The organism is Bacillota bacterium (genome assembly GCA_023511455.1).
GTDB lineage: Bacteria > Armatimonadota > HRBIN16 > HRBIN16 > HRBIN16 > HRBIN16.
In genome coordinates this window covers 1-57,671 of sequence record JAIMBJ010000008.1, presented here as the reverse complement: position 1 = coordinate 57,671, position 57,671 = coordinate 1, and the positions used below count along the sequence as shown (strand labels likewise).

Below are 57,671 nucleotides of genomic sequence, written 5' to 3'. Positions count from 1 at the left end.
TCGTGCATCACGGGAATATCGCCCGCCAGCACGGGGCATCCGCACTGCATCGCCTCCAGAGGCGGTAAACCGAACCCTTCGTACAGGCTGGGGTACATCAGCGCGTCGGCGGCGGAGTAAAAACAGGGAAGATGCTCGTCGGGCACGTAGCCGGTGAGGACAGTTCTATCCTGCACCTGCCAGCGGATGATGGCTTTCTGCAATTCCTTCATGCCCCAGCCCGGCTTGCCCACAATCACCAGGCGGTGCGGCAGTTTGCCCGGCAGTACCGCCTGCGCAAAAGCCTGTACCGCCAGCGGCAGATTCTTGCGCGGCTGCAGGACGCCCACCATCAGCACGAATGGCGTTTGCAGACCGTAGTTTTCCTGAAGGATTTGTGTGGCAACGGCGCGTTCTACGGGGCGCATCCGCTCGTCTGCCGCGTTGGGAATGGCTATCACCCTCTCGGCGGGCAGGCGATACACGCGCAGGATGTCCTGCCGACTGCTTTCGGAAACGGTAATCACCCGTGCGGCGCGGCGCATCGATGGAGGCACGGTCAGGTTCAACAGCAACCGGTGCTTCAGCGGGAAGCAGTGGGGCATCAGGCGGAAGGAGATGTCGTGCACCGTGGTCACTACGGGCATTCTCAGGCGGGCAGGTACCGTGTACTGCACGTGTGCCACATCTGCACCGTCGGCGTTCGCCGCGTCGGGGAACTGCTTCCAGCTCCACCAGCGCAGGTTTCCAGAAGGGATCACCCGTTGCTTCAGGCGTTCATCGGTGGGCAGGAAGGGGTCGGTAATCGGCGCGTGTGTGTACAACAGCATCTGATGTTCGTGCTGCAGGGCGCACAGCCCGCGCACCAGTCCTAGCCAGTAGGTGCGGTCACCGGTGTAGGCTCCGGTTAAGCATCGGGCGTCAATGGCGATGCGCATGGGCATACTCGTAAATAATTCCCCAGCGAATCCCTCTCATGCTAACCGCAATCGTCTGGGCGTGCAGGCACTGCATGGCGGTCGCGGCGATCCACGCGCCTGCGTGCAGCACGGGAGCGCGTTCCACCTCGATGCCGGGCAACTGCCGACGCTGAGCTAGAGGCAGGGCGCACAGCCTTTCCGCCAGCGACTGCATCTGCGCCTGCGTGAGGGTGGCTCCATGAACCTGCTCGGGGCGGTATTCCGTGTAGCCGGCATGGAGCGAGGCAAGGTTGACAAACGTCCCTCCCACACCGACAAGGTACTCCTCTTCCGCAAGGCGGCTTTCTTGCTGGAGATGCTGGGCTACCGCCTCCTGCAGGGCGCGAATCTGTTCCGCGCTGGGCGGGTCGGAATGCAGATAAGCCTCGGTCAGGCGCACCGCGCCGATGGGATAACTGCGGCTATGGTGCAACGCCCCGGAGCAACCCCGACTGATTTCCGTGCTACCTCCGCCCACGTCCAGCATGGTCAGACACTGCGACCTGGAGGCGAACACCGGGTCCGCCGCGACGCTCAGATAGCTCAAATACGCCTCCCGCTCGCCGGAGATGACTTCTACAGACAACCCCATCTGCTGGCACGCCGCCAGGAACTGCTCGGCGTTTTGCGCCTTGCGCAGCACCTCTGTGCCCACAGCGACCACCGTGTCCGCCTGGTGCTGTCGGGTTTCTTCAAGCAGGTCGCGCAGGGCGTGCAGTGAGCGCTGCATGGGTTCGTCGCTCAGTTTGCCGGTGGCGTTCAAACCTTCTCCCAATCGGGTGATGCGGCTGCGTTCACAGAGGGTGCGTATCTCGTCTTCCTGTATCTCCGCAACCGTCAGCAGGATGGAGTTGGTGCCGATGTCGATAGCCGCAATCCGGAACATTTTGTTCTCCTTCCCTGCTGTGCTAGATGTATATCTTATACGTCTGCACGTCCATCGCTGCGCCGAGAATGCTCCAGAGGCTGCCCATCGTGTAGTCGCCCAGAATCAAGCCGAGGAAGAAGGGCACGGCGATGTTATGCGCGCGCATCCCCCCGTAGCGAATCAACAGCCCCTTGATGACCCACGCGATGAAGAAGTTGAACCAGAAGTAATCCATCGCATAAGAGACCGCCAGCGCGTAGCCTGCGGGATGCAACGGCCACCACAGGAACAGGTTGCGCATCAGCCGCAGGAACACCACCAGGAAAAACCCGCCCGCCATATAGCCAATGCGGGTGGTCTCGCGTTCCACGGGCACATTCATCCAGTTCGTCAGCCAGCCGAAAGACTCCCAGCCCAGCCAGTCCTTGAATCCCACTGCCTTTGCATCTGCCCCCGCGCGGTAGGTGACGTGCAGATTCGCCCAGCAGGTGGCGACAAAGCCAAACAGCGTGGCAATCACGATGACCCAGATGAGCTTGTTCAGTGATTTCGGATAGTGTTCGAACATCTTCATCGCTTCCAGCTGGTTGGGCATCGGGTGTGATCGGTATCCGCGGTTGAACCAGTACAGGGTTTGAATCAGCGTCAGGTCGCGTGCGCCGATGCTTTGGGTGCCGAACAGCGCGGTCATCATGCGGTTGGGGTTGACGAAGTAAATCTCGTGGGGCGTGCCCAGCTCCGCGCGCACGCGGGTGATGGTGATGGCAAGCAGGAAGTAGATGGCAAAGAAGGTTACCCCCACCCACAGCGACAGCCCCAGCTGCTGCGCGAAGACGATAATCACCAGCAGGCAGACCACAATCAGCCCAAACGCCCAGCGGAAGCGCCGGCTCTCTTCGGGGTCGTCAGGGTTTTCTGCCCACGCCTGTCGCCAGGCGTTGACGAAATAGCGTCTCGCCCCATAGATAACCACGATGCCCAACGCAGTCCACGCGCCCGCCGCCTGCTCGGGAAAGAAGGGGAAGCCCACGTTGGTGGGGGCATCCCAGCCGAACACCGCGCCCACCACCTGAAACAGCTTGCGCGCCACGTAGAAGAACCAGCAGGAGAACTGCAAATCCAGCGGCGTGAAGAACGCCAGCCCGATGCCAAAGGGATACATGCTGATGGGTGTCCATCCCACTGCGTCCCACGGGCGGGTGGTGATGTGCTGGCGCAGGTCGTAGAGCTTGATGTACTGGATGTAGGGCACAGACGGATACAGCCAGTGGATGCCGTTCAATCCGCTAATCGCCATCGCCAGTGCGAAGCCCGCCCACATGGGCTTCTGACGGAAGAAGGGCACGCCGCCGATATGTCCCGTCATCGCCATCGGCAGCTGCACGATGGGGAAAACCAGTCGCTCATGCTCCGTCCACGAGCGGCGCAGCAGGATGTTGACCCCCAGCATGACGCCAATCAGGGCGAGAATCAGCACCGCCCACAGCAGTAGCGGCTCCAGAAAAGGCTGGATGCGATGCCAGCGATAGGGTGAGACGTTGCCCTGATAGAAATCCTTCAACACGTCTTCGTCCCGCACGAACAGCCGCCAGGGCACATACTCGAACCACAATGCCTTCCAGTTGTTCTCTGGGGTGGCAAACTGCACGGGATGTCCCAGCACACCAAACATGTTCTGCAGCATATCGTGCGCTGCCAGCGTCGAGGAGATGACCAGCATGACGTATATCGTCAGCAGCTCGCCCGGTGTGAGGGCAGAACGCGGGCTGAACCACCGCCAGAACAGGTTCAGGATAATCAGCACGAATAGCATGAAGATGGGTGTAATGAACAGCGGCAGGGAGGTACCGTCCAGTGTGTACAGGCGCACCTCCACCACCGTAATCCAGAAGCAGTTGATGGCAATGAGGGGCAACCCCAGCAGTACCGCCCGCAGTGTGACCACGCGGGGCGCGGGGACTTCGGCTTCAACTATTGCTTCTCTGGCTCGTCGGGCAGCGATTCGACTGGCGATACTGTGCAGGAACAACGTCTCCTCCTTTCATGTTGGGAGTTTGTATGCCCTCACCCCCAGCCCCTCTCCCGACGCTGCGGGAGAGGGGAGTATTGTTTTCCCCCTTCCCTCGCAGGGAAGGGGGCTGGGGGTCAGGTCAGAATCCTTTTCCACACCCCTGTCCGTCGATGCAAACATTCGGAAACAGACCGGCGCATTCCTGCCGCAGCTCTTTGGAGCCAGCCTCTTCCCAAAACCGCTGGTGTTGTGATAGAATCCGTTTGTTGCTTCATTGTTTTTGCGGTCGCGGTCTACCACACCGACCTGGAGGGAGTACATGCGAAAGGAGATTATGCACCGGCTCAGTGGCGCGATGCTGCTCGTGTGGTTGGCGTTGCCTGTTTATGCCGATGCCCTGCTGCGGGCGTGGGCGGTGTCGGGTAATGAGGTTCCGGTAAAACTGGCCGTTAAGGGCGTGCGCGGGGCGTTTCCGACGGGTAGTATCCAGACGGTGTACTTCAGCCTGTGGAACCCACAACCCTACCGAACCATGCAACTGCAGGCAACTGCTTCGTATCTGTGCAGCAGCGGGCAAGTCAGGACGTCCCAAAGCAATCCCATCCTGCTGGAGATAGACCAGATCGCGCGGAACTGCCGAATCTATCTTTACGTCATCAACGGCTACGTGCTCGAGGATACGCTGTTTCTCAGTGGTCAGGAGCTCTATCTGCCTTACAACTCCTCCTTCGTGGAGATACCCGTGCCCGAGCTGCCCGCAGGCTCGGTGGTGCAGGGACGAGTCAGCATTTACGCGAAATGACGTTCGGTTGCTAACTCGCAGGTTACCCGCGAAATAGTGAGTGAGAGGAGAAGAGCATATGAGCCAGTTCCGAATAGAACGCGATTCGCTGGGTGAGGTGCAGGTACCCATCGATGCGCTGTATGGCGCGCAGACGCAACGCGCGGTCGAGAACTTTCCCATCAGCGGCATCCGCTTCCCGCGAGTGTTTATCCGCGCGCTGGGACTGATTAAGGGTGCGGCGGCGGAGGTGAATCAGGAGCTGGGATTGCTGGATGCGCAGAAGGCGCAAGCCATCCGACAGGCGGCAGAGGAGGTGGCAGAGGGCAAATGGGACGCGCACTTCCCGATAGACATTTTTCAAACCGGTTCGGGTACCTCCACCAACATGAACGCCAATGAGGTCATTGCCAACCGCGCCACGCAGCTGCTGGGCGGGGCAATCGGCTCGAAACTGGTGCATCCCAACGACCATGTGAACATGGGGCAGTCCTCGAACGACGTCATCCCCACCGCTATCCACGTCAGTGCACACTTAGAAGTTCAGGAGGTGCTGTTGCCTGCACTGCGCCATCTGCACGAGGTGCTTCTGCAGCGGGCGGCGGAGCTGGACGACGTGGTGAAAACAGGCAGGACGCACCTGATGGACGCGATGCCGGTGCGCATGGGGCAGGAAATCGGCGGATGGGCATACCAGGTGGCGCAGAGTATCGAGCGCATCGAGATCTGCCTGCCGCGTCTGGCAAAGCTTGCGCTGGGGGGCACGGCGGTAGGCACGGGCATCAATGCTCATCCGGAGTTCGCCTCGCGCGTGGCGCAGAAGCTGGCGGAGCGCACAGGCATCCCCTTCGTGGAGAGCGACAACCACTTCGCAGCGCAATCCGCGATGGATACCGCCACCGAACTGAGCGCACACCTCAAGACCACCGCCACCGCGCTGATGAAGATTGCCAACGATTTGCGCTGGATGAACAGCGGTCCCATCGCGGGGCTGGGTGAAATCGCGCTGCCTTCCTTGCAACCCGGCAGCAGCATCATGCCCGGCAAGGTGAACCCCGTCATCTGTGAGTCGGTGATGATGGTGTGTGCGCAGGTGATGGGCAACGATTTGGCGGTGACGCTGGGCAATCAGCACGGCAACTTCCAGCTGAACGTGATGCTGCCGCTGATTGCGCACAACCTGTTGCAGTCCATCACCATTCTGGGCAACGCCGCGCAGGTGCTGGCGGACAAGGCGGTGGCGGGGTTCATCGTGAACCGCGAGCGCATCGCCGAGGCGGTGGGCAAGAACCCCATTCTGGTCACCGCGCTGAACCCCGTCATCGGTTACGACCGGGCGGCGCAAATTGCGAAACGGGCGTATGCGGAGGGGCGTTCGCTGAAGGAGGTGGCTCTGGAGATGACCGACCTGAGTGCAGAAGAACTGGACCGCCTGCTGGACCCGCGCCCCATGACGGAAGGGGGCATCGTGGGCAAAGGCGGCGAGGGAGGATAGGGCTGCTAAGGGTTTTTCATAGCAAGGTATACTATACTCAGGAAGATTGTTACCAGGGAAGCCATCAGAGAGGTGACTACCTTTATGCACTCCGCATTGTTCGACATCGCTGCCGAAGCCGATGGGACGGTCGTTTTGGAACGACTGGAAAAGCTGGGGAGGCTACCACCAGATACTGACCCGGCACCGCTGATGCAGCTGGCACAGCACTCGCATCCGAAGGTACGGCTTGCTGCAGCAAAGAATCTGGGTAAGCTGCGGAATCTTTCTCTGTTGCCTTTTCTCGCGCAGTGTGCCCAGAAGGAACCGAACACACTGGCTCGCCGTGAGTTCGTTTCGGCTATCGGGAGGCTTCGCCGCCCGGAAGCCATCCCTCATCTTCTGCGCTTTTTGGGCGATGAAGACCCCAAGGTAGTCCTACAAGCGATGCGCGGGCTGCTTTGTTTCCGACACAACGCAGAGGTCATTCAACATCTGCAAAAACTGCGTCGCCACCCCAGTGAGCTGGTCCGCAAAGCCGTCGCCACCGAGCTCGATGCGCATCCAGAAAGTGTGCGCAAAGACAGCCGGGAACATACACGAAGTCCGGAGTGGCTGCACAATGTGCTGGTCAACGCAGATGTGCTGGAGGCCCTGCGTTATGTGCCGGATGAGTCAGTACATTTGACTTTTACGTCGCCTCCTTACTACAATGCCCGCGATTATACTATTTACCAGAGCTACGAAGAGTATTTGCAGTTCTTAGTGCGTGTTTTCACCGAGGTACACCGCATCACCAAAGAAGGGAGATTCTTTGTGTTGAATACTTCTCCGGTGCTGGTACCGCGTATGAGCCGACAGCACTCCAGTACCCGTTACCTGATACCCTTTGACATTCATCCCCTCATCACCAGGATTGGTTTCGATTTCATCGACGATATTATCTGGGTAAAACCGGAACCCAGCGCCAAAAACCGTAATGGTGGCTTCTACCAGCATCGCAAGCCGTTGGGGTATAAAGCGAACTCCGTGGTGGAGTATGTTATTGTATACCGCAAGCATACCCACAAACTGATCGACTGGAACATGCGCCAATACGATGAGGAGACGGTGGAAGCCAGCAAAGTGCGTGGCGACTATGAGAAGACCAACCTGTGGAAGATAGCGCCATCCGCAGACCCTGTTCATCCGGCGGTGTTTCCGGTGGAGCTGGCAGCCCGGGTCATTGAGCTCTATTCATATCGCGGCGACCTCATTTTTGATCCGTTTGCCGGACGTGGGACGGTAGGCGTTGCCGCTTTGCAACTCGGCAGATACTTCTTTCTGACGGAGAAAGACCCCCAGTATGCCGCCTACGCAAAGCAGTTGCTGAGCGAAGGGAGCCTTTTTGGCGACAAGGCTATGCGCGCGTTGTCACTCGACGAGTTTGCCCGCCTCAGCGAGCAGCATCAGGGGCAACACCGATGACGGCGTCCTCCTCACTCATCCGCAGCATCGTGTACAAACTCATTCTGGGGCAGGATTATCGGTCAGAAGTGGTCGCACTCATCGACGCTCAATTCTTGGAGTATGCTATCGACTTTTTCAAGCGCGTGGCTGAATCGAAGATGCGCCAGCAGCAGATTACCGTTGACTGGTACCAGCACGAAATGCTGGCAACAGAACTCCCGAAGGAGCAGATTGCCCGTCATGCTGGGCTGAATATCAAAACCATCAATAACATGTATAACACGACCCGCAAAGAGATTGTGATACAAGCCGCCGCCGAACACTACGCGACACTCTATCAAGCCATCCGCGAACTCGCCAGCGAAACAGAAGTGAACATCACCCTTACCATCAAATTTAACAACGTGGCGATTGACCTTGACATTAACGAAAGTCTCATAGTCATCAACGCGCTTGCCGTCGCGCGCGCAGCCATCCGAGGAAGTGTTTGGAGCACCGCAGGCAAGCAGGTAGAGAAGCCGCTCATGATGACACTTTGCGCCCTCCATGAGGTGCCTCGCTCTCACTACGCGCTGAAGGCTCAGGAAGGGCATGACAGAGAGGTAGACTTTTATTTGATAGGTGGCGACGGCAAGTATTATCGTTGCGAGGTCAAGCTAATGGGCAAAGGAAATCCCGAAAGCGCTGATGCCGCTTTTGCCCGCGACGCCAACATTTTTATCGCGGACAAACTGTCGGAAAAGAACAAGGAGCAGTTGAAACAACGAGGTATTTTGTGGATGGAGCTGCGCGATGCAAAAGACCTGTCTCAATTCGCGAATATCCTGCGCAAGCTGGGCATTCCTCACCAATCAGTTGCCGGTAGTGTCGAAAGCTTGCTAGACCGTGTGCTTCAAAAAGCTTTCGGGGCACCTGAACTGCAAGCAAGCAATGTTTTCGTGGTTCGGGAGTCTGGGGAACAGTATGCCCCTGACAATCTGCTCGATGATTATCGGTGAAGCATTTTCGATGCCTGCGCCACAACCCGCCTTCTTCTCCGTCACTCGAAGTGGTAAAATAGTAACGCAGGGTGATTACCACATCATTCTGGAGCAAACAATGAGTCTGTACGCCCGGAACCGTGTGCGTAAGGAGCCCGGTATTTGCGGGGGGGCACTCAGCATTCCCGAAGAGCGGATGCCTGTTTCGTTCATCCTGCGCTGCTTCGCGGCAGGCATGAGCCACTGGGAGATTCTGCGTGCCTATCCTCAGCTGAGCGAAGAAGACCTGCGACTGGCGCTGCTTGTGGCGGCAGAGAAACTGGAGCAAGAAGATGAAGCTGCTGCTGGATAGCCAGATAAGCGCACAGGTCGCGGCACACCTGCGCAAAATGGGACACGACGTGCGCGAGGTACGCGGCGACCCCATCCTGCACAGTGCATCCGACGAAGCCCTCGTGCAGACCGCCTGGCGAGAGGGTCGGGTGCTGGTAAGCGCGTCGCCAGCGTTTGTCCGACTGATTTCGCGTCAAAGCGGCTGGCGTCCGGGAGCCATCCTGCTGCTGGCTGGCGACCCCCGCCCGCAAAGTCAGATGAAAATCATGACGGAACTGCTGCGGAAACTGCCCGACGCAAAGGTGATGACCAGCTTGATTATCGTGGAGGGGTACCGGGCGCGGGTGTATCCGCTGGTTGCCCGTCCGCCGGAGATCGCCACACCCGAGCTGCAACCCCGCCCGCACGAACCGCTTCCCTCGCCCTCAGCGACACCGTCTATTCCCTCGCACCTTGCCTGCCCGGTGTGTGGTTATACGATGAAACCACTGCACGGATGCAAACAGGTCTGCCCAGCCTGTGGCTACCTCAGTTCCTGCAGCATGGATTGAACCTGCAGCCTCGTCTTCTCAAAGGGAAAATATCGTGCGGTAGAGAATATTGTTGGCAAACTTCTGGACGGAGGAAGAGAATGGCGCAGTATATCCCAACCATTATCGGTGCGATTGCAGGCGATGTGATTGGTGCGCCCTATGAGTGGAACCGAATCAAAACCACAGATTTCCCCCTGTTCAGTGCACAATCGGACTTCACAGATGATACGGTGCTGACCATCGCCGTTGCCGACAGCATCCTGTCCGGCAAAGATTTCGCCGCGACATTGCGCGATTACGGTAGACGCTACCCGAACCGGGGCTATGGCGGCTTTTTCCGCCACTGGCTTCATTCCGACAATCCACGACCCTATGGCAGTTTCGGCAACGGCTCCGCGATGCGAGCCAGCCCCATCGGTTTTGCCGCCTCCACGCTGGAAGAGGCACTGCAACTGGCACAGCGTTCCGCAGAGGTGACCCACAATCATCCCGAAGGTATCAAAGGGGCACAGGCGACCGCCGCCGCCATCTACCTTGCCCGCACCGGATGCACCAGGCAACAAATCCGTGATTACGTCACGCGCACCTTCGGTTATGACCTCGACTTCACGCTGAACGAAATCCGACCCACATACCGGTTCAACGAAACCTGCCAGCAGACCGTGCCTCAGGCAATCGTGGCCTTTCTGGAGAGCACGGACTATGAGAGCGCGATACGGCTGGCAATCTCGCTGGGCGGCGACAGCGACACCTTAGCGTGTATCACGGGAGGAATCGCCGCCGCGTACTACAAGGAGATGCCTGAAGCGATTGTGCAGAACACCCTGAGCCTGCTTCCCGAAGAGTTCCGTGAGGTCATCCGGCGGTTTGATGAGAAATACGCGGAGCTAGCTGTCACTGAGTAGCAGTCATGCGCTCAGGCAAGAGGGTACAACAGTGACGGCGTGAATAGAGCGTCTAAGGCAAAAAGACCTCGTCGCGCTCAGCGCGTTCAAGACGAGATAACAACTCGTGCAGCTCCTGGTGATACTCTACATCACTAACCCAGTCATCGTCTAGCAGGCGACACAGCACATAGTCCAGCAGCTGACCGTACTCGCTGTCGATAAGGTCTTGAGCGGGTAGCATTTTGACCTGCTGCATTGCCCACTCTGCTATTTGCTGTCTGGTGCAATCTCCAGACAGGTAAGAACGTATCCGTTGCTGTGTCTCCGCGTTCACAGCGTGCAGGTCCACCTTCGTCTTCACTTTCGTGTCCTCCATCTGGATTATACCTTCATTGCGAATGCAGATGTAACACGTTGCCCTGCAGGTCTACAACCACATGCCATACGGTCTCTGTCTGTCCTTCCGTGTTCAGTAACTTGACATGCATACTGATAGCCGAATCCAACCTACCAAGCTGTCGACGAAACACAAAGACAGCCAGACGCTTGCCGCTCCTACTGGAGACCTGCGAGATGAGGTCTCCGACCACCGCTTTTGCGAGCAGGTCTACCTCCACGCTTTGTGAGAAAGTCTCCCCTTCAATTGAGACACTAAAGGAAACTCTCATGTGCTAATGAAAAACTCTCAATCATAGAGCCGACCAGAACAGAAAGGAATCTATACCGGTGCGGCGAAGCACACATACAGTTCGATTCGGGAGGACGCTATGCCTGCACGCTTCCTGCAACTGCCCCCGATGGGCAACTATATCGGGCACAAGCCTGCCACGATTCGCGCGCTGTCCACCTTTCGCACGGGGCAGCCCATCGTGGGTACCTACTATTTCTACTGGTACGACGTGAACACGGGGGAGCATTTCATCGACCCCGACGGAACCGATGCCCTGACCGACCATCCGGCGAACCCGGAAGGTTATAGCTATCGCTCGGTGGACTGGCATCGGCGGGAGATGGAGGACATCCTGCGTGCCGGAATCGATTTCATCCTGCCCGTCTACTGGGGCAATCCTGCCGACCGGCAGCCGGGCAAAGGGCTGTACTGGAGCTTTGAGGGGCTGGCTGCGCTGGTGAAGGCGCAGGAACAGATGCTGGCTGCCAAACGCCGCCCGCCCAAAATCGGGCTGTTCTACGACACCTCCACCCTGCAATGGAACGCCGATAACTACCATGCCGACCTCACCACGCGCGAGGGACAGGAGTGGTTTTACGTCTCCACCCGTGACTTCTTCTCGATGCTGCCTCCCAAACTGTGGGCGATGATCGACCACCGTCCGCTGATATTCCTGTACGCGGCGGCTTTCGCAAAGGACTATAACCAGCAGGCGATAGACTTCGTGTATCAGCAGTTCGCCAAGCACTTTGGCTGTCGTCCCTACATCGTGCGGGAGGTGTCGTGGGGCAAAGTGCGCACCGACAGTGTGTACGGCTGGGGCGGCGCGATAGCGCCTGCCATTCTGGAGGTCGCAGCTATCGGTCCTGGCTATGACCACTCCGCCGTGCCGGGCAGGGCTCCTCTGGTGCGCGACCGCGAAGGGGGCAAGTTCTTCGAACGCAGCTGGGAGCAAATCCTGCGCATGAACCCGAAGCGTCGTCCGTTCATTGTGATGATAGAGACCTGGAACGAGCTGCATGAAGGCTCCGAGATTTGCCCCACCCGTGAGTACGGCGACCAGTATGTCAAGCTGAACGCCCGTTACGCGAACCTGTTCCGACGAGGAGTGCAACTGCGCCCACAGGGAGCGTACTCTAAGGCGCAGGAGGTCTCCATTGTGCTGGAACGACAACCCGTCGAGCGGGGCATCCGCCTGCATATCGACCCCAACGGGGATGGCTTGATGGAACCTGCCGAAGCAGGGGGCGTCTCTGCCTGGAGAACTCTGCCCAACCGCCACCACAACGTGCGCTTTGCCTACTTCGACGTGGACGACAGCTTCTATTTCGATGGCGATGATCTGGTGCAAATCGAGGTAGAAGTTTGGGATACCGTCCGCGAGTTCACGCTTGAATACGACTCTTCCGACCCGGCGGGCGGCCCGCATCAGGGCGCGTTCAAGCTGGCGCAGAGGTTCACGCCGGGGGGAACCGGTGCGTGGCAAACCTTCCGCGTGTCCCTGAGAGATGCCCGTTTTGTAAACAGGGCGAATGGCGCGGACTTCCGTTTGGGTTCTGCAGAGGAGTTGTTGATTCGGAAGGTAACCGTGCGCAAGGAAGGCAGGCGGTAGTGCAGTATCCCGGCGGATACACTTATCAAAGGAAAACCGGTATCCGCTGACTAAATGCTGGTGAAGGGTGTATAGCAATGGCAGACGGCAACTTCATCGGTCTGATTGGCTTAGGCGTGATGGGGCAGAACCTTGCGCTGAATATCGCGCGCAAGGGTTATTCGGTGAGCGTCTACAACCGCACTGCTTCGCGCACAGAGGCGTTCCTCACGGAGCGCGTCAGGAACGAGCCAATTACTCCCGCGTACGACCTGCAAACCTTCGTGCAGAGCCTGGCGCGACCACGCAAGGTCATCCTGATGGTGCAGGCGGGCGCGGCGGTAGACGCCATGATAGACAGCCTGATTCCCCTGCTGGACAGTCGCGACCTGATTATCGACATGGGCAACTCCCACTACGCCGATACCGAAAGGCGCATGGAGAACCTCGCTGCCAGAGGTTTGCTGTTCCTGGGAACTGGCGTGAGCGGCGGCGAACGGGGCGCACTGGAGGGTCCATCCATCATGCCGGGCGGCACTCCCGAAGCCTACGCGCTGGTGGAGGAGGTATTGACTCGTATCGCGGCTCAAACCGAGGACGGAGCGTGCTGTACCTACCTGGGGCGTGGGGGGGCAGGGCACTTCGTCAAGATGGTGCATAACGGCATCGAATACGCCATCATGCAAGCCATCGCAGAGGCTTACGACGTGCTGCGCGCCGCCGCCAGACTGTCTACCGCCCACATTGCCGACCTCTTTGAGCGATGGAACCAGGGCGAGCTGAACTCATTCCTGATGGAGATTTCCTATAAAGCGCTGCGCAAGACGGATGAGGAAACGGGCAAACCGCTGGTGGAGATGATTCTGGACAAAGCGGAGCAGAAGGGCACCGGCAAATGGACGGCGCAGGCGGCTCTGGACCTCGGCGTGCCGACTCCCTCGCTAGCGACGGCGGTGTTCGCACGCACCCTGTCACACTTCAAGGAGCATCGCGTGAAGATTGCCGAAGCCATCTCCGACCAGCTGTGCCAGTCGTGCCCGCTGGATACTCAGCCCCTGATAGAGGCGATGGAACACTCTCTACGCCTGAGCATGTTTCTCGCCTTTTCGCAGGGGTTGTGGCTCCTGTCGGAGGCTTCACGCGCTTATGACTACGGCTTGAACCTGTCCGAGGTACTGCGCATCTGGAAAGGGGGCTGCATCATCCGGGCGCGGATGCTGAACTTCCTGCGCGAAATCGTTCAGGAGGGCGGCGACAACCCACATCTGCTGCTCAGCCCGAGGGCGCAGGCGTTTGTGCTGGAAAACTTGCCGTTCGCGCTGAAGGTCATGGATGCTGCACATTGCTGTGGTGTGCCTGTGCCGGTACTGGGAAGCGCGGTGGATTATCTGTTCGGCATGAGCCGGGCGAACCTGCCGGCGAACCTGATACAGGCTCAGCGGGACTTCTTTGGTGCGCACACCTACGAACGCATCGACAAGCCGGGCACTTTCCATACCGAGTGGGAGTGAGGCTAAAAGCTCACCGCCAGCGAGGCGCCGTAGTAGGTTTCTCCGTCAATGCTGTAAAGGCGCAGCCGCAGCAGGGGCACCGGCTCCCACGACACAGCCGCGTTCCATGCCCGGCTGTCATACTCCGCACTGAGCAGGATACGAAAGGGCGTACGCACCTCCGCACCCACAAAGGCTCCCTTGATTCCCCCCGCGCCGACACCGCCGAACAGGTGCATCTCTTCAATGAGGGGATTGGGGGGCATATAGGGCAGTCGATAAGCAACCGCTAAGTAGAAAGCGATACCATCGTCCGTCCGGTCCGCCACATCACGCACCCCGACCGATACCGCCGGGGTAAAGCCGATATCCGGCAAGATGTTATACTGCAGGCTGAGGCTGTCTATTTGGCGCTGCCGGGTTTCGTAACGTGCTCCCTCCAGTTCTATTCCACCCACAAGCCCCACGTGGAGCCAGTAGTGGGTGAGACCTCCCCGGCTTTCGCGCCGGGCGATTTCCAGCTTTGCGCTGCCGGGCGGTAGATTGTACGCGGAAGGGGTCAATACCACCCTGTCCGCCCTTGTCCACCCGGTTACGGAACACAGCACACACAGCACGGCAAATGCCCTCTTGATGTGCGAGAACTTACCGGACATGGCTCTACCTCCACGACGTTACTTCCTGCGTTTATCGACGAATCGCTCGATGCGGTGCAGGGCTTCTTCGATCTTCGGCAGGGAAGTCGCGTAGGACAGGCGTACGTGTCCCTCCCCGCTATTGCCGAAGACATTGCCGGGCACTACCGCCACGCGCTCCTCCCACAGCAACTGCTCGGTGAACTCTTCCGAACGCAAGCCGGTGCACCGGATGGACGGGAACACATAGAACGCCCCCTGTGGCGGCACGCACGCCAGACCGATTTCGTTGAGACGCTTCACAATCAGCCGGCGGCGGCGGTCGTACTCACGGCGCATCCGTTCCACTTCTGGCTCACCGTGTTCCAGCGCCTCTTCCGCTGCCTTTTGGGCAGCAATGGGGGCACACAGCATGGTGTACTGATGCACCTTCATCATCATCTCGACGACCTGCGCGGGGGCGCAGGCGTAGCCGATACGCCAGCCTGTCATCGCGTAGGACTTGGAGAACCCACCCAGCAGGATGGTGCGCTCCGCCGCGCCGGGCAGGGAGGCAACACAGGTATGCTCGGCGTCGTATATCAGGCGGTCGTATATCTCGTCGCTGATGACGTACAGGTCGTGCTCTGCGGCTACGCGCACAATCTCTTCCAGCGTGGCGCGAGAAGCCACCGCTCCCGTCGGGTTGTTGGGATAGCAGAGCAGGATGGCTTTGGTGCGCGGGGTAATCGCCTTCCGCAAGCGGTCGACGTCAGGCTGGAAACCGTTGCGGTAGTCGGTGGGAACGGGAACAGGCACACCGCCTGCAAACAGCACGCAGGGCGGATAGGAGACGTAGCTGGGCTCAAAGAAGATAACCTCGTCGCCGGGGTTTAGCAGGGCGCGCATGGCGATGTCCAGCCCCTCGCTGACGCCGACGGTGATCAGTATCTCGTTTTCCGGAGAGTAGTCCACCCCGTAGCGCGATTTCAGGTGTGCGGCGATACGCTGGCGCAGGGTGAAAAGCCCGTAGTTGGACGTATAGGTGGTGAAGCCCTTCTCGATCGCCCAGATCGCCGCCTCGCGGATGTGCCATGGCGTGACAAAATCCGGCTCCCCGACGCCCAGCGAGATACAGTCCTCCAGCTGCGCGGCGATGTCGAAAAACCGCCGGATGCCAGATGGGGGTACTGCCAGAACAGCTTGCGACAGCGGTTTCATGGCGCCATCACCAGTCGGCGGTCGGGTTCGGTTTCGGCGTACACCTCGCCGTCCTCCTTGTACCGCTTCAGCACGAACTGTGTGTAGGTTGCCTGTACCCGGTCCAGCGGCGCAAGACGCTCGGCAACGAAGGCGGCAACCTCCTTCATCGTGCGCCCGCTGACGATAACACGCAAATCGTGGTCACCCGAAACGAGATACACCGCATGAACCTGCGGGAAGCGATAGATGCGCTCTGCGACGTCGTCGAAGCCTACCTCGCGCGCTGGGCTGACTTTGACGTCGATGAACGCAAACACCCGTTCCTCACCGAAGCGGTCCCAGTCGATCACCGTTTTGTAACGGCGGATAATACCCGACGACTCCATCTGGTGTATGGTTTGCTTCACCAGGTCCACGTCCGCTCCCAGCATGGCAGCTATCTGTTCTGGTGTGGTGCGGGCGTCTTGCTCGAGTATCTCCAGTATTGCCTTCTGCTTGTCGTGTTCCATATCTCCCCTCGTCGCTTGGTTCACCACGCTCTAATATAACCGCTTTGCGATACAGAGTCAACTCGCCGGCTGGGGTTTGCCGTCGATGGTGGTCTTCTCATCCAGTATCTCCGTCATTTTGACTTTCCAGCCCTGCGGCGTCTTGACCCACGTGTCGCGCGTGGTTGCCTTGCTGACCACCTTGCGTGGCTTGCCCTGAGCATCCAGCATCGTAACCGCCAGCTCTTCCACCGTGGTCACTCGTGCAGTGTTGCCCTTAATCTCCATTCTCTTGATGGTGGTGCTGCGCTTGTCCACCGATTGGATGAGCGCATATTGCGCGCGCATGACCTGCTCGACCATCTGCTTGTTCATCACATCGCCCTTTTTGGTTTTATAGAGGAAATCCGGTGTCATCTGGCGGAGCAGACCTTCCACGTTTTTCTGTTTGGCATACTGGGCAGTTCTGGCGTATTCGGCACGGATTGCTCGCGCGGCACGCTTATCAGCCAGGGCAACGCGCACCGTAACTACAGCCAGCAGGATGGACATCGCGAGAAGCAAGCCTCTTTGCATACTCAGCCACCTCCCGGCACGAAGCCTTTGAGATAAGTATAACTTCGTTTCGGGCAGGCGTGTTCCTGCGTGCGAACCCTGGCGAAGGCTGACAATGGTTGGGGGCAGGATTCTGCATCAGGAAGCGGGGAAAGAATCGCCTTAGGGAAACCGATGGACAGTCAGGAACCCATAGAGAATACCTCGCAACGGATGCTCGTCCGTCCTGTATCCACCGGTGCATGGTGGGTGCTGGTGGTTGCACTGGGTATTCAGGTTGCTTTCATCGGTAAACCCTTCCATGTCGATGATACCGTCGTGCTGCACATCGCACGGCAGATACTGGTGAACCCGCTCCACCCTCTCTCGGGCGAGCTGGACTGGGACGGCACGGTAAAACCCACCTTTCACGTCACTACCAACCCCCCACTGCTCAGTTACTACCTTGCGTTATGGATGCTCGCAGGCGGGGAGCGAGAGTGGGTGATGCACACGGCGATGCTGGTGTGGCAGGTGCTGTTGTGGTGGGGTGTGGTGCTGCTGGCGCGACGATTCCACGCGAATGAGACACTCGCCACCGCGCTGGTGATGCTAAATCCTGCAACCATCGTTTCCCCCAATCTGATGCGCGACGTGCCGATGGTGGCACTGTGGACGCTGGGCATTGCGCTGTTTCTGCTGGGAAGCGACACCGCAAACGGCAGGCGGATGGGCTGGGGTGCGCTGATTACCGGCTGTGCCACACTCATGAAGTACTCGGGGCTGGGGGCGATAGTGCTGCTGGGGGTATACGTGCTGCTGCAAAGACAGGTTCGCCAACTGTGGTGGGTGTTACTCGCGCTGTTGCCCTTTGCCCTGTGGTGCATACAGAACCTCATCGTTCACGGACAGATTCACTTTTGGGCAACCATGCAGCGCAAGGACATCGTCACCCCGTTTGCAGACCGACTGTGGGGCACACTGGCAGGTCTGGGTGGGGTGTGGCTATTATGGCTGTGGGCAGGCATCGTTTGCAGGCGGCGTGCGGCTGTTTGCCTCGCCGTGGCAGTGGCTCTGGCTGCGGGCTGGTGGAGGTGGCAGGGTGTGGCACCCGCAGGAGACCTGGGATCGGCTTTCTGGATTGCGGCGGGGGTGTTTCTGCTGGTGTTAACCCTCTGGCGCGTGTGGGCAGCGTGGCATGAGCAGGCTTTCCCTGCGCTGTGGACGGCGTGGGTGCTGTTTGCCATTGGCATCGGTGCGCCCTTTGCAGCGGCAAGGCATCTCCTGCCCGCGCTGCCACCTGTGGTGCTGATGTGGCTTCCTCAAGAGCCGTTGGGGCGGCTTCAACGGCTGGCTCTTTCCACAGTGATGGCGGCTCAGGTCGCGTTTGGGATGTTTGCTGGCTGGTGTGATACTGAGACCGCGGAGGTTTACCGACAGGCGGCACGGTTGCTGGCGAGTCAGCATGGCGTGCAGGCGTTTGTAGGGCACTGGGGATGGATGTATTACGCCCAAAAAGCGGGGATGCGGCAGGTGAGTGCGAACCGCCTTCCTCCACCAGGCACTCTGGTGGCGATACCCACTGTTGGAGGCGACGCAGCAGTGCCTCCCTCGCTGGTGCCTCATTTGCTGTACCAGGAGAGCGTGGAGGTTACTGCCCCAGTGCGCCTGGCAACACTTCCCCCGAAGGCGGGTTTCTACGCCTCACTGCGGGGCGCGCCGCCTTTCCGATGGCTACCCGATGGTTACCGCGAGCAGTTTGACCTGTTTCTGGTGGAGGCAGAGCAAAGATGACTACCCCGCAGGTAAGCGTGGTGGTACCCATGTATGACGAGGAGCCGAATCTACCGGAGCTGCATACGCGCTTGACAATGGTGCTGGCGCGGTTGGACACCCCCTGTGAAATCATCTACGTGGACGATGGCAGCACCGACGGCACACCACAGGAGCTGGAGAACCTTCTGCAGCAGTCTCAGCCCGTGTGCACACGCGCGGTACGGTTACCTTACCGACGCGGCAAGACCGCCGCGCTATCTGCTGGCTTTGCCATCGCTCGCGGCAGTATCATCGCAACCACCGATGCCGACCTGCAGGAGCCGCCCGAAGTGTTGCCTCTGCTTGTCTCGCGTGTACAATCTGGTCAGGCGCATCTGGTGGTGGCGTGGCGCCAGCAGAGACAGGATAGCCTTTTCCGCGTGCTCGCTTCACGCCTGTTCAACGCCCTTTTGCGCTGGCTGACGGGGCTGTCTCTGCACGATGTCAACTGCGGCACCAAAGCGATGAAACGCGAGGTGGCAGAGAACCTCGAAGGCTGGATGGTATCCGACATGCATCGCTACCTGCCCATTCTGGCGGCGCGGATGGGATACCGCGTCGAGGAAGTGCCCGTACCCCATGTGGTGCGTCGTCGCGGGCGCAGCCGCTTCGGAGCCAGCCGATATCTGCGTGCCGTAGTGGACCTGGCGCCTGTATCGTTGATGTGGTGGCGCGGATGGGGGATGTGGACGGTGCTGACAGGACTGTCGCTTCTGCTGGCAAAGATGCACTATCCCATGGGATGGGCAGGACTGGCAGTGGCGACGGCGTGGGCTGCAACAGCGCTGGCGTTTTGGATTCGGAAAAGGTAGCGTTTCTCGAACACACCAGCATCGTGTTTGCCAAACCGCAAAGCCCTGTGTTATACTGACGGAGGTCACCTTTGGGACAAAGGAGGTTGGGAGATGAGCACGACCATTGAGGAGGTCATCGCACGGGAGATTCTGGACTCGCGCGGGAACCCGACGGTAGAGGTCGACGTGTATTTGAGCGGCGGCGCACGTGGCCGCGCGGCGGTACCGTCAGGCGCGTCTACCGGTACGAACGAAGCGCTGGAGCTGCGCGACGGCGACGCCGAACGCTACGGAGGCAAAGGCGTATTGAACGCGGTCGAGAACGTCAATGAGCGTATCGCGCCCGAATTGATAGACATGGACGCAACCGACCAGGTGGCTATCGATAAATTGCTTTGTGAGCTGGACGGCACGCCGAACAAGAGTAAGCTCGGCGCGAACGCGATTCTGGGCGTCTCGCTGGCGGTAGCCAAGGCGGCGGCGGAGGGGGTCGGACTGCCCCTGTTCCAGTATTTGGGCGGCGCGTTTGCACACACCCTGCCGGTGCCGATGATGAACATCCTGAACGGAGGCAAGCACGCCGATAGCAATGTAGACCTGCAGGAGTTCATGGTCGTGCCCGCTGGTGCCGAGGACTTCCCGGAGGCGTTGCGCATGGGCGTGGAGGTCTACCACAGCCTGAAGAGTGTGCTGAAGGCACATGGTTACAATACCGCCGTGGGTGATGAGGGCGGGTTTGCGCCGAGTCTGAAGTCGAACGCCGAGGCGCTGGACCTGATCATGGAGGCGATTGAGAAGGCAGGTTACACCCCGGGCGAGGACTGCTATCTGGCGCTGGACCCCGCCGCCTCCGAGTTCTATGAGGGCGGAATGTACCACCTGAAGGGCGAAGGTCGCGTGCTCACCAGCGAGGATATGGTCGCCTACTATGAAGACCTCGTAAACCGCTACCCCATCGTCAGCATCGAAGACGGTTTGGCGGAGAGCGATTGGGACGGTTGGAAAGTGCTCACGGACCGGCTCGGCAGCCGCATCCAGCTGGTGGGCGACGACCTGTTCGTTACCAACGTCGAGTACCTGAATAGGGGCATCCAGATGGGCGTTGCCAACTCCATCTTAATCAAGGTCAACCAGATTGGCACGCTCACCGAAACCCTGATGGCGATAGAGACCGCCAAGCGGGCAGGTTATACAGCGGTGGTCTCGCATCGCTCGGGCGAGACGGAGGACACTACCATCGCCGACATCGCTGTCGCCACCAATGCCGGACAGATTAAAACCGGTGCACCCTGCCGCACCGACCGTGTGGCGAAGTATAACCAGCTGCTTCGCATTGCCGAAGTACTGGGTGACGCCGCAGACTACCCCGGAGTGGGTGCTTTCTACTCGCGCCGGATGTAGTAATACCCTTACCCCTGCTCCTCTCTCCCGCGGTGCGGGAGAGGGGAGTGAACGGGATGACGCAGGGAGGCGAACATGCGCTGCACCAAAATCGTATGCACCATCGGACCCGCGACTGCATCCCCCGAACGCCTCCGCGCCCTCATCGAGGCGGGAATGGATGTGGCAAGACTGAACTTCTCGCACGGTAGCCATGAGTCGCACGGGCAGGTGATCGAACATATCCGCCGTATTAGTGCCGAGCTGGGCAAGCCGGTAGCCATCCTGCAAGACCTGTGCGGTCCGAAATTGCGGCTGGGTACGTTACCCGGGGAGGGTGTGTCTGTAGAAAGCGGGCAAAGCGTGCGTTTTGTGATGGCAGAAGAAGGCACCGACGCCCAGAGCATTCCCTTACCTTCGTCCACGCTGTTCGCACTGGTGCGCCCCGGCGAGAGAATCCTGATTGACGATGGGCGGGTGGAGATTGTCGTCACGGAACGCAATCTGAACGCTATCCACGGGCAGGTTCGAATCGGCGGCGTTATCCGAACACGCAAGGGCGTGAACCTACCCGATACGCGCCTGCCGGTGACCTCCGTCAGCGAACGCGACCTGGAAGACCTGCGCTTTGGCATCCTGCGCGGTGTGGACTGGGTAGCGGTTTCGTTTGTGCGCAAGCCGGAGGACCTTCAGCCGGTGCGCTATACGATTGAGGCTGCCGGGGCGAGCATCGGGGTCATTGCCAAAATCGAGAAGCGCGAGGCGCTGGAGAACTTCGATGCGATTCTGCAGGCGGCAGACGGCATCATGGTGGCGCGCGGCGATTTGGGCGTGGAAATGCCGATTGACGAAGTTCCCATGATACAAAAACAGATTATCGCCCGCTGTAACTGTGAAGGCAAGCCAGTGATTACCGCCACGCAGATGCTGGAGTCTATGGTCTCCGCGCCGCACCCCACCCGCGCCGAAGCGTCCGACGTGGCGAACTCCATTCTGGACGGAACCGACGCGGTGATGCTGTCGGGCGAGACGGCGGTCGGAGATTATCCGGTCGAGGCGGTACAGGTCATGCACCGCATCGCCGTTCGCACCGAGACGGCGTTGAAAGAGGGAGTGGTGGTTCGCCCGAACCAGCCGATGGCGGGCAGCCTGAGCGTGACCGAAGCCGTCGCCGAGGCGGTGTGCCATATCGCCTATGATATCGGTGCGCGAGCGATTATCTGCGCCACCGCCACTGGAAGCACCGCACGTCTGGTTTCCAAGTATCGCCCCAAAACGCCCATCGTGGCGTTCACACCTTCCGAAAGCACGTACCGACAGCTCGCGCTGTCGTGGGGCGTTCAACCCTGCCTGATACCCGAGGTGCATACCATGGAGGAAATGTTGCAAACCGCGGTGAATACAGCCGTCAACATGGGAGTGGCGCAAAAGGACGATAAGGTGGTGGTGACGGCTGGCGTGCCTTTCGGTGTGGCGGGCAACACGAACCTGATTAAAGTACACACCATCGGACAGCCGATTGTGCTGAGGGGGTGAGCATGGCATCTCGGGGCGCAACGAAGGGAAGGACCTCGGTTTCGCGAGGGAAGAGACCACAGAGAGATATGGCTTTCCGCGTGGTTCGCTGGCTGGCGGGGGGGATTGTCTGCTTCGTGGTGGGTAAGATGGTTTTTTCCTTCGGTGAGAACGTGATGATGCTGGCACGCGAGGCGCGTGAACATCGTCAGACAATCGCTGCTTTGCGCGAGGAGAGAGACCGCCTGAGCCAGAAAAACGCCGTCTTGCGTGAGGAGATACGCAGGCTGAACACACCCAGCGGCATCATCGTAGAAGCACGCAAGCAGGGTTACGGCTTCCCGGGCGAGAGGCTTCTGGTGGTGGAACCTGCACCGGAACAACCCCAAACCGCCCGATAGAACGGGCTACGATTTAGTTAGCACAGCACGCAACGCCTCTTCCAGCTGCGGATAGCGGAAAGCATAACCCGTTTGTAAAGCCACCTGCGGCACCACGCGCTGGCTCCAGAGCAACGTTTCGCCCAGTTCGCCTGCCACCAAGCGCAGGGCAAACCCCGGCACCGGCAGCCAGGAGGGACGTTTCATCACCCTGCCCAGCACCCTGCAGAACTCTGCCAAGCGTACGATGCCGGGCGCTACCGCGTTGACCGCTCCGTCTACCCTCTCATCCTGCAGGGCGTGCGCCGTCAGCCCCACCACATCATCGAGATGTATCCACGGGAACCACTGTTGTCCGCTGCCGAAAGGACCCCCCACGAAAAAGCGGAAGGGCAAAAGCATTTTCTCCAGTGCGCCACCGCCTTCGCCCAGCACAATGCCGATTCGCAGCCTGACAACGCGCACGCCTGCCTCGCGAGCCTCTTCCGCCGCCTGCTCCCACCGTACCGCCAGGTCGGAGAGGAAACCGGCACCGGGCGGGCTGGCTTCGGTCAGCTCCTCTTCGCCCCTGTCGCCGTAAATGCCCACCGCGCTGGCGTTCACCAGCACCTTTGGACGAGGCTCAGCCTGCCGGATTGCCTGCACAAGGGCGCGCGTGCTGTGGACCCTGCTATCCACCAGCTTCTGCTTGAACTCCGGCGTCCACCGGCTTGCCGCGACGCTTTCGCCAGCAAGGTTCACCACCGCATCAGCGTCCGACAGCACCTGCAAGAGCCCTTCGGGTTGTTCCGGCGACCACTGCATGATGCCTGTTCCCTGGGGTACCCTTTGCCGTGCGCGGGTGGCATCGCGCGTCAGCACGGCGACCTCGTGCCCAGCCAGCAGCAGTTCCCTGCATAGCGCCTTGCCGATGAAACCGGTACCGCCTGCAACGATGACTCGCATCTTGTTGCACCTCGCTTGATGTCTGGTATGTTATTCAGGGCTCACGTCATCCCAATGTAGCCGCGCCCTACAGGAGGCGTTGCGCGGGTTAAAGCCTGTCTTCGCCTCCCCCCTATTATAGCACCTTGCGCATCGCGGGCATATCGTGCTACAGTAGGAAAAACAGTGCCGGGAGGTAGACGTGAGTTACACCATCGGTATGGGGGCGATACGCCTGCAATCGCCTCCAAGACTGGCTCATACAGAGTATTGCAGCAACTACGCGCTGGTGCGCGCAGTGACCGGTAAAGACCCTGCCAAAGAGCCCGCTGCCTGGCGCGAGTTTCACGACGCATGGCAGATCGACCTGCTGTGGGTTACCAACGACGGGCCGGTACCATGGTCGCAACGGGGCAGGGTGACCGACATGGGGCACGCGGAGTTTCTGGAGGGCGGCATCGACCGGCGCGACCATGTCTACTGCCCCTTCCGCGATGTGGAGGAGGTACTGCAGTTTGACGCGGTGGAAGAGTATGGCCTGCCTGACATGCAGGAGCTGGTGCAGTACTACGAGGATTTCTACCGGCGCGGGCAGGCGGAAAACCCCAATCAGGTCTTCACCGCAGGATATTACAGGACCATCGTGTCGGGCGCAATCGAGGCGTTCGGCTGGGATATGCTGCTGGAAGCGGCTGCCTATCGAGAACGGTTCGATAAGGTTCTGGAGAGCTTCTATCGTCTGTCTCTACATCATTATCAGGCGTGGGCAAAGACCTCCGCACCGGTGTTCATCTGCCACGATGACATGGTGTGGTCGCAGGGACCGTTCATGCATCCCGATTTCTACCGTTCCGCCATCTTTCCGCGCTATGCAAAACTCTGGCAGGTGTTGCACGAGGCGGGAAAGGTGGTGCTGTACTGCTCGGACGGCACATGGACGGAGTTTGTGGACGACATTGCGCAGGCAGGTGCGGACGGCTTCATCTTCGAACCGACCACTTCACTGGAATACATCGTGGAGCGTTACGGGAAAACGCACGTGATTGTCGGCAGTAAGGTGGACGTCCGCACACTGACTTTCGGCACGCGCGCGCAGATACGGCACGAGATCGATGAGACCCTCCGCCTGGCAAAGGGCTGTCCCGGCTTCATGTTCGCCGTTGGCAATCACATTCCCAGCAACGTGCCTGTGGACAACGCGCTGTTCTACTTTGAGTATCTCAGCCAGCACTGGTGGAGGTGAGCCAGATACCGCCGAACTCGTCGATGCGTGTGCCCCACGCACCCGATAGCACGCGCATCTGTCGGATGATTTGCCGCCACGTCTTGCCGTCCGCCGGACGCGGTTGTCCGAGTCGCAATTCCAGCGGGATGAGGTTGGCGGAATCGATGCGGTGAGGTCGGTCTATCGCGATTTGCAGTATTGCCGTCTCGCCTCGAGAGGAGAGATTCACGAAATCGCCCAGACTGTAGGCAATCACCTTGCCCTGCCGTACTTCGATACCCTGCAAAACATGAGGGTGATGCCCGATGACCGCGTCTGCCCCCCACTGCAGAAACAACCGCCCCAGCCGTTGTTGCGTTTTGTTGGGATAGCGCGCCAGCTGCTCGCCCCAGTGGACGGAAACGATTACGAAATCCGATTCGCGGCGAGCGCGGGCAATGTCGACTCGCATGGCTTCTTCTGCACCGACGCCGCGTGCGGGGGCGATTCCCGCGCGAGTGGGAGTGGCTACGGAACCCACTGGCAGAATGCAGGAATAGCTCAGTAGCGCAAGGCGCAACCCCTTTCGCTCCAGCACGGCAGGGCGTCTGGCTTCCATGATGTTTCTTCCCGCCCCCGCCCAGGCAATGCCGAGCCTGTCCAGCACCGCAAGGGTATCCTCCAGCCCACCGCGTTGATAGTCCATCGTATGGTTGTTCGCCAGGCTGACAGCGGTAATTCCTGCGAACTTCAGCCCCCTCGCGGTATTGGGATGGGCACGCAGGATATAGTCTCGCCGCGCCTTCACGCTGTCTGCACTCTTGTGGGGCGTTGGAATATTGCGGGTGGTGAAAGGAGCCTCCAGATTGGCGATAACCACATCCGCGCGGTGTAGCAGAGAGCGAACCTCGCGAAAGGGATGCTCGGCTCCGTGCCGCCGAAGCAAAGGAACCATGCCCAGCACCAGCATGACATCCCCCGCCGCCAGCACCGTCACCGCCCGTGCCAAACGTTTTGTCGGCGGCTGCTGCGACATCTTACGGTGATTCTACCATAACCCCTGCACCATTTGACTTCGCACACAAATTGGGGTAGAATAAGACCGTCTGAGCCGGTAGCTCAGCAGGCAGAGCATCGCCCTTTTAAGGCGAGGGTCGTGGGTTCGAATCCCACCCGGCTCACCAGTGCCCTCCGCAGCGTTTTTCCAGGTTGCCGAGCAAACGGATGAGCATGAGACAGGGAGTTATCGCCAGGTACCGCCATTTTTTGCCCGTCACCGACCGCACGCCGGTAGTTACCCTGCTGGAAGGGGATACGCCGCTGATACCTGCCCCGCGTCTGGCGCAAGCCATCGCCCCGCAGCTGCAGATTTACCTGAAGTACGAGGGCGCGAATCCCACCGGTTCCTTCAAGGACCGGGGCATGACGATGGCGATTTCCAAAGCCGCGGAAGAAGGCGTGCAGGCGGTGATTTGCGCCTCCACAGGCAACACTTCTGCTTCCGCCGCTGCCTATGCCGCCCGCGCAGGGATGCGCTGTTACGTGCTGCTGCCTTCGGGCAAGGTCGCGCTGGGCAAACTCACTCAGGCACTGATGCACGGGGCGAAGGTCATCGCCATCGACGGCAACTTCGACGCCGCGCTGCAGATGGTACAGCAAATCGCTGCGCAGTATCCCATCACCATTGTGAACTCGGTCAACCCTTACCGCGGTGAAGGACAAAAGACCGCCGCCTTCGAGATTTGCGACGATCTGGGCGATGCCCCCCATTACCACGCCATCCCCGTTGGCAACGCCCGTAACATCGTCGCCTACTGGCAGGGCTATCAGGAGTACTATCGGCATGGCAAAACCTCCCGTCTTCCGAAGATGCTGGGCTTTCAGGCGGCGGGAGCGGCACCGCTGGTGGAAGGGCGCGTGGTAGAACACCCTGAAACCATCGCCACCGCCATCCGCATCGGCAACCCCGCCAGCTGGCAAGAAGCCATCGCCGCCCGCGACGAATCGGGCGGACACATCGGGAAGGTGACTGATGAGGAGATTCTGGAAGCGTACCGGATGGTGGCGGCACTGGAAGGGGTCTTTGCCGAACCGGCATCGGTAGCTCCCATCGCCGGACTGCGCAAGCTGGCACAGCAGGGCTATTTCCGCGAACCTGCTATCGTCACCGTCACGCTCACCGGGCACGGCTTAAAGGACCCGGATACCGCCATCGAAGCCTCTCGCGTCGCGCCGGTTCATGTTCCACCCGAGTTGGACGCAGTGCGTCGCGCACTGGAATTGTGAGGAGTCTGGTCGGCTCGCCGGGAGCCTTGCCCTCCGGGTGATGGAAGGGTGGGGTGACCAGAGGAAACCTCATCCCAGAAGATGAAAAATACCCATTGATGATGTCGGAACCGGTAAACCAACCATCGTTGCGGCGGGATTGGGGCTTGTTTGGCGCCCTGACCTTTTGCTTCGCTTTTGGGTTTGCCGTATACGGCGGCATCTTCCAGAACTTCATCCGCGAGGTGTTGCATGTCTCCCCGTCCCAGCTGGGCGTGCTGGAATCGCTGCGCGAGGTGCCCGGCTTGCTCACCGCACCTATCGCGGGCACGCTGGTAGCCTTCGCGGAGCCGCGGCTGGCGGGGCTCGCGCTGCTGGTTTGCGCTCTTGGCATCGGCGCAACGGGTATGGCTAACGCCTACTGGACGCTGGTCGCCGTCAGCGTCTTCTGGTCGGTCGGGTTTCATCTCTGGTCGTCGGTGTCTCCATCCATCACGCTCGCGCTGGCAGGTGGGCGCGAAGGCGGCAGGCATCTGGGGCGAATGAGCGCCATCGGCTCGATCGCGGTGCTGCTGGCTCTCGGCTCGGCGCGGCTGTTCAAGAGCTATCTCTCCTACCAGTCGCTGTTCTTTATCGCAGGGGCGATGATTGCGGCGGCAGGTGTGCTGGCGTTTCTGCTCTCTGCCCAAGCTGCCAGCGGCAGGCGTCAACCCATCATCCTGCGGCGAGAGTACAGTCTCTACTACGTCCTGACCTTTCTGGAAGGCTGCCGCCGACAGATATTCAGCACCTTTGCCTCTTACGTGCTGATACTGGTGTACAACACACCGGTGCAGACCATGCTCTCGCTGGCGTTTGTCAACGCCGCGCTGGGTGTGGTCGCTGCGCCCACGGTGGGCAGGTGGATAGACCGCTTCGGCGAGCGGCGGATGCTGACGCTCTATTACATCCTGATTGCGGGTGTGTTCGCGGGCTATGCCACCTTCAAGGACGTGCGCCTGCTGTATCTGTTGTTTGTAACTGATAGCGTGCTGTTCGCTTTCAGCATGGGCATCACCGTCTTCCTGAACCGCATTGTGCAGAAAGGAGACCTGACACCCAGTCTGGCGATGGGCACCACGATGAACCACGTGGCGGCGGTGGTGATGCCCGTGCTGGGTGGTACTTTATGGAAGGTGCTGGACGATTACCGCATCCCGTTCTGGATAGGGTTTGGCGTGGTGTTTCTGTCGCTGCTGGCGGTACAGCGCATCCCCAAGCCGCACCGTTCACTTCTTGCGGCTGAGCAGGTGCATGATGGCGTCAGATAGTTTGTAGGGGTCGTGGCGCACCACGTCGGTCTGGCTAATGAAGTCGCCGGCGATGGTGCGGTAGCCCATTGAACGGATACGATCGATATCGGGTTCCACGAACTCCGCTCCCGATTGACGGTAGCGTTCCAGCAGTTCCGGCGATGGGCGCGTCGTGTTGACCAGCACATAGTCAAACAAACGAGGTGGACAGTGCGCCTCGATGGCGCGCACGTGGTCGCTGGCGGTGAAACCATCGGTCTCTCCGGGCTGGGTCATGACGTTGCACACGTACACGCGCAGGGCGCGGCTGTGACGGATGGCATCGGCAATCCCCTCGACCAGCAGGTTCGGTATCACGCTGGTAAACACACTGCCCGGTCCCAGCACAATCACATCTGCCTCGCGGATGGCTTGCAGTGCTTCATCCAGCGGACGGGCGTTGGGGGGATTCAGCGTCATCTGACGGATTTTCAGGAGCGAGCTGACGATGGCTGTTTCGCCCTCGATGAAGGAACCATCTTCCATCTTCGCCCTCAGGCGCACATGGTCTAGTGTGGACGGCAACACGCGCCCGCGTATCGCCAGAACTTTGCTGGTCTCGCGGATGGCGCGCTCGAAATCGCCCGTGATGTTGGTCATGGCGACGATAAGCAGGTTGCCGAAGCTGTGCCCGCCGAGCCCTTCGCTTCCGCGAAAGCGATACTGGAACAGTTCGGTCATGATAGGCTCTGCATCCGCCAGGGCGACCAGACAGTTGCGGATATCGCCTGGGGGAAGCACGCCGAACTGTTCGATCAGCCGTCCGGAGCTGCCTCCGTCGTCCGTAACGGTAACGATAGCCGTGACGTTACTGGAATACTGCTTGAGACCGCGCAACAGCGTGGATAACCCCGTCCCCCCGCCGATTGCCACCAGCTCCGGTCCCAGCTGCAGGTTGCGCCGATTATAAATGACGTGCGCCAGTCGCCGTCCCGCTACGGGGTCAATGGCACAGGCGATGGTGCGCACCAGTCCCCGCACGCCTATCAGGCTCATGCCGAACCCCATCAGAAAGACCGCGCCCCCCAGAATCGTCCATGGCAGGGTGCCCTGTGTGCCCAATCTCTGTGCCGCCTGCTGCACGTGGCGGTGCAACCAGACCAGCACTTCGGGGAAGCGCACGTCGATGAGGATGAGCAGACCGAGAAACATCACCGCAATGCCCAGCATCGCCAGCAGTAGCCAGCGCTTGACCAGCATTCCAGGCAGCAGCCAGCGCGCGCTGGGCATCTCCAGCAGTTGAAGCAGATTCCGCCCCAGACGCATCAGTTCTCTCACTCCGTTTCGGGCATCGGCTGCGGCTGTTGTCGCACGTCCCGATGCTGCACGTTCACCCGGTAACCTTTCTCCTTCAGGAACTGCGCTACCTGCTCGGCAATGACCACCGAACGGTGTCGTCCCCCTGTACAGCCGATAGCGATGGTCAGGTACGCCTTGCCCTCCCGGATGTACTGAGGTAATGTAAAGTCGATCAGACCCTGCAGGTGACGGATGAAGTGCTCTGCCAGTGGGTCAGCGAGTACATAGTTGCGGATGGGTGCGTCGCGTCCATCCAGCGGACGCAGGTGTGCGACGTAATGCGGGTTCGCCAGAAAGCGCACGTCAAACACCAGGTCCGCCTCCGGCGGGATGCCGTACTTGAAGCCGAAGGAGACCACGTTCACCGCGATGCCAGCCTTGCGCTCCATGAGTGCGTACTCGGTTTCGATGATGGCGCGCAGCTCATGCGGCGCCAGCACAGAGGTATCTATCACCCTGTCTGCGCTCGCCCGTACCTCCTCCAGCAAACCGCGCTCCGCCCGAATGCTCTGCAGGATGGTGGGATGTTCACGGAACAGAGGATGTTTGCGACGGGTTTCCTTGAAACGCTGTACCAGTATCTCGTCGCTGCAGTCCAGAAAGAGTATCTGGATGGGTATTCCCTGCTCCGCGACGCAACGCACACTGGACAGGGTTTCCGCAAACATCTCGCCACAGCGGGTATCGATAACCAGCGCGACGTGCTGCATCTGCTGGGGATGTTGCTTGCTCAGCTCCACCAGCATCGGCAGCAGGCGCGGGGGCAGGTTATCCACGCAAAAGTAGCCCAGGTCCTCAAAGATATGCGATACCAGCGTCTTCCCCGACCCCGACATGCCGGTAATCAATACCCAGCGATTGCCTCTCATGCGGTCTCTCCTGTATGACTTCGGATACACTCCACCACTATTATTCCACACACCTACCTGCGCTTCTCCGGGGCAACGGTTTGGCTGAACACGCTGCTGAAGATGCTCATCACGATAGAACCGAACAGCGCTGCCATGGGACCTCTCACATCAAAATCGGCGAGAAGCGCACCTGCCAGCCAGAACAGGAAGGCGTTAATCACCAGGCTAAACAGCCCGAAAGTCAGGCAGTTCAAAGGCAGGGTAAGCATCACCACAATGGGGCGGATGAAGGCGTTAATCAGTCCGATGACCAGAGCGGCAACCATCGCGCCCCAGAAGCCGCTGACATGGAGCCCTAATCCCAGCATCTTCCCCAGCCAAACGGTCAACAACAACGCCACAGCGTTCGCAACCCAGCGCAATATGAACCCGACCACTTTCACTCCTCCTTGTGCAGCTCGGTGTAGATGGTCTGTGCCAGAGAACGGGGGATAGATGGCACAGCTGCTATATCTTCGACACTTGCCTCTTTCAAACGTTTCACCGAACCGAAGTGTTTCAGCAGCACCTGCTTGCGTTTGGGACCGACGCCCGGAATCTCGTCCAGCACCGAAGACGTGCTACGCTTCAGCCGTACCTTTCGGTGGTACTCCACCGCAAAGCGGTGAGCCTCATCACGCACCGCCTGCAGCAGATGCAGTACCGGCGAATCTTTGGGCAATAGCAACGGCTCCGACCGTCCGGGCTGGAATATCTCCTCGTACCGCTTCGCCAGTCCGATAGCGGGAACCTGCAATCCCACCTCTTTCATCGCTTCGAGCGCGGCGTGGAGCTGTCCCTTGCCGCCGTCGATCAACATCAGATGAGGCAGTTCGGTGAACTTGGGGTTCCCTTTCTGAGCCTCCTGCAGGCGTCGCGTAACCACTTCTTTCATCATGGCGAAGTCGTTTGGTGTTTCGGGATGGTACTTGATGCTGAAGCGGCGGTAATCGCTTTTGGAGGGCTTGCCCTCTTTCAGCACCACCATCACTCCCACAGGCGCATAGCCCTGAATGTTCGAGATGTCGTACGCCTCGATGCGCCGGGGCGGTGTGTCCAATCCAAGCACCTCTTGCAATGCCAGCAACACCGCCTCCTGTTGTGCCTTCTTTTGCAGCCACTGCTGGCGCGCCTGCTCTAAGGCAAGCTCGGCGTTGGTCAGCGCGAGCTCCAGCAGCTTCTTTTTGCTTCCTCGCTGGGGTGTGTGCAGTTCCACCCGTTTACCTTTTTTCTGCCTCAGCCACTGCCCGATGATGTGCGCTTCCTCGATGGGTGCAGGCAAAAGGATTTCGCCCGGTACGTCCTGCGCCTGTTCGTAGTACTGCTTGAGGAACTCCTGCAGGGCTGCACGCTGGTCCTCGCCGCTTGCGCCGTCCAGGAAGAAGTGCTGCTGTCCTATCAGCTTGCCGCCACGGATAAAGAACATCTGTACCAGTGCGCGTTGCTCGTCGGCGGCGTATGCCAGCACGTCACGGTCTACCATGTCGCTGGAGACCACTTTCTGCTGAAGCATGACCTGCTCCACAGCGCGTATCTGGTCACGCAGGGCGGCAGCACGTTCGAACTCCAGACGCTCCGCCGCCTCTTCCATCTGCCTGTACAGCCTCTTGAGTAGTTTTTCGTGCCTGCCGCTGAGGAACATCTCTACCTCCCGCACCGTTTCGCGATACCTCTCTTTGTCGGCAAGACCGGCACAGGGGGCGGGGCACTTCCCCATGTGGTAGTACAGACAGGGCTTGCGCACCGGCTCGCCGGTAAACGCCTCGCCGCACGTTACCAGCGGGAAGAGACGGTTCAGCAGATGAATCGTCTGATACACCGGTCGGCTGCCGGAGTAGGGACCGAAATAGCGGTTGCCGTCGTTCCTGGCGCGGCGCGCCAGCATCAGGCGAGGGAACGGCTCGGAAGTGGTCAGGCAGAGAAACGGATACTGCTTATCGTCACGCAGTCGGATATTGTAGGGTGGGCGGTAACGCTTAATCAGGTTGCATTCCAGCACCAGAGCTTCCAGCTCGGTGTCGGTAACTATCCATTCCAGGTCGGCGATTTTTTCCACCAGCCGGCGCGTCTTGAGGGAGAGCTCCGCGCTTTTATGGAAGTACGAACGCACCCGCGAGCGCAAGGAGACCGCTTTCCCGACGTAAAGCACATTTCCCTGCGCGTCTTTGAACAGATACACACCCGGCAGGGCAGGAAGCGACTGGAGTTTCTCACTGAGCGTGTCGTTCACGCTATCATTTTAGCACAAAGTGAGGGGACACTATCTGCGTCCGCGCTGCCAGCGGTCATAAAACACCGCCACGATGACCATCGCGCCAATCAGCACTTGCTGCCACTCCACTTCCACGTTCAGCAGGTTGCAGCCGTTGCGGATAATCGCCATTAAGAACGCGCCCAGCAATGTGCCCACGATGCTACCCTGTCCGCCCATCAGGCTGGTGCCGCCGATCACCGCCGCCGCAATGGCATCCAGCTCCCAGCCTTTGCCCGCTGTCGGCTGCGCGACCGTCGCCCGGCTGGCTTGCAGAACGCCGGCTAACCCCGCACATAGCCCGCACAGGATGAAATAGGTGGTCTGATAGCGCACGAGCGACACCCCCGACAGACGCGCGGCCTCCGGGTTGCCGCCAATGGCATAGCAGTAGCGCCCCAATCTGGTGAAGCTGAGCAGAAGGTGAAAACCCACCGCAACCAGCAGCAGCACCCACAGGGACCATTCCTTGCCCAGACGTTCGAAGCCGGGCGCAATGCCCGTCAACGAGACGCCTCCGCTAATCAATAACGCTGCACCACTGGCTATCCCCAGCATCCCCAGCGTAACTACAAAGGCGGGCATGCGCAGGCGCGTGGTAACCAGACCGTTAAACAGCCCGCACAGCGCGCCCGTCGCCAATCCTATCAGCACACCCTGCCATGCCGACGCGCCATGCTTCATCGCATACACCGAGGTGACCCCGCTCAGTGCAAGCACCGCTCCCACCGAAAGGTCAATCCCGCCGGAGATGATAACCACCGTCTCGCCAATCGCCAGTATCGCGACCGCTACCGTCTGTATGGCAACGGTGCGCAGGTTGTCGTAGGTGAGAAAGGCGGGCGTCTGTGTACTGAGGAACAGCCCCAGCAGCAACAGGAACGATAGCGGAGCCAGAACCTGACGGTAGGAGGTAGCCAGTTTACGCCACACGGGTACCGAAGGTGTGCCCATCTCAGTCCAGATAGTACCGCACGTTGGTAATCACGACGTCGCGTACGTTGCCCAGCGCGAGCTTGATCAAAAACGCCGAGTTATTATGCAGAGCACGCTCCCACCACTTCGTTACCACGAACTCGGGCAGCACCACGGTAATCAGGTGGCGCGGGTGGTCCTGGCGCACCTGCCGTACATACTCCACCAGCGGCCCGATGAGGGAGCGGTACGGGGATTCGATAATCACCAGTGGCATGTCTCCGCCCCACTGCTCCCAGCGTTCCTTCAGGCGCTGCGTATCTGCTGGGTTAATCTCGATGTGGACGGCACGGTGGTCTTTAGAGATTTCACGGGCGTATTCCAGCGCGGGAACCACGCCACGGTGAACATCGGGCACCAGCACCAGCACCGTATGTGGGGGAGGGGGTGGCGGTTCATATCCTATGAGCGTGAGACGCGCACGCACCTTCTGGTAGTGCCGATTGACCTGCGTGAACAACCACATCAGCACGGGAAGCACCACCACCACCAGCCACGCGCCCTGTGGTCCCTTTTCAACGATAATAACCAGCAACACGATGCCAGTGGACACCGCGCCGATGCCGTTGACCAGCATCTTCCACCGCCAGCCAGGGCCCTTTTGCTGGAGCCAGTGCCTGACCATGCCCGCCTGCGAGAGCGTGAATGCCGTGAACACGCCCACCGCGTACAGCGGAATCAGGCGGTCGACACTACCGCCGAACACCACAACCAGAATAGACACGAACACCGCCAGCAGGATGATACCGTTGGAGAACACCAGGCGGTCGCCAAGGTTCGCCAGCTGGCGGGGCATAAAACCGTGCCTGGCAAGGATGGAACTCAGGCGGGGGAAATCAGCATAGGCGGTGTTTGCGGCAAGCAACAGGATGATAGCAGTGGCGAACAGTACCACACCCCGCAGCAGTGGATTATCGTGGAAAACCGCTCGGGCTGCCATCGAGATGACCGACTCTGCGCTGGCATCCTCTCCATGTGCCCCGTGTCCGTAGTACACAATGTGGTTCGTTTGCGCGATATACGATATCCCCAGGAATATGGTGCTCAGGATGACACCCATCGCGATGAGCGTCTGTGCGGCGTTTTTACTTTCGGGCGCGCGAAACGCAATCACACCGTCTGCCACCGCTTCTATACCCGTCATCGCCGCGCATCCAGAAGCGAACGCCCTCAAAATGACGGTCAGAGAAAGCGCGTGCACAGCCGTTTGCGCTGTCTGTTCGGGAGGTGGATAGGAGCGCGGTTGATACCCGAACAGTGGACCCAGCACCCCGACTGCGACCATGCTCAGCATGGTGATGACGAAGAAATAAGTGGGGAAGGCAAACAGTAGACCGCTCTCCCTCGCTCCACGCAGGTTCGCCAGCGTGAGGAACCATATGGCCGCAACAGCCAGCTCTGTCTGGTACGGTGCAAGGTTGGTAAAGAAGGAGGTGATTTGCTGCACGCCTGCCGTGATGCTTACTGCTACTGTCAGCACGTAGTCGGTGAGGATGGCGGCAGCCGCCAGAAGCCCCCACCGGATGCCCAGATTCTCGCGCGAAACGATATACGTGCCCCCACCCTGCGGATACGCATAAACCGTCTGTGTGTAGGAAATCACCACAATCCACAGCAAAACCACAATGGCGATAGAGATGGGTACCGTCAGGTGCAAAACGTGCGGACCTGCGATGAGCAGGTTGAGCAAAATGGCTTGCGTAGCGTATGCAGTGGAAGATAGCGCATCTGAGGCGAAAATTGGCAACGCCAGAATCTTGGGTAGCCGCTGGTGAGACAGCTGTTCCGTAGACAGAGGCGAGCCAAAAATGAGCCGCCTCACCAGAGACCAGTCCAGCCGAATTTGCGTGCTTTTTCCCATCGTGCCTGCAACCGTCCCGTTTCCCTAAGCCATTTCACAACTCGAACGGGATAATCCTGCTTGCGGGGCTAACGGCTGTTGGCTTCGCGCATCATCTCTACCACCTGTGGGGTGCGTTGTGGGCTCACATCATACTGGTCGCCAGGGCTCATCCAGTTCCATACCAGCGTGAGCGGTATATCCAGCTTTCTTGCCTGCTCCAGCACGTTGCGCAGGAAGGGTGCATCCGCGCGCTGAGCGTATTCATCGCCTGTCTCGCCGATGTACAGCGGTTTGCCGATACGCTCGGAAGCCTGTTTGAAAACAGCCAGCACCTGCGCAGAGTCCTCGTCTTTGTTCCCAAAGCGCAGGTTGTCGTGCTTGCGGTAGAAGTGGATGCTCAGCAGGTCAATCGGGTCGGGATGGGTATCGCGCAGGTAGGTTTCCATTTCGGATACGCTATCCTCTGTCCAGTCGCCCCTGCCTCTGGCGAGGCGCAGGTGCTGAGCGGCAGGGCGCGGCGAGGCAAATCCCGAGCCGATGAGGTGATTGGGGTCTATCTGCTTGATGAAGGTCGCCCATTCCTTGAGGAAAGGTATCATCTGCTCGGTCGTGAAGTGGTCGCGGCGCAGGCGCATGAAGGAAGTTCCCTCATGTACCGGGTTCAGGTTGCTCCACCCGTAGGGGTGCATGAACTCCAGGTCCGCACCCAGGTTCATCTCGTTGGTGAGCTCCCAGAAAAGGATGGTCGGCTCGTCCTTGTAGCGGGAGACGATTTGATGAGTGTAAAGCCACAGATACTGCCGTGAGCGCGAATCGGGGTTGGTCAGCATGTCCTGCACGCACTCGTTCGCCATGTCGGGAAAGAGGTAGAGGTTCCAGTGGATGACCGGTATCAGTCTCACGCCCTGCTGCTTCGCCGTTTGTACCAGCTCGTCGAACGCGCCCCAGTAGACCTTCTCGTTCGCCCAGTTGCGCATGTGCGAGGGGTAGAAACCCACGCCTGCGAAGCGGATGACGGTGAATCCCCGCTTCGACGCCTCCTGAATGGCCTGCACCGCCTGCTGCTTCGCCTCGCCGCCCTCCAGAAAGCGGAGGAAGAGGTCAAACTTGTTCACCGACACCAGACGCAGGGGTTTTCCGTCCAGCAGCAGTTGCGTGCCTTTTCGTTGCAAGAAGCCGTTCCCCTGTGCAGCTGCTCCCACGTTCAGGAAGAGCCACACGGTGGCAATCAGAAGAACGGCTAGCAGACTTACCCTCATTCCTCAGGCAACCTCCCCGCACGAGTTGAGCGCATTGCCAGCCACAGGAGATCCACGCTGCATCCCGTTTGTGCGACCTGTACCAATTCCGCTAAACCGGATTGCACATGCGGAACCGCGGACAGGGTATGGTGGGTTTCACTGTGTGTAGTTTCAGTATCTCCGCTTCCACACGCAGTGCCTTCGCGGTGTCGTAGATAGCCTGCGCCACGATACCCCCCAGTGTGGGTGGGTCGATGCCCAGTCTTGCATTCAGTACCAGCATCGCATGGCTCAAGTCGCCCAAATCTTCCCCGCCGAAGACGGGTTCCGGATATGCGCTCAGCAAGTTGGCGCCCATTGCTTTGCCCTGGCAGTAGATAGCCAGCTTAATATGCAGCACCTCGGTGTTGCGTGCCCGCGCCGCATCGTGCAATCGCCTCAGAAGCAGGTCCGCGTACTCTCGCGCGTTGAAGAACGGCTCTGCCACCAGCTGCGCGGAGGCGTTGAGCCATCCCAGCTTGACCCCACCGATTTCATACACCTTGTAATCGGCTTTCTCCATCACGCGCGAGCTGAGCGGGGCATCCTGCATCACCTGCTGCATCCATTCGTCCACACCATCGCCGCGTCGGGCAGAGATGGTGAGGATGGGCTTGTCGGGGTGATGCTGGCGCAGGGCATTCACCAGCCGTTGCGCCTCTTCCGTAGACAGGGTATCTACCTTGTTCAGCACCAGAACGTCCGCTTCGTTCAGCTGGTGATGGAAGATGGGCGCGAAGCACCGGGCAAACTCGCTGGGGTTCTCCTCCAAAAGCATCTCGTAGAGGCGCATCGGGTCTATCAGTACCGAAAACGGGGAGATACGAAAAACCCCGCCGTAGAATTGCTTGAGAGGCATAATCACCGATGCCACTGTATCGGTGCAGCTCGCAACCGGCTCGACGATCAGCACGTCTGGCTCCTGCATCAGCACACGCTCGGTAGCGTCCAGCAGGTCGTTCAGGTCACAGCCGAAACAACCGCCAGATACCTCCGCGACCGGCAGACCGAACTGACGTACCAGCGTGGTGTCTACCATCTCTGCCGCGTGGTCGTTGGTCACCAGCCCGACGTTCAAGCCATCCTGCAACAGCCGACGTGTGAGCGCAGCCATCGCGGTGGTCTTGCCGGAACCCACGAAGCCACCCACGAAAATCAAACGCACCGGCTTCTTCGCCAGCAGCGGTCTGGGTTCAAATGCTTGCTCTTCCATAGCGACGTTCCCCCTTCCACTTCCTATTGTACCTTTTTCGCCCCTGAGGTATCGCACTCCTGCGCGTCGATGGCCGACTACCCCCCGATGTCTTGTGGAGGGCGAGGCTCAGCCGAACCGTTGGGCATGTTTTCGGCTCACCAGGAGTTCGCCCTCCAGATGATGGCGATACTGATGGAGGGGACAGCCCCTGCAGCTTTCCACGTGCATTCACCTCGCCAAACAGGGGGAACGGCTGGAGCCCGATAACGCCTTTCTCCAAACGATGCCGACAGCGATCTATCTGCATAACCGGCAGGACGAAACTGCCGTGGAAGCTCTCCTGCGTGCCAGCCGCAAAACACGCTGGGACAACTACGCAACCGATGTGCCGAGAAGCATGCTCCGTCTTCACCAGCTGGTGTTCGGGGCGTATCCGGCGTTGAACCGCATGTCTGCACCCGTATCGGGGTCACCGAATTGGGTGGCGCGCACTGCCGTGCCTCTCGCCTACCTGTCAGACTTGAACGGCGATACCAGACGAGGCGCAGAGATTCGCCTGGCTCTGCTTCGTCCTGGCAGGCTGATGCGCACACAGGCGCACACCAGTCGTACGGCAATGATGGGACCTTTTGGCGAATGGAGCAATGACCTGCGTCAAAAGCTGTGGTATCGGGAAGCGAACCCGGACAATCTGAGAGCGGTGTGCCTTGCAGGGCTTGGCTCTCTAACGTTTGCTACCCTCTTTCTGGTAACAGTGATTTCAGCGCCTTCATTGCTCCGCGCGCGTCCCGTTGGCGAGGCGATTGTGGACGGGATTCGGCATGCAGGGTCGGCAGTCGCGAGTGTTCTATTCCTGTTGTATGTGCCCGCCGCACTGCACACCGCGCGCCTGGGGCGGCAGGCTTCTGAAGTTCTGTACCGTCTCACTTACCGCGAGCCGCAGTACTATGCACAGTTGTCGTGAACGAAGTGGCCAGCCTGACCACCAAACAGGGCGCATAGGTTGTATCAGCACCCCAGTCAAACCGTAAAAAATCGGGATTGTTAATATTTTTTGGTTTTAGACACTTGACGTGGGGGGGGAGACGGTATAATGATGACAGAAACTTCATCAAAAGGATGAGGACAACATGATACGGCTGTTGTTTATCTCCATGTTCGCACTCTGCCTTGTGATGGGTACCGCTTTCGCGTAAACCATCGAGTGGGATCAGGTGAGTAGCAGTGCCACGGAACAGGAGAGCGGCGTGGTAGCGGATGCTTACGGCTCCCCACCCAGCGCGGGGGTCAACGACCTCTGGGTAAGAGCAAACGCCATGGTGAGGTCTGGTGACAACCCCTCTGTTTCTTCCTCCGCCAGGTATGTCATCACGGCCTCACAGACGGGAAGAATTACGTCTCTTGGCAACTACAACTCCGTCCGGATTTATGGACGGCTTCGCCACTACGCCTCCGCCCAGTTAACCTTTGTATACGGTTCGCTCACCCAAAAGTACGAGTCCTATGGAAAAGTGGCGGTAACCTCCCACAATGGTGCGTACCTGGAGTATACTAAGGTTCGAGACGCGGCCTGGGGTACACAGTATACCCCGGTCAACAACGATTACCTGCTCGCTGATGTGCCGAATTGGGACGGCGGCCCATCCAGTTAACACGGATTAGCAAAGCGGTCGCCGAGTGTTCCCGTACCGGACTGAACTTGCTCGTTGAGACGGTGGAGACCACCGCGAGCATCAGAGCAGAGGGATACAATCGCTGACCGCGAATCTATGGGTACGGCTGCCTCTGCCGGCAGCCGTATCCTTCGTCTACATGGAGGTGGATCGTGAAAACGCTCTCTTTCCGTGTGATACAGACGGCGTTCGAGCCAGACGGCAGGTCACGTCACGCTATGAGGAAGTGGCTGATTCTTCTGGGGGACGAAGGGACACTGCGTGCGGAGGTACAGCAATCCACGGTTTTTGCCGGACACCATGCGAACCCTCCCTACGCAAAGGACAAGGACGAGGACTATTTGCGCTACCTGTTGATTCTCAATGGCGACCACTTCTGGTTCAAGCGGTACAAAAGCGACCTAGCACCCCAGTAGATATATCATCACCTTATATCCTGTTATGTGCCTTACACCGACTTCTACTTCACGGTGAACAAGTCAGACCTGTTCTACCGCTACTGTGCCAGTGCCCGTTTGCTGGCGCAACAGCTATCGTCGCTAAAACCGAAAAAGGCAGCTGCTTTTCGCCTGCAGCTCCAAACACCCGTGCTTTGTCCCTACCCCCATGTCACCCACCAGATTCGTGGAAGGTGGAGTGGCACTGCGACAGTTCCTGCCGCCGTAGAGGGACTGGACTACCATGGCAGGCAGGTCTGGCAGACGAAGCTGCAGCACGCAGACTCGCGCGGTTTGCCAAAGCAAATGGTCACGATAGTGAAAGAGGGTTTTCTTCATCAGAGAGTGATGCAGGGCTATGGCACGCCGCCAGGCAAGCCTGAGAACTTCTATTACTTCGTCACCCGCACGAAGCTGCGCCTGCCTGCGCGGCGTGTTGTGAAAACCTACACGCAGTGGCAGGGCAAACCGCTGCTCCACACGGTGGAAGGCTGGGAGGAGAACCGTTTTACCCGTCTGGAGTTTAGCGGATACACCCTTAAGGAGGTCGGCGAGGAGATGTTCCGCCTTGAGGAGAAACCGAATCGGGACGCCGCGCGGGAGGCGCGCGCTCGCTTTAAAACGATTCGCCCGCCATACGAGGAACCGCTTCCAGAGGCTTTTCTGAAAGACCCGGGCGAGCGAGAAGGGCTTCGGCGGGTGCGGGACGATCCTGAAACGCAGACGTACCACGCGGCGTTCGAGCACTTTCAGTTTGAGCAAACCTTTGTGCTGGCACTGATGGAAAACGCCCTGCTCTGGCAGCACGGCTATGCACCACTCCCGTAAGTGAGGAGGCGACCGATGCACGCTCTGAGATGGATTGCACTGCTGGTCTGTATCATTGCCGGTTTCTCCCGTGCCGGCGCAGCGCAGCAGGCGGAGCCGCTGCACGACTACCGGCTGCCGCAGTTCAGCACCGACGCGCGGCTACGCCAGCCGGTCACCTGCACTGCTTTGGGAACGCCTCTTGCCGACCTGCTCAAACGCCTCTCCGGGCAAACGGGCGTCTCTTTGCGCGCCAGCCAGCGGACAGCACAGTGGCGAACGGTGGTGCGTGTAGAGAACCTGCCGCTGGCGGAACTGATGGCATCGCTTGCCGCCGCATTTGACCTGAGCTGGCGCGTGTTGCCCGGCAAAGAGGGGCAGCCTCCTGCCTACGAAATCTATCAGACTCCTGCACAGACACAGCGCGAGCGCGAGTCGTTCGAACGGCGAGTGCAGATTCTTGAGCGCGCGCTTCCCCAGGCGCTCGCCGAGGCACAACGCCGCGTCGAGAAGGGCGAAACAGGAGCAGACCTTTTCCCGCCTGCCGACAGAAGGGATGACCTTGTGCAACAGTACGCAAGCTCCTTGGTCATTCGGCCCAAACTGCGTGCGGCAGCCATGCTGTTAACCCCGCAGGTCATTCGTCGGCTGGTGCAGGGCGAGGACGTTTACTTCAGTGGCGACCGACTCAGCACGCAGCAGCAGAATCTGTTCACAGCAGCTTCTCCTACGCCGTCAAGCATGCCTGGAGCCGTACAGGGACAGGTCGCGCTGGTGCGCTGGCAGTATCAACCCTGGTATTCCCAGCTGCATGTGAGCATCCGCTATCGGGCAGGGAACGGCAGCGGGGGCAGCTACGGAACAAATCTCCTGCTTCCCCCTGACCCGCAGAGCAGCTCCCCACGCTGGTATGACACCACCGATATCCGCACCGTCCTGCGCCAGGACGAATTGCACCGCACACTGCCCGAGGAGGGCACGCCTCCCAAACATCTCACAGTTGCCCAAGCCATCCACCGCCTGTCCGTGATGGTAGCCATTAATGTGGTGGCGGAGTACTACCCCCTGTCGATGCACTTCACGTATCCTTCCGGCGCAGGACGCAATGCGCAGGAGGTGCTGCAAATCATCCTGTCTCCAGCACTTTACGACATCCGAAGGACTGGGAACACCCTGATTTTCGCTGCACGCCGTCGCTACGAGCACCGTCTCTGTGACGTGCCCGCCTCTCAGATTCGCCGGTGGCTGCACAGCGGCGAGTGGTTTGGACTGCGCGTGCAGAGCCTGCGCGAGATGTATCAACTGCCTCCCATACAGCGGCGCGCGCTGGGCTTATGGGCAAGCAAGGAATGCGACCGTTTTGGGCGTGAGGGCGACTATCGCGCCGTGGTCTATGCCAACATCTCGGACCTGCTGTATGCGGAGGGAACAGCCGTCGGACTGTGGCGGTTGCTGATGGCGTTGCCTCCGGCGGCGCAGCTGCGGGTGCTTTCCGGACAGCCGGTCACCGTTAACGAGTTCGCGCAAGTAGGGAACCTGCCCCTGATAGACGTTTCTCCGCCATTTTTCCCGTTCGCCCTCGCCGATTTGCTACCGCGTGAGGCGGTGCGACTGCAGGCAACGCGCGAAGTGACGCAGCACTGGGCGTGTGATAAGGCACGCTTCGGCTCCATCGACGGTCTTCATGGACTGTGGTTGAGCAAGCCCAGCGAGTCGCTCACCGCATTTCGCCGGCGCTTGAGTGAACAGGAAAAGGTGAACTGCGAGCGTTTCGTGCAGGTAGAGGTAGAAACCATTCGTCTGCGCCTGATAACAGGTAAGTCCGGGCGAATAGAGCCGGAGTTTACCCTCGCCCGTTTCAAACAGGCGGTGCCTGTTCGATAGTGCCACGCAGAGGCAGTCCACGGTTTGTCTACCTCTGCCCCTGTCACATTGCCCTGCTAAATCATCTGGTAGTCCACTCTGCCATGCGCCATCACCTTGACGATGATGAACCCACGCCCCTTCGGTGACCAGAACTCGCCTCATCGGTCCAAAACCTTTCTCGCCGAATGGTTGCAAAGGTCATTATACACGTGTCTGATGCTCATCACAAGGAGGTGAGGACGGGGGTGTGATGTCTGAACCAGTGTACGCGATCAGGCTTGCGTGATTATATCTTGTAACCGCCGTTTGAGCAGAGCTTCAAATTGTGGATAGACTGGCGAGGTCGCCGAGATGAACTGCAGAGTCGCTTCCACATCTCCATCAAATTGAAACGCCAGTTCGTCCAGCGCGCAGCAGGCAATAACCCAATCTACTATTTCTCGTTGCGTCATGGGTTGCTCAACAAGCTGTTCCACCTCACCCAACAGACATTCTCCTCCGTACTCATCCACGAGACGCAAACGGACGGATGCACCCTGCGGTTTAGCATATACCGCATAGGTATCACTGGTGGTAGAATGCAATATAATACGTGCAACCTCTACCTCGCCTGGCTCAAGCTCAGGCAAGTACATCCCTCCCATAAAGGCAGGATGCACCTGTTCAAGTTGTGGCTCCTTCATGGCTGCATTCATTACCAGTTCAAGCGCATATTCAAGCTGGTTTTCCCGTAATAACCTGTCTATCTCCGACGCAATCTGCAGGCGAAGAACTGAGCTTCCCAGATTTCGCATCACCTGGTCGCGCAGAGGCAGTTCAAAATACGACTCAGGGCGATATTCTTGGTTGATTACCATTTCCCTAGAAGCCTCCTAAACGCAATGAATAATCTCTGAGATGCTTCACTTTGTCCAGCAGGACAAAAATGCACTGAGAAAGCCTGACTTCGACAGGTATGTAGTCCACCTGCACAAAGGCTTTCGACCCTATTATGTCCTTCCTTGGGAAAATTTTTACTGCATATTTTGACAGTCTTTAGTGCTCCAACTTAGATAGCGGCAAGATAAATGAACAGACCGATTCCTCCTCGACTTCCTACACCATCCGGTAATCTACCCTGCCGTGCGCCATCACCTTCACGATGATGAATCCGCGTCCGGGCGGTGGTTCGCCTTCGAAGCGTATCTCTGCCCGCTCATCGGGTTGTAACCGGAATCCCTGTGTGTGTTTACTCCCGGCGGTCAGGCGATACATGCCTGCGGCATCGCCCCACGTCTCCAGCGGCGTGATAACCTGCACCGCGCCCTGAATCAGGTCGTCCGTGCCGTTGCGCAGGCGCACCACCAGCGCATGGCGTTCCACGTCCATCTCCCACTCGGGGAAATATTCACGTCCGACCTCCAGCACATCTTCGTAAGTCTGCCCGTCCCACTCCAGCTGCGCGCGCACCACTCCGGTGCGTCGCGGCGTGTCGAAGCAGAGCAGGACTTTCCATATTTGCGACTCGCCGGCGGGCAGGTCGAACGGTATTTCGGCAGGCACGGTATGCCAGCCTTCAGGAACGATGAGGCGCACCGTCCCTGTGGCGTTGCGGTCGCGCAGGTTGTTCACCACGCCAACCTCCAGCGTGTTGATGGTCACACCGCCCTGCGCGATGTGGATGCCCGTTTTCACCTCACCACGCAAGCTCACTGCCACCGGCAGGTATCCAATGGGATCTGCGCCCAGATTGTGCTGCCAGTAGCGTACGTAGACGGGTTGCACCGGTTCGGCGGTGGCTCCCAGCACGCGCCGTCCGCCCTTTGGCGTGAACGGTTTTGGCTTCAGCAGGAAGGTCTCGACGGCGAAGCTGTCCAGCCTGAACGACACGGCATCCTGCTGCACTTCCAGCGACTGCAGCGGTTCCTCCAGCAGATTAGCCTGATGCGCACTCTCGATACCCGTGTGCCAGCGCAGGTAAACGATATCGCCAAAGCCAGTTGGGTCGTATAGCCGCGCGATAATCCCCTTGCTTTCGGCATCGACAGGATGCGATTCGAACCGTCCCGTCGGGTTGTCTGCTGGTTTCAACGCGGTGAGTACGGCGTGTGCGGCATCCGCCTGCAGGAAGGAGTAGTCCAGTGGCAGCGCGCCCCCGTGCAACATGCCCTGCACCGTCTGCAGCGGGTTATCCACCTCCCAGCCGACTCTCGCCACCTGCGCCTCACGCCAGCTGCCCCGATGCGGATACAGGCTGTAGCGGAAGAGGTGTGTTTTGTGTTCGGGGATGAACACAAAGGGCAGGCGGTCGGGCTGCCCCCAAGGGGTGCCTCCCCACGCGGCGGTGTGCATCAGGAACAGCACCATCGTGTGGTCGTTCTCTACCGAGTTCAACACGTTGCCGGTGTTCACCAGCGCGACACCGTAGTCGTCGGCGGGCAGGGGGCGTTCCACCAGATTCGCGCTGGTCGGCAGGGCGATGCAGGCGGTCTCTTCCAGCTGCGCCGCGAGTTGCTGCACCATCGCCTGCAAGGCAGCCGCCTCCTTCGCGGCAATCACCAGCACAGGCAACGGCTGCCAGCCGTTGGGCATGAAGGTGTCTTCCACCAGCGCGATGCCCTGCTCTTCCTGAAGAATCGCCCGCAGGCGGTCGGCTTGCGCTTTGGGCAGGTGTCCCAGCAGGTCAGCCAGCATGGTGTTGTCCCCGTTCATGCTGATAAGTACCCGGAAAGACATGCCGAGCGACAGGTCTTCGTTGGGATTGTTGGGGAAGGGCAGAATGGTGTCTTCCACCGGCAGCTGCAGTCGGCGTGGTGCGTCGAAGTCGTCATAGACGGGAGTGCAGGGGATGCCCTTACGAATCAGCGCACGTTGCAGGATGTATGCCGCCTGCACGCTGGCGGGATGGTGCGAGGTCACCAAATGGCACATGCCGAACGGACGTTGCTGGTCATCGGTGAAGCGCACCCATGCTGCGCCTGACAGGTCTACCCACTGGCAGGCGTGCCGCGCGCCGCACTCCGAGTAGTTGCGCCACTGGTGGAAGCGGAAGTCCAGCTTGCCCTTGCTCTTGCGCTTGGTGATGGCTCCGAACCGCTCTTCGAACACCGGCTCCGCGTTTTGCACGTTCACGGGGAAGGTCACCACGAACAGTTCGTTCTCGCCGCGGTATCGTTGCAACTGGGTGGCGAAGTCGATCCGACGCACGCCCTGCGTTAAAGTCACCACCTGCTCGCGCTCGCAGGAACGCATCTCGCCGCGAATCACCAGCCGCGATTGCACAGGTCCCTGAAACGCCTGTACCGTTGCCGCGTAGTCGCGGGAGAACCACTTCGGTCCCAGCGTGTAGCACTCCCAGGCGGGTTCCGCGCGGTCCGCCTTCTCCAGCAGCGCGACGATTTCATTGCCCGGTCCTGCCTGCAGGTTGAGCACCTCGCGCTCCGCCAGCTTGTCGACGATACTGCTCAGTCCACCCCCCAGCTGCGGGTCGGCGGTGACGCGGAAGTACTCGTTCTCGATAGTGTAGCCGGGGATTAGCTGGGGCGCGGGAGGCAGGACATCGGTCTCCACCACGCGGTAGGTGCGAAAACCCATCGGCGGGATGTCCTTCGCCAGCAGGGTCACCTCCGCCTCACGCAGGGGCAGGCGCGGCGGGATGGGCGATTCCAGCTGGCAGGGCACGCTGTTGCCCTGCGAGTCCTCGATGCGGAATCCGCTGACCGGTTTGGGGAAGCGCAGGGTCACCCGCACGGCGTCAGTGCGGCTCCAGTTCAGCGCGTTATGCACCTGTAACGCGATGACAGTAGGCGGCGGGGCGGTGTAGGCGGTGTCGGTCTGGTCGCAGATGTAGCGCAGGCTGCGGGTGCGCACGTCGTGCGCCAGCTCCAGCGCCTCGCGGAAGCCCGCCATCATGTCCAGAAAAGCGCGGTCGCAGGACGGCCCCGCGATGCCATCGTGATGCTGGTTGAACAGGATTTGCCGCCACGCCTTGTCCAGTGCTTTGTCGGGATATTCCGCGCCCAGCAGGTGGGCAACGGTAGCAAAAAACTCTGCCTGCTGCAGGCTCTGTTCCGCCAGACGGTTGGCGATTTTCAGCTCGATGCGCGACAGCCCCGTGCCCTGATGGTGCCACTCATAATCGCGGGCAGTGACGGGTATGGAGACAGTGCGCTCCTCATGCTGGTGGAAGGCGTGTTCGAACCACTGCTCATGTCCGATGCCGCTGATGAGGACGGCGTGTTCGCGCCGCGCCAGCTCGTCGCAACGTCCGGCAATCCACGCGGTGGGCGGCTTGAAGTCCACGCAGTCCAGACGGCAGTCGGCGGTGAAGCCCAGCGAGCGCATCTCCTGAAAGAAGTCGTTTATTGCCTTCAGGAAGGTATCGGGGTCGCTGCTGGGAAACCAGTAGCCCATGCGTTTGAACAGCAGCGGCTCGCCGTCCAGCGCGAGATGCCAGAACACCGCCAGCGCACCGCGAATGTCTTTACTCCAAATGCACCCTCGAAAGCGCGACTTACGCAGAATCTGCCCCAGTTGCGCCGTGTGTCCGAACACGTCCCAGGGCATGTATATCCACGGCTGGTCGCCCAGCACGCCCTCGTGGTACCAGCGTCCGTACAGGATGTTGCGCACGATGCCCTCGCCGCCGATGACCGTCTCGGTGGGCTGGCTGTGCGAGCCGCCCGTGCCGATGCGCCCCTCCTGTATCCAGCGGCGCACTTCGGGCAATGCTTCCGGGTGTGTGTCTAAATAGGGTTTCAGGTAGGTCAACTCATGCAAAAAAACGCCGTAGTGCGGGTCCACACGCAGAATCTGCAGGTTCTGGTGCATATCGCCCAGCAGGCTCACTGCGTAATCGCGCTGGTCCTCCAGCCACACCACATCGGAATGAAAGCCGGGCACCACGTAGGTGCAGGTGCGCTGCGCCATTGCCGTTCCCCCTTCGTGTCAGCATCTGTGTGGTTATCCAGTTGGGCACGAAAGGGACGGTGTCCTGCCTGTCTCGCCCTCCGAAACCTTATCTCCTGCCACGGTGTCTGAGTATGACGTCTGCGCTTTCGCAGTAAAGATGCAGCCAAACAGCGAAATAAACGTCACCACGTGTTCAAACAGGAGAGGAGTATGGAAAGCAGAACCACTGTATGGCTGACGGCGATTGGGGTGTGGTTGTGCCTGATGGTGAGCCGGGGAACCGTTGCACAGGAGACCACTATTCCCCACCCTGGTATGCTGCGCTACCCCGATGTGAGCGCAACGCACATTGTCTTCGTCTACGCCAACGACCTGTGGCTGGTGCCGAAGTCGGGCGGACTGGCTGTGCCTCTGGCAAATCCGCCGGGGCAGGAATCCTTCCCACGCTTCAGCCCGGACGGCAAAACCGTTGCTTTCGTGGGCAACTACGACGGCAACCGCGACATCTACACGGTGCCGGTAGAGGGAGGCATTCCCTATCGGGTAACCCATCACCCGTCCTTCGAGTGGCTGAGCGAGTGGACGCCCGACGGCAACAGATTGATTTTCTCGGCATCCAACCTGAGCGGTTTCGGACCGGGTATGAAGATGTATACCACCTCCGTGAAAGGTGGTCTGCCCGAGAAACTGCCGATTCCCTATGGGGTGAACGGTAGCCTGAGCAGCGACGGGGTATGGCTTGCTTATACTCCGCATTCCACTGACAACGCGACGTGGAAGCGCTATCGCGGCGGTATGGCAACCGATATCTGGCTGTTCAACCTGCGCACCAAACAGTCCAGACGCATCACCGACTGGGAGGGTACCGATACCCTGCCCATGTGGCATGGCGAAAAGGTGTACTACCTGTCCGACGCCGGACCGGAACACCGCCTGAACATCTGGGTATACGACACCCGCACCGGCAAGCGCGAACAGATTACCCGCTTTAAAGATTTCGATGTGAAGTGGCCTTCTATCGGACCGGGAGACAGAGGCGAGGGCGAAATCGTCTTCCAGCAGGGTTCCCACCTGTATCTGCTGAACCTTGCCACGCGCAAGGCGCAACCGGTTCAGGTGCAGATTCCGGGCGCCCGCCCCACGCTGCGCCCTCGGGCGGTGGACGCCAGCCGCTTCATCTTCGGCTGGGGCATCTCACCAACCGGCAAGCGTGCGGTGGTGGAGGCGCGCGGCGACATCTGGACACTTCCCGCCAAAAACGGCTCTCCACGCAATCTCACCCGCACCAGTGGCGTGGCAGAACGCGACCCCGCCTGGAGCCCGGACGGACAGTGGATTGCCTACTTCTCCGATGCCACCGGCGAATACGAGCTGTATATCATGCAGTCCGACGGCAAAGGCGAGCCCAAACGGCTAACTACCGACGGCGCGTGCTTCCGCTACAACCCCGTCTGGTCACCCAATTCGAAGTTCATCGCCTTCTCCGACAAGACGGGCGCGCTGTACATCTACGGTATGGATAGCGGTCGGGTGAGGCTGGTAGACAAAGACCCGTGGGCGGTAGCCCCGTCGCCCAGCTGGTCATCTGACAGTCAATGGATAGCCTACGCCAAAACCGGAGAGCGCAGCCGCAGTTCCGAGATATGGCTGTACAACGTGGATACCGAGCAAAAGGTGCAGGTCACCAGCGGTATGTTCAATGACAGCTCGCCCGTGTTTGACCGCAAGGGCGACTACCTGTACTTCGTAAGCCATCGCCACTTCCGCCCGTTCTACGAGGACCTGGGCACCACGTGGATATACGCGGGCACGCAGGTTCTGCTGGCGGTGCCTCTGCGGGCAGACATGACCTCACCTTTCCTGCCCAAAACCGATGAGGAGAAATGGGGTGAGAAAGGCAAAGAACAGCCGAAAGAGGGGCAACCCGAAAAGCGCGAGGAGAAACCCGCTGCTCCCGCCCAGCCGACAGACGAGGTGAGCGGCGAATGGAGCGGAACGGTATCGGGAAGCATGATACCGGGCGGTAGCCTCAGCATCAGAGCGAAGCTTCAGCTGCAACCCAATAACACGGTGACCGGCACGGTGGAAAGCCCGATGGGCAGCGCATCGGTGAACGGAACCTATAACCCGAACACAAAGGAACTGGCGCTGGTCGTCACCCTGCCCGATGGCACCGTACTGAACCTGAACGCAAAGATTACGGGTAACACCCTGGAAGGCACGGTGACCGCCCCCACCGGGGAGAAACTGCAGCTGAGGGCGGAGAAGGTTGGAGGAGCGCCTGCAGCACCCGCCCAGCCTGCAAAGCCAGAGGGCGCACCGCCTGCCAAACCCGATGGGAAGGTGCACATCGACGTTGCGGGCTTCGAGGCGCGTGCCATCCAGCTGCCGGTCAAACCCGGGCGATTCGGCAGGCTGGCGGTGAACGACCGCGGGCAGCTGATTTTCGTGCGGATGCCCGTCGCCGGCAGCGAAGAACCGCCCGCCATCAAGCTGTTCGACCTCAACGATGAGAAGCGGGAAGAGAAGGTCGTCGCCAGCGGGGCGAGTTCCTTCGATATCTCCGCCGATGGTAAGAAGCTGCTGGTGATTCGCGGCAACGCGGCGAGTATTCAGGATGCTGCACCCGGAGCATCTGGCGACGCTGTGGTCACCAGTGGGATGAACGTGATGATCGACCCTCGCGCCGAGTGGAAGCAGATATTTACCGACGCCTGGCGCATCCAGCGCGACTTCTTCTACGACCCCAACATGCACGGCGTGAACTGGAAAGCCATGCGCGACCACTATATGCCGATGCTGGAAGACTGCGTCAGCCGCGAGGACGTGAGCTTCGTCATCGGCGAGATGATTGCCGAGTTGAATGTCGGTCATGCCTACTACATGGGCGGCGACACCGAGCAGGCTCCCTCGGTATCGGTTGGTTTGCTGGGGTGCGATTTCGAGCTGCATCGTGGCGCATACCGCATCAGCAAAATCTATCAGGGTGCGCCGTGGGATTCGGATGCACGCGCACCCCTGAGCGAGCCGGGCGTGAAAGTGAAAGAGGGCGACTACCTGCTGGCGGTCAACGGTGTGCCGATAGACACCAGCAAAGACCCCTGGGCGGCTTTTCAGGGGATGGCAGACCGTGTGGTCAACATCACCGTGAACGACCAGCCGGTGATAGATTCGAACGCCCGAGAGGTAGCAGTGCGCCTGCTGAGCAGCGACAGCAACCTGCGCTACCGCGCGTGGGTGGAAAGCAAGCGCGCCTACGTGGAACAAAAGACGGACGGGCGGGTGGGCTATATCTACGTACCCAACACCGGAACCGACGGACAAAACGAGCTGGTGCGCCAATTCTTCGGGCAAATCGGTAAGGACGCGCTCATTATCGACGAGCGGTGGAACGGCGGTGGTCAGATACCCACTCGCTTCATCGAACTGCTGAACCGTCCGTTGACCAACTACTGGGCGCGTCGCGACGGAAACGACTGGCCCTGGCCACCCGATGCGCACTTCGGTCCCAAGTGCATGCTGATTAACGGTCTGGCAGGCTCGGGCGGCGATGCCTTCCCCTACTACTTCCGACAGGCTAAGTTGGGCAAGCTCATCGGCACGCGCACGTGGGGAGGGCTGATAGGCATCTCCGGCAACCCACGCCTGATTGACGGCGGATATACTTCCGCCCCCACCTTCGCGTTCTATGAGAAGGACGGCACCTGGGGTATCGAAGGGCATGGGGTAGAACCCGATATCGAGGTCATCGATGACCCTGCGCTGATGGTGAACGGCGAGGACCCCCAGCTGGATGCCGCCATCCAGCTGATGCTGGATGAACTGAAGCGCAACCCATATATTCCGCCCAAACGCCCGCCCTACCCTGACCGCAGGGGAATGGGTATCCGCGCGGAGGACAAATAACCCTGCAGGGGCAACCACAGGGGGTTGCCCCTGCACGCCCCTACCTGCCCAAATAGTACACGTCTTCCGACATCTTCTCGCGGCGGCCGTTTGGGTAGACACGCCACACTGTTACCTGCAGGGCGGGCATCCTATCACGCACACAGCGGCTGGCAAAGCGTGAAAGGCGCACCCGGGTGGACGGCGGTTTTTCACCCCAAAGCTCCACCTGCAACCGCCGCTCCTCCACGCTGGCGCGAATCTGCACTGCGAAGAGATGGGGGTTTTTCACCTTAAGGTCCAGAACGCTGCTGACCGTTGCGTCCAGACCGGGCTCCAAATACGGCACAGGCATGGCGTGTGCATGTCTCTCTATCACCTGCAGGTCGGTCAGCAGCGCCGCAGCGTACAGCGTACTGGATACCTGGCAGACGCCCCCTCCTAACGCGCGCACGCGCCCTTTGTCTGTAAAGACCGGAGCCGCTTCGAAACCAGCATCGGGCGCCTGACGCGAACCCACCGCCTGATTAAAAGAAAAGACGGCGCCCGGCAAGATAACCCTGCCGTCCAGCTTTTGGACGGCAAGGCGGATGTTCTGTACCCTTGCGCGGTCTGCCGGGTTAAAACGGGTTAATGCCTGTGCCCACAGGTAGCGGAACTCCGGCATAGTCCCCTCCTGTTATGCAGAATCCAGTACCTCGCGCACCCGATGGGCAAGGTCGGCGGGGCGATACGGCTTCGGCAAGAAAGCGATGCCTTCCTCCAGCACACCGTGATGCACAATCACGTTCTGGGTGTAGCCGGAGGTGTATAGCACCTTCAGATGTGGGTATCGCTCCTGCAAGCTTTGAGCCAGCGCCGCGCCGCTCATTCCGGGCATCACCACATCGGTTAGCAGGAGATGGACAGGCTCTTCCAAGCTTTCCACCAGTCGCAGTGCATCCGCACCGTTCGCGGCTTGCAGCACGCGATACCCATGTGCCTCCAGAGCCGCCACCGCGACATCCCGCACGGCATCGTTATCTTCCACCACCAGAACGGTTTCGTGGCCACCGATGACTCTCCTGCGCATGGGGCGTTCGGGCAAGCCTGCCGCAGTTTCCTGCGTGCGCGGCAGATACACCTTGAAAGTGGTGCCTTTACCCGGCTCGCTGTATACCCAGATACTGCCCCCCGCCTGTTTGACAATCCCGTAACAGGTGGACAACCCCAGCCCGGTTCCCTTGCCGGTCTCTTTCGTGGTGAAAAAGGGCTCGAACAGGCGGGCAAGGGTGCGCTCGTCCATGCCGATGCCGGTGTCGCTGACTGCGAGCAGCACGTACTCGCCTGCCTGCACCTCCGCGTGGCGAGCACTGTACGCTTCGTCCAGAGTGACGTTCGCCGTCTCGACGGTTAACACCCCGCCCTCGGGCATGGCATCCCGCGCGTTAATTGCCAGATTCAACAGCACCTGCTCTATCTGGGTAGGGTCAGCATAGACATGCCACAGTTCCGGCTGCAACACCGTCTCCAACCGGATGTTCTCAGGAAGCAGGCGTTGCAGGAAAGTTTCCGCTTCGCGCACCAGTTCGTTCAGATTGAACACCCGCGGGGAGATAATCCGCCGCCGGGCGAAAGCCAGCATCTGGTTGGTGAGGTTGCTCGCCTGTTCCGAGGCTTTCAGTATTTGCTCGATGTATGCGTGTGCCGGATCCCCCTCCGACACAGTGGATTGCGCCATTTCGGCATAGCTCTGGATGACCGTCAGCAGGTTGTTGAAATCGTGGGCGACGCCTCCCGCCAGCTTGCCCAGGCTTTCCAGTTTGGAGGACTGTATCAGCTGCTCGCGCAGCCGTCGCGATTCGGTGACATCCAACGCCACGCCAAGCAGTTGCCTTGCGCTGCCGTCGGGGAATCTGTCAAAAACGGTGGTGCGCAGCAAGATCCACTTCCAGTCGCCTGTCTGGTGCTGGATGCGGCACTCCACCTCCACCATGAACCCCTCGGAGGCGTTGCGCAGTTTTCGCATCTCTTGCCGAACCAGGGGGCGGTCATCCGGGTGAAGCAGCTCTTCCGGCGCCAGATCCCCGCCGGTCAATTCGCCCGGCAGGTATCCCGTAATGGCCAGCGACTCGCGACTCGCGTAGACCAGCCGCTCCTGTTCGAGGCTGTAGATGAACAACACCGCCGGTAACGCATCCGAGATGTGCTGCAACAAGCGCTCGTTCTGTTTCAGGGCCTCTTCCATTCTCCACTGCTCGGTCACATCTCGCAGGATGAAGATGTAATGTGTTACCGGCCCGGAGGCATCGCGCAGGGGAGCAACGGAGGCTTCCATCTGGAACTCTTCGCCCTCTTTGCGGTAGTGGACAGCACGCCAGGTGACGGTTTTTCCCCTCGATGCCATCTTTTCCAGTTCACTCAGCAGAGAACGTCGTGTGTTCGGTCCCTCCAGAATCTGTGGACTGCGCCCCACGACCTCCTCCAAAGAGTAGCCGGTCAAACGGGTGAAAGCGGGGTTGACGTATACAATGGTGGGACCGGGTGGGTTCCGGTCGGCAGTGGTTATCAGTATAGCCTCCGGCGCCTGCTCCAAAACCATCTGAGCCAGCGTTTCTTCAGTTCTCATTACTGGTTCCTCCCTCTCCGGGGTTCAGCTACGGAAAGGCACAGGTGCGGAGGCAACCGGTACGGCAGTTTGCAAAAGACACGGGCTCGTTCCCTGCGAGAGGAAAGATGTTCATCTGCACCGCCGCTGTGCGTCTCCGGTGCATTATATCAGGTTTTGCAGGCTGTTTGCTACCCCCTGTCGGGGGAAACTCCGTTATAATGAAGTGGGGTTCTCTCGCATCGCGACAGGAGGAGGTATCCGATAGTGTTTCAGAAGAATCAGCCCAGACTACGACCGAAAACGTTCAACGTGATAGTGATTATCTACGACCCTGTACTGCGCACGCGCGGCAACCAGAAGCTGACGCAGTACATGAAGTGGCATGACCCCCGCAAACTCACGCAAGCGATGATCGATGACGCCCGTGAAACCAGCGGCGGTTACGTCAACTATCGCGTGGTGGAAACGATAGAGTACGATGGCTTCCCGACCAAGCGCACCGGTTTCGCCTACACGGAAGAGCAGTTCCTGGAGGTGTGGGAAAAAGACCGCAATAAACACGTGCCGGGCATGACCAGCTTCAAACGCATGTTTGACCAGTTTGACCTGTACCGCAAAATCCGCAGCAAGAACGTGAGTGAAATCTGGCTGTGGGGTGCACCCTATTTCGACTGGGATGAATTCCACTGGAAAACGCCGGGCGACCGCATCCCCTACCAGACCGACAATCCGTGGTTCTACCGACCCTACGACATTCCCGACGTGGGCAAGACGCTGTGGATTATGGGCTGGAACTACGAGCGCGGTGAAGGCGAGATGCTGGAGAGCTACTGCCACCGCATCGAGAGCGTACTATCGCTGACGGTGGGCAAGGGCATCTGGGACCACAAGCGCAACGGCGATAACATCTCGAACCGCTTTACCCGCGTGGACAAAGATTTCCCCGGCGAGTCGGAGGTGGGCAGTGTGCATTACGCCCCCAACTCCCGCAGTGACTACGACTGGGATAATCCCACCCCTGTCTGGAGCTATGCGGACGACTGGCTGACCTATCCCCACCTTCCACGCAAGAAGAAGCTGATGAGCAATAAGGACTGGGGTTCACTGCCGGGCGTGCCCGCCATCGTGCGCCACCACAAGTGGTGGATGGAGCGCATTCCAAAGGCTCCGGGCGTCACCGACGGCTTCTACAACAACTGGTGGGAGTACATTGTGAACTACGATGAAGCAGTCAGGCGATTGCCCCCGCCCGGCGCGACTTTCCAGAAAGCAAGGGTGGCAATGTACGCGGAGTAAATGAAGATGGCGCCCTCGGAGGGATTCGAACCCCCGACGCCCTCCTTAGGACGGAGGCGCTCTGTCCACTGAGCTACGAGGGCGCCTTGCGACTTTATGGTAACATGTTTCTGCCCCTGCTGTCAAGTCGGGTCAGGGAGGCTTTATAGACCGCCTCACTGTGTGCCCCAACGAGCGATTGCTGCAGGTATCCAGTGCCCACACACAGACCATTTCAGCACATGTGGTGGTAACACCCTGTGTCCTGCAATCGTCTAATCCTGCGGATACCTCCGACGACGGAGCGATTAGAGAAAAGAGATGCCTGCAGACCACAGCACACCGATGGGTCCATTGCGTCCTCATCCGCGCAACCCGCGCTATTTTGCCAATGCACGCGGTCGGGCAATCTACCTGACCGGTTCCCACACATGGATGAACCTTCAGGATATGGGGACTGCGGATCCACCCAAACCGTTTGATTTTAGCGCGTATCTCGACTTTTTGGTACAGCACCATCACAACTTCATTCGCCTCTGGTCGTGGCAATCGACAGGAGCCTGGATATTCCCCCGTATTACCCCGCACCCCTGGCGACGCACCGGACCGGGCAATGCCAGCGATGGCAAGCCTCGTTTTGACCTGACTCAGCGTGATGCCGCATACTTCCGTCGCCTGCGTGAACGGGTACAGCTCGCCCGACAGCGCGGCATCTATGTATCGGTGATGCTGTTCGTCGGTGGCAACGTGTCCGTACCCGACGAGTGGAAAAGACACCCCTTCCGACGCGGCAACAATGTCAACGGCGTCGACGGCGATATCGACGGAGACGGTACGGGCAAGGAGACGGTAACTCTTCAGCAACACCGGCAGCTTCGAACGGTGCGGGAAATACAGCTTGAGTACGTCCGTCACGTCATCGACACGGTGAATGAGTTCGACAATGTGCTGTATGAGATTATCAACGAAGGCGGCACGCGCGAGTGGGATTGGTTTATGGTGAATTTCATCCACGAATACGAGCAAACGAAACCTCTGCAGCACCCGGTGGGATTGACCGGTCACGGCGGAGAGAGCAATGACAGCATGCTGAGCAGTCCTGCGGAATGGTTCTCACCCGGCGCAAGTGAGTGGAGAGACCTGCTTTCGAACCCGCGCGTTGCCGATGGGCGAAAGGTCTCGATTCTGGACACCGACCATCTCTGGGGAGAAGGTGGTGACTACCTCTGGGTATGGAAGAGCTTCCTCAGAGGACATAATCCCATTTACATGGACCGCATCGCCGCGCTGACGGGAGACACACGTGGCGACATTCCGGGAGCGGAATCTGCGCGCAAGGCGATGGGGCTTACCCGACAGATTGCGGAGCAGACGGACATGGCAGCGATGGTCCCCCGCCCCGAACTCGCCTCCACTGGTTACTGCCTGGCGCACGAGGGCAGAGAGTACGTGGTATTCCTGCCGGAAACGCGCAAGGTGCAGGTCAATCTGTCGGCATCCCGCAAACCTCTCACCATACGGTGGATTCACCCGGTAGAGGGAACCGTGAAACAGGGAAAGACAGTGCAGGGTGGTGCGCGACGCGAACTGGAGTCGCCTTTTGAAGGAGACGCAGTACTCTGGATGCGGACGATTTAGTTTTCCACGATCTCTCGCGCCAGTTCCGCCCACTTCCTGAGTCTTTGCCAGTTGTTCTCTACCGTTTCCACGTCGCAGAGCTTCAGCACGTGCACCGTGCCCTTCGCCGCCTCATGCCGCTGGAACAGTTCCTCGCGCATCTCCTGCTCGGAAAACTCAAACAACACCTTCGTGGGGTGCGAATGCACCTCCAGCACCTGTTGAGCAAGGTCTACCAGCACACTATCCGGCATCGTTCCCTTTCCGCCCTTCGTTCTCCACAGAATATGTGCATAGCGATTCGCCGCGGGGCGGAAGCGCCCCTGTTGCAGGAGGAAAGTTCTTGCGAAATGAAAAATATTCCGATATACTGTTGTTACCAATGGCGAGTCACATTTAATTCCCAGTTTGAAATGTCACATATCCAAACGCTTCGATGGTATCAC

Annotated in this window: 49 protein-coding genes and 2 tRNA genes (1 of these 51 running past the window's edge); 26 read left to right on the top strand and 25 right to left on the bottom strand. The window is 59.7% G+C overall.

Annotation, left to right across the window (positions count from 1 at the left end; all coding sequences use genetic code 11):
* The 3 genes in view from K6U75_06995 to K6U75_06985 are tightly spaced (at most 22 nt apart) and all read right to left on the bottom strand, a layout consistent with a single transcriptional unit that may run on beyond the window.
* On the bottom strand, positions 1 to 917 hold the 5' portion of the coding sequence (locus K6U75_06995; protein ID MCL6474782.1) for a glycosyltransferase family 4 protein. It extends 199 nt beyond the left edge of the window; 917 of the gene's 1,116 nt are visible here — the first part of the coding sequence; the start codon lies at positions 915 to 917; the stop codon falls past the left edge of the window.
* Positions 901 to 1,824: a Ppx/GppA family phosphatase gene (locus tag K6U75_06990; protein ID MCL6474781.1), complete on the bottom strand. Its 924-nt coding sequence runs from the start codon at positions 1,822 to 1,824 to the stop codon at positions 901 to 903. Before K6U75_06990 ends, K6U75_06995 begins: the two co-directional genes overlap by 17 nt.
* A 22-nt stretch (positions 1,825 to 1,846) precedes the next feature.
* Positions 1,847 to 3,835: a hypothetical protein gene (locus K6U75_06985; protein ID MCL6474780.1), complete on the bottom strand. Its 1,989-nt coding sequence runs from the start codon at positions 3,833 to 3,835 to the stop codon at positions 1,847 to 1,849.
* Between the two features lie 301 nt (positions 3,836 to 4,136).
* Between K6U75_06985 and K6U75_06980 the strand changes: the two genes are divergently transcribed.
* The 7 genes from K6U75_06980 to K6U75_06950 all read left to right on the top strand — a co-directional run bounded on the left by K6U75_06980 (position 4,137) and on the right by K6U75_06950 (position 10,272).
* Positions 4,137 to 4,619 (top strand): hypothetical protein, encoded by a 483-nt coding sequence (locus K6U75_06980; protein ID MCL6474779.1) that lies wholly within the window; start codon positions 4,137 to 4,139, stop codon positions 4,617 to 4,619.
* Positions 4,620 to 4,677: 58 nt separating this feature from the next.
* Positions 4,678 to 6,093, top strand: a complete 1,416-nt coding sequence (locus K6U75_06975; protein MCL6474778.1) for a class II fumarate hydratase — start codon at positions 4,678 to 4,680, stop codon at positions 6,091 to 6,093.
* Positions 6,094 to 6,177: 84 nt separating this feature from the next.
* Positions 6,178 to 7,539, top strand: a complete 1,362-nt coding sequence (locus K6U75_06970) for a HEAT repeat domain-containing protein (protein MCL6474777.1) — start codon at positions 6,178 to 6,180, stop codon at positions 7,537 to 7,539.
* Positions 7,536 to 8,519 carry a CfrBI family restriction endonuclease gene (locus K6U75_06965; GenBank protein MCL6474776.1) on the top strand — a complete coding sequence of 328 codons (984 nt, stop codon included), beginning with the start codon at positions 7,536 to 7,538 and terminating at the stop codon, positions 8,517 to 8,519. Before K6U75_06970 ends, K6U75_06965 begins: the two co-directional genes overlap by 4 nt.
* Positions 8,485 to 8,853: a DUF433 domain-containing protein gene (locus tag K6U75_06960; protein ID MCL6474775.1), complete on the top strand. Its 369-nt coding sequence runs from the start codon at positions 8,485 to 8,487 to the stop codon at positions 8,851 to 8,853. The genes K6U75_06965 and K6U75_06960 overlap by 35 nt, the downstream gene beginning before the upstream one ends.
* A complete protein-coding gene (locus K6U75_06955) occupies positions 8,834 to 9,385 on the top strand; it encodes a DUF5615 family PIN-like protein (protein ID MCL6474774.1) in 552 nt (183 codons plus the stop codon). Before K6U75_06960 ends, K6U75_06955 begins: the two co-directional genes overlap by 20 nt.
* Positions 9,386 to 9,465: 80 nt before the next feature.
* The gene (locus K6U75_06950; GenBank protein ID MCL6474773.1) at positions 9,466 to 10,272 is read left to right on the top strand and encodes an ADP-ribosylglycohydrolase family protein; all 807 of its coding nucleotides are present in this window, start codon (positions 9,466 to 9,468) and stop codon (positions 10,270 to 10,272) included.
* Between the two features lie 52 nt (positions 10,273 to 10,324).
* On the opposite strand, the gene K6U75_06945 is transcribed toward K6U75_06950, so the two are convergent.
* The gene (locus K6U75_06945; GenBank protein MCL6474772.1) at positions 10,325 to 10,615 is read right to left on the bottom strand and encodes a hypothetical protein; all 291 of its coding nucleotides are present in this window, start codon (positions 10,613 to 10,615) and stop codon (positions 10,325 to 10,327) included.
* 28 nt (positions 10,616 to 10,643) lie between these two features.
* Complete coding sequence (locus tag K6U75_06940; protein MCL6474771.1) at positions 10,644 to 10,871, bottom strand: hypothetical protein; 228 nt, start codon at positions 10,869 to 10,871, stop codon at positions 10,644 to 10,646.
* 150 nt (positions 10,872 to 11,021) lie between these two features.
* Here K6U75_06940 and K6U75_06935 point away from each other — a divergent pair, with 150 nt between their 5' ends.
* Both K6U75_06935 and gndA read left to right on the top strand, forming a co-directional pair.
* Entirely contained in the window at positions 11,022 to 12,536 is a 1,515-nt protein-coding gene (locus tag K6U75_06935) for a DUF5010 domain-containing protein (GenBank protein MCL6474770.1), read from the top strand.
* 77 nt (positions 12,537 to 12,613) lie between these two features.
* On the top strand, positions 12,614 to 14,026 hold the full coding sequence (gndA, locus tag K6U75_06930) for an NADP-dependent phosphogluconate dehydrogenase (GenBank protein ID MCL6474769.1): 1,413 nt from the start codon (positions 12,614 to 12,616) through the stop codon (positions 14,024 to 14,026).
* A 2-nt stretch (positions 14,027 to 14,028) separates the two neighbouring features.
* Here gndA and K6U75_06925 read toward each other — a convergent pair whose 3' ends face one another.
* From K6U75_06925 to K6U75_06910, 4 genes are read right to left on the bottom strand one after another with little or no spacing between them, the layout of a single operon-like run.
* On the bottom strand, positions 14,029 to 14,661 hold the full coding sequence (locus tag K6U75_06925; protein ID MCL6474768.1) for a hypothetical protein: 633 nt from the start codon (positions 14,659 to 14,661) through the stop codon (positions 14,029 to 14,031).
* An 18-nt stretch (positions 14,662 to 14,679) separates the two neighbouring features.
* Complete coding sequence (locus tag K6U75_06920; protein ID MCL6474767.1) at positions 14,680 to 15,840, bottom strand: aminotransferase class I/II-fold pyridoxal phosphate-dependent enzyme; 1,161 nt, start codon at positions 15,838 to 15,840, stop codon at positions 14,680 to 14,682.
* On the bottom strand, positions 15,837 to 16,331 hold the full coding sequence (locus K6U75_06915) for an Lrp/AsnC family transcriptional regulator (GenBank protein ID MCL6474766.1): 495 nt from the start codon (positions 16,329 to 16,331) through the stop codon (positions 15,837 to 15,839). The genes K6U75_06920 and K6U75_06915 overlap by 4 nt, the downstream gene beginning before the upstream one ends.
* A gap of 57 nt (positions 16,332 to 16,388) precedes the next feature.
* The gene (locus K6U75_06910) at positions 16,389 to 16,886 is read right to left on the bottom strand and encodes a nuclear transport factor 2 family protein (protein ID MCL6474765.1); all 498 of its coding nucleotides are present in this window, start codon (positions 16,884 to 16,886) and stop codon (positions 16,389 to 16,391) included.
* Positions 16,887 to 17,039: 153 nt separating this feature from the next.
* Here K6U75_06910 and K6U75_06905 point away from each other — a divergent pair, with 153 nt between their 5' ends.
* The 5 genes from K6U75_06905 (at position 17,040) to K6U75_06885 (ending at position 22,749) form a co-directional block, all read left to right on the top strand.
* On the top strand, positions 17,040 to 18,638 hold the full coding sequence (locus K6U75_06905) for a glycosyltransferase family 39 protein (GenBank protein MCL6474764.1): 1,599 nt from the start codon (positions 17,040 to 17,042) through the stop codon (positions 18,636 to 18,638).
* Positions 18,635 to 19,471 (top strand): glycosyltransferase family 2 protein, encoded by an 837-nt coding sequence (locus K6U75_06900; GenBank protein ID MCL6474763.1) that lies wholly within the window; start codon positions 18,635 to 18,637, stop codon positions 19,469 to 19,471. The genes K6U75_06905 and K6U75_06900 overlap by 4 nt, the downstream gene beginning before the upstream one ends.
* 93 nt (positions 19,472 to 19,564) lie before the next feature.
* Positions 19,565 to 20,854, top strand: coding sequence for a phosphopyruvate hydratase (eno, locus tag K6U75_06895; protein ID MCL6474762.1), 1,290 nt, complete (start codon positions 19,565 to 19,567; stop codon positions 20,852 to 20,854).
* Positions 20,855 to 20,929: 75 nt separating this feature from the next.
* Positions 20,930 to 22,369: a pyruvate kinase gene (pyk, locus tag K6U75_06890; GenBank protein MCL6474761.1), complete on the top strand. Its 1,440-nt coding sequence runs from the start codon at positions 20,930 to 20,932 to the stop codon at positions 22,367 to 22,369.
* 68 nt (positions 22,370 to 22,437) lie between these two features.
* Positions 22,438 to 22,749 carry a hypothetical protein gene (locus K6U75_06885; GenBank protein ID MCL6474760.1) on the top strand — a complete coding sequence of 104 codons (312 nt, stop codon included), beginning with the start codon at positions 22,438 to 22,440 and terminating at the stop codon, positions 22,747 to 22,749.
* Between the two features lie 6 nt (positions 22,750 to 22,755).
* On the opposite strand, the gene K6U75_06880 is transcribed toward K6U75_06885, so the two are convergent.
* The gene (locus K6U75_06880; protein MCL6474759.1) at positions 22,756 to 23,673 is read right to left on the bottom strand and encodes a TIGR01777 family oxidoreductase; all 918 of its coding nucleotides are present in this window, start codon (positions 23,671 to 23,673) and stop codon (positions 22,756 to 22,758) included.
* 181 nt (positions 23,674 to 23,854) lie between these two features.
* Here K6U75_06880 and K6U75_06875 point away from each other — a divergent pair, with 181 nt between their 5' ends.
* Positions 23,855 to 24,895: a hypothetical protein gene (locus tag K6U75_06875; protein MCL6474758.1), complete on the top strand. Its 1,041-nt coding sequence runs from the start codon at positions 23,855 to 23,857 to the stop codon at positions 24,893 to 24,895.
* On the opposite strand, the gene K6U75_06870 is transcribed toward K6U75_06875, so the two are convergent.
* Positions 24,873 to 25,892, bottom strand: a complete 1,020-nt coding sequence (locus K6U75_06870; GenBank protein MCL6474757.1) for a CapA family protein — start codon at positions 25,890 to 25,892, stop codon at positions 24,873 to 24,875. The two genes, K6U75_06875 and K6U75_06870, sit on opposite strands and share 23 nt — an antisense overlap.
* A gap of 72 nt (positions 25,893 to 25,964) precedes the next feature.
* Here K6U75_06870 and K6U75_06865 point away from each other — a divergent pair.
* The 3 genes from K6U75_06865 (at position 25,965) to K6U75_06855 (ending at position 28,431) form a co-directional block, all read left to right on the top strand.
* Positions 25,965 to 26,040: transfer RNA gene (locus K6U75_06865), tRNA-Lys, on the top strand.
* Between the two features lie 40 nt (positions 26,041 to 26,080).
* Positions 26,081 to 27,142: a threonine synthase gene (gene thrC / locus K6U75_06860; protein ID MCL6474756.1), complete on the top strand. Its 1,062-nt coding sequence runs from the start codon at positions 26,081 to 26,083 to the stop codon at positions 27,140 to 27,142.
* A gap of 53 nt (positions 27,143 to 27,195) precedes the next feature.
* Positions 27,196 to 28,431, top strand: a complete 1,236-nt coding sequence (locus K6U75_06855; GenBank protein MCL6474755.1) for an MFS transporter — start codon at positions 27,196 to 27,198, stop codon at positions 28,429 to 28,431.
* Here the strand turns inward: K6U75_06855 and K6U75_06850 are convergent.
* The 8 genes from K6U75_06850 to K6U75_06815 all read right to left on the bottom strand — a co-directional run bounded on the left by K6U75_06850 (position 28,390) and on the right by K6U75_06815 (position 38,203).
* Positions 28,390 to 29,682, bottom strand: coding sequence for a YvcK family protein (locus K6U75_06850; GenBank protein ID MCL6474754.1), 1,293 nt, complete (start codon positions 29,680 to 29,682; stop codon positions 28,390 to 28,392). The genes K6U75_06855 and K6U75_06850 overlap by 42 nt on opposite strands.
* A 44-nt stretch (positions 29,683 to 29,726) precedes the next feature.
* Positions 29,727 to 30,620, bottom strand: coding sequence for an RNase adapter RapZ (gene rapZ / locus K6U75_06845; protein ID MCL6474753.1), 894 nt, complete (start codon positions 30,618 to 30,620; stop codon positions 29,727 to 29,729).
* Between the two features lie 53 nt (positions 30,621 to 30,673).
* A complete protein-coding gene (locus tag K6U75_06840; GenBank protein ID MCL6474752.1) occupies positions 30,674 to 31,039 on the bottom strand; it encodes a phage holin family protein in 366 nt (121 codons plus the stop codon).
* A 2-nt stretch (positions 31,040 to 31,041) separates the two neighbouring features.
* Positions 31,042 to 32,871 (bottom strand): excinuclease ABC subunit UvrC, encoded by a 1,830-nt coding sequence (gene uvrC / locus K6U75_06835; GenBank protein MCL6474751.1) that lies wholly within the window; start codon positions 32,869 to 32,871, stop codon positions 31,042 to 31,044.
* Positions 32,872 to 32,901: 30 nt separating this feature from the next.
* A complete protein-coding gene (locus tag K6U75_06830) occupies positions 32,902 to 33,846 on the bottom strand; it encodes an ABC transporter permease (GenBank protein ID MCL6474750.1) in 945 nt (314 codons plus the stop codon).
* Position 33,847: 1 nt separating this feature from the next.
* Positions 33,848 to 35,728: an APC family permease gene (locus K6U75_06825; protein ID MCL6474749.1), complete on the bottom strand. Its 1,881-nt coding sequence runs from the start codon at positions 35,726 to 35,728 to the stop codon at positions 33,848 to 33,850.
* A 68-nt stretch (positions 35,729 to 35,796) separates the two neighbouring features.
* A complete protein-coding gene (locus K6U75_06820; GenBank protein ID MCL6474748.1) occupies positions 35,797 to 36,969 on the bottom strand; it encodes a glycoside hydrolase family 5 protein in 1,173 nt (390 codons plus the stop codon).
* 91 nt (positions 36,970 to 37,060) lie between these two features.
* Positions 37,061 to 38,203, bottom strand: coding sequence for a hypothetical protein (locus tag K6U75_06815; GenBank protein ID MCL6474747.1), 1,143 nt, complete (start codon positions 38,201 to 38,203; stop codon positions 37,061 to 37,063).
* A gap of 310 nt (positions 38,204 to 38,513) precedes the next feature.
* On the opposite strand from K6U75_06815, the gene K6U75_06810 reads away from it, so the two are divergent.
* The 5 genes from K6U75_06810 (at position 38,514) to K6U75_06790 (ending at position 42,986) form a co-directional block, all read left to right on the top strand.
* Positions 38,514 to 39,149 carry a hypothetical protein gene (locus K6U75_06810; GenBank protein MCL6474746.1) on the top strand — a complete coding sequence of 212 codons (636 nt, stop codon included), beginning with the start codon at positions 38,514 to 38,516 and terminating at the stop codon, positions 39,147 to 39,149.
* 250 nt (positions 39,150 to 39,399) lie between these two features.
* On the top strand, positions 39,400 to 39,837 hold the full coding sequence (locus tag K6U75_06805) for a hypothetical protein (protein MCL6474745.1): 438 nt from the start codon (positions 39,400 to 39,402) through the stop codon (positions 39,835 to 39,837).
* 173 nt (positions 39,838 to 40,010) lie between these two features.
* On the top strand, positions 40,011 to 40,274 hold the full coding sequence (locus K6U75_06800) for a hypothetical protein (protein ID MCL6474744.1): 264 nt from the start codon (positions 40,011 to 40,013) through the stop codon (positions 40,272 to 40,274).
* Between the two features lie 27 nt (positions 40,275 to 40,301).
* Positions 40,302 to 41,123: a hypothetical protein gene (locus K6U75_06795; protein ID MCL6474743.1), complete on the top strand. Its 822-nt coding sequence runs from the start codon at positions 40,302 to 40,304 to the stop codon at positions 41,121 to 41,123.
* Between the two features lie 15 nt (positions 41,124 to 41,138).
* A complete protein-coding gene (locus tag K6U75_06790) occupies positions 41,139 to 42,986 on the top strand; it encodes a hypothetical protein (GenBank protein MCL6474742.1) in 1,848 nt (615 codons plus the stop codon).
* Positions 42,987 to 43,240: 254 nt separating this feature from the next.
* On the opposite strand, the gene K6U75_06785 is transcribed toward K6U75_06790, so the two are convergent.
* Entirely contained in the window at positions 43,241 to 43,825 is a 585-nt protein-coding gene (locus K6U75_06785) for a hypothetical protein (GenBank protein ID MCL6474741.1), read from the bottom strand.
* A gap of 238 nt (positions 43,826 to 44,063) precedes the next feature.
* On the bottom strand, positions 44,064 to 47,876 hold the full coding sequence (locus tag K6U75_06780) for a hypothetical protein (GenBank protein ID MCL6474740.1): 3,813 nt from the start codon (positions 47,874 to 47,876) through the stop codon (positions 44,064 to 44,066).
* 192 nt (positions 47,877 to 48,068) lie between these two features.
* Between K6U75_06780 and K6U75_06775 the strand changes: the two genes are divergently transcribed.
* Positions 48,069 to 51,764 carry a PDZ domain-containing protein gene (locus K6U75_06775; GenBank protein MCL6474739.1) on the top strand — a complete coding sequence of 1,232 codons (3,696 nt, stop codon included), beginning with the start codon at positions 48,069 to 48,071 and terminating at the stop codon, positions 51,762 to 51,764.
* A gap of 40 nt (positions 51,765 to 51,804) precedes the next feature.
* Here the strand turns inward: K6U75_06775 and K6U75_06770 are convergent, their stop codons facing one another.
* The gene (locus tag K6U75_06770; GenBank protein MCL6474738.1) at positions 51,805 to 52,410 is read right to left on the bottom strand and encodes a VanW family protein; all 606 of its coding nucleotides are present in this window, start codon (positions 52,408 to 52,410) and stop codon (positions 51,805 to 51,807) included.
* Positions 52,411 to 52,422: 12 nt separating this feature from the next.
* Entirely contained in the window at positions 52,423 to 54,351 is a 1,929-nt protein-coding gene (locus tag K6U75_06765; GenBank protein MCL6474737.1) for a PAS domain S-box protein, read from the bottom strand.
* Positions 54,352 to 54,597: 246 nt separating this feature from the next.
* On the opposite strand from K6U75_06765, the gene K6U75_06760 reads away from it, so the two are divergent.
* A complete protein-coding gene (locus K6U75_06760; protein MCL6474736.1) occupies positions 54,598 to 55,629 on the top strand; it encodes a hypothetical protein in 1,032 nt (343 codons plus the stop codon).
* A 7-nt stretch (positions 55,630 to 55,636) separates the two neighbouring features.
* Here K6U75_06760 and K6U75_06755 read toward each other — a convergent pair.
* Positions 55,637 to 55,712 (bottom strand) — tRNA-Arg (locus tag K6U75_06755).
* 217 nt (positions 55,713 to 55,929) lie between these two features.
* On the opposite strand from K6U75_06755, the gene K6U75_06750 reads away from it, so the two are divergent.
* Positions 55,930 to 57,246: a DUF6298 domain-containing protein gene (locus tag K6U75_06750; GenBank protein ID MCL6474735.1), complete on the top strand. Its 1,317-nt coding sequence runs from the start codon at positions 55,930 to 55,932 to the stop codon at positions 57,244 to 57,246.
* Here K6U75_06750 and K6U75_06745 read toward each other — a convergent pair.
* Positions 57,243 to 57,479, bottom strand: a complete 237-nt coding sequence (locus K6U75_06745) for a hypothetical protein (GenBank protein MCL6474734.1) — start codon at positions 57,477 to 57,479, stop codon at positions 57,243 to 57,245. The two genes, K6U75_06750 and K6U75_06745, sit on opposite strands and share 4 nt — an antisense overlap.
* Positions 57,480 to 57,671: the final 192 nt, after the last annotated feature.

Coding starts and splice junctions, on each gene's coding strand:
- K6U75_06825 (MCL6474749.1), bottom strand. CDS start 35,728: ATGGGAAAAAGCACGCAAATTCGGCTGGACTGGTCTCTGGTGAGGCGG.
- K6U75_06955 (MCL6474774.1), top strand. CDS start 8,834: ATGAAGCTGCTGCTGGATAGCCAGATAAGCGCACAGGTCGCGGCACAC.
- K6U75_06965 (MCL6474776.1), top strand. CDS start 7,536: ATGACGGCGTCCTCCTCACTCATCCGCAGCATCGTGTACAAACTCATT.
- K6U75_06950 (MCL6474773.1), top strand. CDS start 9,466: ATGGCGCAGTATATCCCAACCATTATCGGTGCGATTGCAGGCGATGTG.
- K6U75_06920 (MCL6474767.1), bottom strand. CDS start 15,840: ATGAAACCGCTGTCGCAAGCTGTTCTGGCAGTACCCCCATCTGGCATC.
- K6U75_06870 (MCL6474757.1), bottom strand. CDS start 25,892: ATGTCGCAGCAGCCGCCGACAAAACGTTTGGCACGGGCGGTGACGGTG.
- K6U75_06910 (MCL6474765.1), bottom strand. CDS start 16,886: ATGCAAAGAGGCTTGCTTCTCGCGATGTCCATCCTGCTGGCTGTAGTT.
- K6U75_06935 (MCL6474770.1), top strand. CDS start 11,022: ATGCCTGCACGCTTCCTGCAACTGCCCCCGATGGGCAACTATATCGGG.
- K6U75_06915 (MCL6474766.1), bottom strand. CDS start 16,331: ATGGAACACGACAAGCAGAAGGCAATACTGGAGATACTCGAGCAAGAC.
- K6U75_06820 (MCL6474748.1), bottom strand. CDS start 36,969: ATGAGGGTAAGTCTGCTAGCCGTTCTTCTGATTGCCACCGTGTGGCTC.
- K6U75_06925 (MCL6474768.1), bottom strand. CDS start 14,661: ATGTCCGGTAAGTTCTCGCACATCAAGAGGGCATTTGCCGTGCTGTGT.
- K6U75_06775 (MCL6474739.1), top strand. CDS start 48,069: ATGGAAAGCAGAACCACTGTATGGCTGACGGCGATTGGGGTGTGGTTG.
- K6U75_06960 (MCL6474775.1), top strand. CDS start 8,485: ATGCCCCTGACAATCTGCTCGATGATTATCGGTGAAGCATTTTCGATG.
- K6U75_06790 (MCL6474742.1), top strand. CDS start 41,139: ATGCACGCTCTGAGATGGATTGCACTGCTGGTCTGTATCATTGCCGGT.
- K6U75_06770 (MCL6474738.1), bottom strand. CDS start 52,410: ATGCCGGAGTTCCGCTACCTGTGGGCACAGGCATTAACCCGTTTTAAC.
- K6U75_06975 (MCL6474778.1), top strand. CDS start 4,678: ATGAGCCAGTTCCGAATAGAACGCGATTCGCTGGGTGAGGTGCAGGTA.
- rapZ (MCL6474753.1), bottom strand. CDS start 30,620: ATGAGAGGCAATCGCTGGGTATTGATTACCGGCATGTCGGGGTCGGGG.
- pyk (MCL6474761.1), top strand. CDS start 20,930: ATGCGCTGCACCAAAATCGTATGCACCATCGGACCCGCGACTGCATCC.
- K6U75_06750 (MCL6474735.1), top strand. CDS start 55,930: ATGCCTGCAGACCACAGCACACCGATGGGTCCATTGCGTCCTCATCCG.
- K6U75_06815 (MCL6474747.1), bottom strand. CDS start 38,203: ATGGAAGAGCAAGCATTTGAACCCAGACCGCTGCTGGCGAAGAAGCCG.
- K6U75_06885 (MCL6474760.1), top strand. CDS start 22,438: ATGGCTTTCCGCGTGGTTCGCTGGCTGGCGGGGGGGATTGTCTGCTTC.
- K6U75_06990 (MCL6474781.1), bottom strand. CDS start 1,824: ATGTTCCGGATTGCGGCTATCGACATCGGCACCAACTCCATCCTGCTG.
- K6U75_06970 (MCL6474777.1), top strand. CDS start 6,178: ATGCACTCCGCATTGTTCGACATCGCTGCCGAAGCCGATGGGACGGTC.
- K6U75_06830 (MCL6474750.1), bottom strand. CDS start 33,846: ATGGGCACACCTTCGGTACCCGTGTGGCGTAAACTGGCTACCTCCTAC.
- K6U75_06905 (MCL6474764.1), top strand. CDS start 17,040: ATGGACAGTCAGGAACCCATAGAGAATACCTCGCAACGGATGCTCGTC.
- K6U75_06765 (MCL6474737.1), bottom strand. CDS start 54,351: ATGAGAACTGAAGAAACGCTGGCTCAGATGGTTTTGGAGCAGGCGCCG.
- K6U75_06980 (MCL6474779.1), top strand. CDS start 4,137: ATGCGAAAGGAGATTATGCACCGGCTCAGTGGCGCGATGCTGCTCGTG.
- eno (MCL6474762.1), top strand. CDS start 19,565: ATGAGCACGACCATTGAGGAGGTCATCGCACGGGAGATTCTGGACTCG.
- K6U75_06850 (MCL6474754.1), bottom strand. CDS start 29,682: ATGCCCAGCGCGCGCTGGCTGCTGCCTGGAATGCTGGTCAAGCGCTGG.
- K6U75_06745 (MCL6474734.1), bottom strand. CDS start 57,479: ATGCCGGATAGTGTGCTGGTAGACCTTGCTCAACAGGTGCTGGAGGTG.
- K6U75_06780 (MCL6474740.1), bottom strand. CDS start 47,876: ATGGCGCAGCGCACCTGCACCTACGTGGTGCCCGGCTTTCATTCCGAT.
- thrC (MCL6474756.1), top strand. CDS start 26,081: ATGAGCATGAGACAGGGAGTTATCGCCAGGTACCGCCATTTTTTGCCC.
- K6U75_06880 (MCL6474759.1), bottom strand. CDS start 23,673: ATGCGAGTCATCGTTGCAGGCGGTACCGGTTTCATCGGCAAGGCGCTA.
- gndA (MCL6474769.1), top strand. CDS start 12,614: ATGGCAGACGGCAACTTCATCGGTCTGATTGGCTTAGGCGTGATGGGG.
- K6U75_06900 (MCL6474763.1), top strand. CDS start 18,635: ATGACTACCCCGCAGGTAAGCGTGGTGGTACCCATGTATGACGAGGAG.
- K6U75_06785 (MCL6474741.1), bottom strand. CDS start 43,825: ATGGTAATCAACCAAGAATATCGCCCTGAGTCGTATTTTGAACTGCCT.